Annotated in this window: 49 protein-coding genes and 4 pseudogenes (1 of these 53 running past the window's edge); 26 read left to right on the top strand and 27 right to left on the bottom strand. The window is 59.8% G+C overall.

Annotated elements, in window-relative coordinates:
- From AC07ZS_RS12965 to AC07ZS_RS12950, 4 genes are all read right to left on the bottom strand, one after another.
- A protein-coding gene (locus tag AC07ZS_RS12965) for a CzcE family metal-binding protein (protein ID WP_382160171.1) crosses the window boundary here: on the bottom strand, positions 1-199 show its 5' portion. The gene continues 146 nt to the left of window position 1, outside the view; 199 of the gene's 345 nt are visible here — the first part of the coding sequence; the start codon lies at positions 197-199; its stop codon lies off the left edge, out of view.
- A 225-nt stretch (positions 200-424) separates the two neighbouring features.
- Entirely contained in the window at positions 425-1,759 is a 1,335-nt protein-coding gene (locus AC07ZS_RS12960) for a heavy metal sensor histidine kinase (RefSeq protein ID WP_382160168.1), read from the bottom strand.
- On the bottom strand, positions 1,756-2,442 hold the full coding sequence (locus AC07ZS_RS12955; RefSeq protein WP_204735777.1) for a heavy metal response regulator transcription factor: 687 nt from the start codon (positions 2,440-2,442) through the stop codon (positions 1,756-1,758). Before AC07ZS_RS12955 ends, AC07ZS_RS12960 begins: the two co-directional genes overlap by 4 nt.
- Positions 2,443-2,903: 461 nt before the next feature.
- Positions 2,904-3,893: a porin gene (locus tag AC07ZS_RS12950; protein ID WP_382160162.1), complete on the bottom strand. Its 990-nt coding sequence runs from the start codon at positions 3,891-3,893 to the stop codon at positions 2,904-2,906.
- Between the two features lie 615 nt (positions 3,894-4,508).
- Between AC07ZS_RS12950 and AC07ZS_RS12945 the strand changes: the two genes are divergently transcribed.
- Together AC07ZS_RS12945 and AC07ZS_RS12940 are read left to right on the top strand one after the other, a co-directional pair.
- Complete coding sequence (locus tag AC07ZS_RS12945) at positions 4,509-5,861, top strand: SEL1-like repeat protein (protein WP_444562652.1); 1,353 nt, start codon at positions 4,509-4,511, stop codon at positions 5,859-5,861.
- Between the two features lie 127 nt (positions 5,862-5,988).
- Positions 5,989-6,273, top strand: a complete 285-nt coding sequence (locus tag AC07ZS_RS12940) for a CopK family periplasmic copper-binding protein (protein ID WP_204735774.1) — start codon at positions 5,989-5,991, stop codon at positions 6,271-6,273.
- 11 nt (positions 6,274-6,284) lie between these two features.
- Here AC07ZS_RS12940 and AC07ZS_RS12935 read toward each other — a convergent pair whose 3' ends face one another.
- The 5 genes from AC07ZS_RS12935 to AC07ZS_RS12915 all read right to left on the bottom strand — a co-directional run bounded on the left by AC07ZS_RS12935 (position 6,285) and on the right by AC07ZS_RS12915 (position 12,893).
- A complete protein-coding gene (locus AC07ZS_RS12935) occupies positions 6,285-7,655 on the bottom strand; it encodes a heavy metal sensor histidine kinase (protein WP_494798971.1) in 1,371 nt (456 codons plus the stop codon).
- A 15-nt stretch (positions 7,656-7,670) separates the two neighbouring features.
- A complete protein-coding gene (locus AC07ZS_RS12930) occupies positions 7,671-8,351 on the bottom strand; it encodes a heavy metal response regulator transcription factor (RefSeq protein WP_382160150.1) in 681 nt (226 codons plus the stop codon).
- Between the two features lie 317 nt (positions 8,352-8,668).
- On the bottom strand, positions 8,669-9,013 hold the full coding sequence (locus tag AC07ZS_RS12925) for a CzcE family metal-binding protein (protein ID WP_204735771.1): 345 nt from the start codon (positions 9,011-9,013) through the stop codon (positions 8,669-8,671).
- Between the two features lie 244 nt (positions 9,014-9,257).
- Positions 9,258-10,292 (bottom strand): porin, encoded by a 1,035-nt coding sequence (locus AC07ZS_RS12920; protein WP_444691221.1) that lies wholly within the window; start codon positions 10,290-10,292, stop codon positions 9,258-9,260.
- A gap of 561 nt (positions 10,293-10,853) precedes the next feature.
- The gene (locus AC07ZS_RS12915; protein WP_382160138.1) at positions 10,854-12,893 is read right to left on the bottom strand and encodes an LTA synthase family protein; all 2,040 of its coding nucleotides are present in this window, start codon (positions 12,891-12,893) and stop codon (positions 10,854-10,856) included.
- A 557-nt stretch (positions 12,894-13,450) separates the two neighbouring features.
- Between AC07ZS_RS12915 and AC07ZS_RS12910 the strand changes: the two genes are divergently transcribed.
- Positions 13,451-14,998, top strand: coding sequence for a tetratricopeptide repeat protein (locus AC07ZS_RS12910; RefSeq protein ID WP_382160135.1), 1,548 nt, complete (start codon positions 13,451-13,453; stop codon positions 14,996-14,998).
- A 22-nt stretch (positions 14,999-15,020) separates the two neighbouring features.
- Here the strand turns inward: AC07ZS_RS12910 and AC07ZS_RS12905 are convergent.
- The 4 genes and pseudogenes from AC07ZS_RS12905 to AC07ZS_RS12890 form a co-directional block, all read right to left on the bottom strand.
- A pseudogene (locus AC07ZS_RS12905) lies at positions 15,021-15,200 on the bottom strand (arsenate reductase/protein-tyrosine-phosphatase family protein); the annotation flags it as partial.
- Positions 15,201-15,222: 22 nt separating this feature from the next.
- On the bottom strand, positions 15,223-15,549 hold the full coding sequence (locus AC07ZS_RS12900) for an ArsR/SmtB family transcription factor (RefSeq protein WP_159597241.1): 327 nt from the start codon (positions 15,547-15,549) through the stop codon (positions 15,223-15,225).
- Positions 15,542-16,804: an organoarsenical effux MFS transporter ArsJ gene (gene arsJ, locus AC07ZS_RS12895; RefSeq protein WP_382160132.1), complete on the bottom strand. Its 1,263-nt coding sequence runs from the start codon at positions 16,802-16,804 to the stop codon at positions 15,542-15,544. Before arsJ ends, AC07ZS_RS12900 begins: the two co-directional genes overlap by 8 nt.
- 1 nt (position 16,805) lies before the next feature.
- Positions 16,806-17,849 (bottom strand): ArsJ-associated glyceraldehyde-3-phosphate dehydrogenase, encoded by a 1,044-nt coding sequence (locus AC07ZS_RS12890; RefSeq protein ID WP_382160129.1) that lies wholly within the window; start codon positions 17,847-17,849, stop codon positions 16,806-16,808.
- Between the two features lie 330 nt (positions 17,850-18,179).
- Between AC07ZS_RS12890 and AC07ZS_RS12885 the strand changes: the two genes are divergently transcribed.
- Together AC07ZS_RS12885 and AC07ZS_RS12880 are read left to right on the top strand one after the other, a co-directional pair.
- Positions 18,180-20,549, top strand: a complete 2,370-nt coding sequence (locus tag AC07ZS_RS12885) for a heavy metal translocating P-type ATPase (protein ID WP_382160126.1) — start codon at positions 18,180-18,182, stop codon at positions 20,547-20,549.
- A 380-nt stretch (positions 20,550-20,929) separates the two neighbouring features.
- A complete protein-coding gene (locus tag AC07ZS_RS12880; RefSeq protein WP_382160123.1) occupies positions 20,930-21,379 on the top strand; it encodes a hypothetical protein in 450 nt (149 codons plus the stop codon).
- Between the two features lie 396 nt (positions 21,380-21,775).
- Here the strand turns inward: AC07ZS_RS12880 and AC07ZS_RS12875 are convergent, their stop codons facing one another.
- From AC07ZS_RS12875 to AC07ZS_RS12860, 4 genes are all read right to left on the bottom strand, one after another.
- On the bottom strand, positions 21,776-22,060 hold the full coding sequence (locus AC07ZS_RS12875) for a CopK family periplasmic copper-binding protein (RefSeq protein WP_382160120.1): 285 nt from the start codon (positions 22,058-22,060) through the stop codon (positions 21,776-21,778).
- Positions 22,061-22,328: 268 nt separating this feature from the next.
- Positions 22,329-23,090 carry a MauE/DoxX family redox-associated membrane protein gene (locus AC07ZS_RS12870; protein ID WP_382160118.1) on the bottom strand — a complete coding sequence of 254 codons (762 nt, stop codon included), beginning with the start codon at positions 23,088-23,090 and terminating at the stop codon, positions 22,329-22,331.
- A 209-nt stretch (positions 23,091-23,299) separates the two neighbouring features.
- A complete protein-coding gene (locus tag AC07ZS_RS12865) occupies positions 23,300-23,662 on the bottom strand; it encodes a copper-binding protein (RefSeq protein WP_382160115.1) in 363 nt (120 codons plus the stop codon).
- A gap of 33 nt (positions 23,663-23,695) precedes the next feature.
- Complete coding sequence (locus tag AC07ZS_RS12860) at positions 23,696-24,187, bottom strand: cupredoxin domain-containing protein (RefSeq protein WP_382160113.1); 492 nt, start codon at positions 24,185-24,187, stop codon at positions 23,696-23,698.
- A gap of 539 nt (positions 24,188-24,726) precedes the next feature.
- On the opposite strand from AC07ZS_RS12860, the gene AC07ZS_RS12855 reads away from it, so the two are divergent.
- Positions 24,727-25,410 (top strand): heavy metal response regulator transcription factor, encoded by a 684-nt coding sequence (locus AC07ZS_RS12855; RefSeq protein WP_382160111.1) that lies wholly within the window; start codon positions 24,727-24,729, stop codon positions 25,408-25,410.
- Positions 25,410-26,798 carry a heavy metal sensor histidine kinase gene (locus AC07ZS_RS12850; RefSeq protein WP_382160108.1) on the top strand — a complete coding sequence of 463 codons (1,389 nt, stop codon included), beginning with the start codon at positions 25,410-25,412 and terminating at the stop codon, positions 26,796-26,798. The genes AC07ZS_RS12855 and AC07ZS_RS12850 overlap by 1 nt, the downstream gene beginning before the upstream one ends.
- A 51-nt stretch (positions 26,799-26,849) precedes the next feature.
- On the opposite strand, the gene AC07ZS_RS12845 is transcribed toward AC07ZS_RS12850, so the two are convergent.
- The 3 genes from AC07ZS_RS12845 to AC07ZS_RS12835 form a co-directional block, all read right to left on the bottom strand.
- Positions 26,850-27,251 (bottom strand): DUF305 domain-containing protein, encoded by a 402-nt coding sequence (locus AC07ZS_RS12845; RefSeq protein WP_310309652.1) that lies wholly within the window; start codon positions 27,249-27,251, stop codon positions 26,850-26,852.
- A gap of 312 nt (positions 27,252-27,563) precedes the next feature.
- The gene (locus tag AC07ZS_RS12840) at positions 27,564-28,889 is read right to left on the bottom strand and encodes an MFS transporter (RefSeq protein WP_382160105.1); all 1,326 of its coding nucleotides are present in this window, start codon (positions 28,887-28,889) and stop codon (positions 27,564-27,566) included.
- Between the two features lie 46 nt (positions 28,890-28,935).
- Positions 28,936-29,214, bottom strand: coding sequence for a metal-sensing transcriptional repressor (locus tag AC07ZS_RS12835; protein WP_382160103.1), 279 nt, complete (start codon positions 29,212-29,214; stop codon positions 28,936-28,938).
- Between the two features lie 71 nt (positions 29,215-29,285).
- On the opposite strand from AC07ZS_RS12835, the gene AC07ZS_RS12830 reads away from it, so the two are divergent.
- From AC07ZS_RS12830 to AC07ZS_RS12785, 10 genes are all read left to right on the top strand, one after another.
- A complete protein-coding gene (locus AC07ZS_RS12830) occupies positions 29,286-29,708 on the top strand; it encodes a hypothetical protein (RefSeq protein ID WP_382160100.1) in 423 nt (140 codons plus the stop codon).
- Positions 29,709-29,761: 53 nt separating this feature from the next.
- Positions 29,762-30,499 carry a HupE/UreJ family protein gene (locus tag AC07ZS_RS12825; RefSeq protein WP_382160098.1) on the top strand — a complete coding sequence of 246 codons (738 nt, stop codon included), beginning with the start codon at positions 29,762-29,764 and terminating at the stop codon, positions 30,497-30,499.
- 20 nt (positions 30,500-30,519) lie between these two features.
- Positions 30,520-31,173 carry a transmembrane anchor protein gene (locus AC07ZS_RS12820; RefSeq protein ID WP_382160096.1) on the top strand — a complete coding sequence of 218 codons (654 nt, stop codon included), beginning with the start codon at positions 30,520-30,522 and terminating at the stop codon, positions 31,171-31,173.
- A 199-nt stretch (positions 31,174-31,372) separates the two neighbouring features.
- A complete protein-coding gene (dmeF, locus tag AC07ZS_RS12815; RefSeq protein WP_444691185.1) occupies positions 31,373-32,356 on the top strand; it encodes a CDF family Co(II)/Ni(II) efflux transporter DmeF in 984 nt (327 codons plus the stop codon).
- Positions 32,357-32,397: 41 nt separating this feature from the next.
- Positions 32,398-32,766 carry a hypothetical protein gene (locus tag AC07ZS_RS12810; RefSeq protein ID WP_382160095.1) on the top strand — a complete coding sequence of 123 codons (369 nt, stop codon included), beginning with the start codon at positions 32,398-32,400 and terminating at the stop codon, positions 32,764-32,766.
- A gap of 97 nt (positions 32,767-32,863) precedes the next feature.
- Positions 32,864-34,156, top strand: coding sequence for a TolC family protein (locus tag AC07ZS_RS12805; RefSeq protein WP_382160092.1), 1,293 nt, complete (start codon positions 32,864-32,866; stop codon positions 34,154-34,156).
- A complete protein-coding gene (locus AC07ZS_RS12800) occupies positions 34,153-35,766 on the top strand; it encodes an efflux RND transporter periplasmic adaptor subunit (RefSeq protein WP_444562488.1) in 1,614 nt (537 codons plus the stop codon). The genes AC07ZS_RS12805 and AC07ZS_RS12800 overlap by 4 nt, the downstream gene beginning before the upstream one ends.
- On the top strand, positions 35,763-38,882 hold the full coding sequence (locus tag AC07ZS_RS12795) for an efflux RND transporter permease subunit (RefSeq protein WP_382160083.1): 3,120 nt from the start codon (positions 35,763-35,765) through the stop codon (positions 38,880-38,882). Before AC07ZS_RS12800 ends, AC07ZS_RS12795 begins: the two co-directional genes overlap by 4 nt.
- A 223-nt stretch (positions 38,883-39,105) precedes the next feature.
- Positions 39,106-39,324 carry a DUF305 domain-containing protein gene (locus tag AC07ZS_RS12790; RefSeq protein WP_444562487.1) on the top strand — a complete coding sequence of 73 codons (219 nt, stop codon included), beginning with the start codon at positions 39,106-39,108 and terminating at the stop codon, positions 39,322-39,324.
- A gap of 511 nt (positions 39,325-39,835) precedes the next feature.
- Complete coding sequence (locus tag AC07ZS_RS12785) at positions 39,836-40,063, top strand: IS1096 element passenger TnpR family protein (RefSeq protein WP_382160077.1); 228 nt, start codon at positions 39,836-39,838, stop codon at positions 40,061-40,063.
- A 161-nt stretch (positions 40,064-40,224) separates the two neighbouring features.
- Here AC07ZS_RS12785 and AC07ZS_RS12780 read toward each other — a convergent pair.
- The 5 genes and pseudogenes from AC07ZS_RS12780 to AC07ZS_RS12760 form a co-directional block, all read right to left on the bottom strand.
- Positions 40,225-40,365, bottom strand: a pseudogene (locus AC07ZS_RS12780) (IS66 family transposase); the annotation flags it as partial.
- A gap of 200 nt (positions 40,366-40,565) precedes the next feature.
- On the bottom strand, positions 40,566-41,978 hold the full coding sequence (locus AC07ZS_RS12775; protein WP_382160074.1) for a multicopper oxidase family protein: 1,413 nt from the start codon (positions 41,976-41,978) through the stop codon (positions 40,566-40,568).
- Between the two features lie 17 nt (positions 41,979-41,995).
- Complete coding sequence (locus AC07ZS_RS12770; protein ID WP_382160071.1) at positions 41,996-43,432, bottom strand: TolC family protein; 1,437 nt, start codon at positions 43,430-43,432, stop codon at positions 41,996-41,998.
- Positions 43,429-43,746, bottom strand: a complete 318-nt coding sequence (locus tag AC07ZS_RS12765) for a hypothetical protein (RefSeq protein WP_382160068.1) — start codon at positions 43,744-43,746, stop codon at positions 43,429-43,431. The genes AC07ZS_RS12770 and AC07ZS_RS12765 overlap by 4 nt, the downstream gene beginning before the upstream one ends.
- A gap of 147 nt (positions 43,747-43,893) precedes the next feature.
- On the bottom strand, positions 43,894-44,721 hold the full coding sequence (locus tag AC07ZS_RS12760) for a copper-binding protein (RefSeq protein ID WP_382160065.1): 828 nt from the start codon (positions 44,719-44,721) through the stop codon (positions 43,894-43,896).
- A gap of 312 nt (positions 44,722-45,033) precedes the next feature.
- Here AC07ZS_RS12760 and AC07ZS_RS12755 point away from each other — a divergent pair.
- The 3 genes and pseudogenes from AC07ZS_RS12755 to AC07ZS_RS12745 all read left to right on the top strand — a co-directional run.
- Positions 45,034-45,819 (top strand): annotated as a pseudogene (locus AC07ZS_RS12755) (IS5 family transposase); the annotation flags it as partial.
- Between the two features lie 917 nt (positions 45,820-46,736).
- Positions 46,737-49,394 (top strand): tetratricopeptide repeat protein, encoded by a 2,658-nt coding sequence (locus tag AC07ZS_RS12750; protein ID WP_212745177.1) that lies wholly within the window; start codon positions 46,737-46,739, stop codon positions 49,392-49,394.
- A gap of 274 nt (positions 49,395-49,668) precedes the next feature.
- A pseudogene (locus tag AC07ZS_RS12745) lies at positions 49,669-49,866 on the top strand (ATP-binding protein); the annotation flags it as partial.
- A gap of 75 nt (positions 49,867-49,941) precedes the next feature.
- Here the strand turns inward: AC07ZS_RS12745 and AC07ZS_RS12740 are convergent.
- A complete protein-coding gene (locus AC07ZS_RS12740) occupies positions 49,942-50,409 on the bottom strand; it encodes a transcriptional regulator (RefSeq protein WP_382160059.1) in 468 nt (155 codons plus the stop codon).
- Positions 50,410-50,697: 288 nt separating this feature from the next.
- Positions 50,698-51,165 carry a hypothetical protein gene (locus AC07ZS_RS12735; RefSeq protein WP_382160056.1) on the bottom strand — a complete coding sequence of 156 codons (468 nt, stop codon included), beginning with the start codon at positions 51,163-51,165 and terminating at the stop codon, positions 50,698-50,700.
- A 541-nt stretch (positions 51,166-51,706) separates the two neighbouring features.
- On the opposite strand from AC07ZS_RS12735, the gene AC07ZS_RS12730 reads away from it, so the two are divergent.
- The 6 genes from AC07ZS_RS12730 to AC07ZS_RS12705 all read left to right on the top strand — a co-directional run bounded on the left by AC07ZS_RS12730 (position 51,707) and on the right by AC07ZS_RS12705 (position 56,174).
- Complete coding sequence (locus tag AC07ZS_RS12730; protein ID WP_382160053.1) at positions 51,707-51,922, top strand: DUF4224 domain-containing protein; 216 nt, start codon at positions 51,707-51,709, stop codon at positions 51,920-51,922.
- Positions 51,923-52,032: 110 nt separating this feature from the next.
- The gene (locus AC07ZS_RS12725; RefSeq protein ID WP_494798970.1) at positions 52,033-53,049 is read left to right on the top strand and encodes a hypothetical protein; all 1,017 of its coding nucleotides are present in this window, start codon (positions 52,033-52,035) and stop codon (positions 53,047-53,049) included.
- Positions 53,050-53,158: 109 nt separating this feature from the next.
- On the top strand, positions 53,159-53,524 hold the full coding sequence (locus AC07ZS_RS12720) for a hypothetical protein (RefSeq protein ID WP_382160048.1): 366 nt from the start codon (positions 53,159-53,161) through the stop codon (positions 53,522-53,524).
- A gap of 48 nt (positions 53,525-53,572) precedes the next feature.
- A complete protein-coding gene (locus tag AC07ZS_RS12715) occupies positions 53,573-54,304 on the top strand; it encodes a hypothetical protein (protein WP_382160045.1) in 732 nt (243 codons plus the stop codon).
- Positions 54,265-54,966, top strand: coding sequence for a hypothetical protein (locus AC07ZS_RS12710; RefSeq protein ID WP_494798969.1), 702 nt, complete (start codon positions 54,265-54,267; stop codon positions 54,964-54,966). Before AC07ZS_RS12715 ends, AC07ZS_RS12710 begins: the two co-directional genes overlap by 40 nt.
- Before the next feature lie 2 nt (positions 54,967-54,968).
- Positions 54,969-56,174 carry a site-specific integrase gene (locus AC07ZS_RS12705; RefSeq protein WP_382160039.1) on the top strand — a complete coding sequence of 402 codons (1,206 nt, stop codon included), beginning with the start codon at positions 54,969-54,971 and terminating at the stop codon, positions 56,172-56,174.
- The last annotated feature ends 180 nt before the right edge of the window (positions 56,175-56,354 follow it).

Raw genomic sequence — 56,354 nt, 5'->3', positions numbered from 1 at the left:
AGACGACTGTCTCACCATAGGAGACGTTCGCGTAGCTGGACGCACTCAGGTCGATGACACGTGCCGATGCCGTGGAAGGAGCGGGTTGGCCAATCAGCGCCTGCTCTTTGCTGGAAATGTCTGCAGCGGAAGCGCTGGCCAGGGTGGCTGCAATGGAGACCGCGAAGGCAGCTTGTCGGAAGGTATGGATTTTGGACATGTAGGACCTCATAAGTGATTTAGAAAGCCTCTCGTGTGAGGCAGCAGCTGCCGTTTCGGCACTGAGAAACACTGTATGAGTTGGTCCTCAACAACATGAAGTCATCAAAATGACAAATTTGTCATATTCGAAAGCTATGCTGAAGCGTGAGTGCGCGGCCGACTGCCTGCCCAGCAAAGGCGCTCGTTAAATTGCCCGCACTGATGTGGCAGAGGGGTTGTCGACCTACTTATTGAACCGCTTCAGACGGATGCCCACGCTGGTCATTCCGTTGCTCGATGTAGCCATGGTCGTGCCGCCATGCATACGCGCAATGGCCGCAACAATTGAGAGACCGAGGCCGTGATTCTTGCTAGCTCCGCTGCGTGATGCGTCGGCTCGAAAGAACCGGTCAAACATCCTAGAGAGGGTATGGGTGTCAACCGGGGCTCCGCGATTTTCGACAAGAACCATCACCTGCTCGAAAGCATCGGGTTCAATGCTCACCACTATGCTCGTGCCCTTTGTGGCGTAGCGAGTGGCATTGCTAACCAGGTTGGAGAACGCGCGCTGCAACAGCTGCAGGTCGAACTCGCCATCAACGTCGCCCTTCACCTCGAGGGTTAGTCCAGCATCATCGAGGGTAGCTTCGTGGTACTCGGCAACGCGCCGTACGACTGCCGCGAGGCTTGGAGTTGATGTGCGACGCGCAGCCGCCCCCCTGTCTGCTTGTGAGAGAAACAGCATGTCGTGCACTATTCCAGCGATGCGCTGCAGATCCTCCAGATTCGAACCGAGCAACTCACGCATCTCGTCCAGACTCTTGGATGAGTTCATCGCCAGTTCAGCACCGCTCATCAACGTCGTCAGCGGTGTCAACAACTCGTGGGCGACGTCAGCGTTGAAGCCCTCCATTTGTTCGTAAGACTGGTCGAGACGGGCCAACAAATCGTTGAATTGCGCAATCAACGGAGCGAGCTCGTCGGGCTGTCGTGAACCATCCAGTCGGATGTGCAGCGTCCCTGCTGTAAGCACTTTCACCTGTGCCGAGAGCTCGCGCAAAGGCCGCAATCCAAGCCACACCAGGAGAAATCCGCCGGAGGAAATCAACAGTACTCCTCCCACTGCCGCCCCAAAGAGAATCCAGGCGATGCGTCGCAACACCAGCGAATCGCCACCTACATCCAGCGACAACTCCGTGCGAAGCATTTGCTGACCAGGCCTCGGGGAGTCGAGGTTGAACTGAATCGTTCGTCGGGCATGCCCCGACGGTGGCAGCAGTTTCTGGTGAAAAATTGCTCCATCTGTCTGTGCTACAGAAAGCCCAAGTTGGGGATGGCCAACCATGAAGTCGTCGAGCTCATGCTTGAGCTTGACTTCATTGCCGTTGCGCGCGGCCTCGGAGGCAAGATATGTCAGCAGCGCCCGCTTCTGGTCCAACTCCTCAAGCTGCCGCGCCTTAAACGCGTAGTGTGTGGCTCCGTACACCGTTGCACACACGATTAGCAGCCCACCCAAGCTTTGCCACGCAAGCCAGGCCGACAGCCGTCGTCCTAGCGAATTTGCGCTATTCCGATTCATTCTTGTCGGGGTTCCAGGATGTAGCCAACGCCGCGAACCGTGTGAATCAACGGGCTGTCAAACGGCACATCCACTTTGGTGCGCAAGCGTCGGACTGCAGCGTCCACCACATTTGTGTTGCTGTCGAAGTTCATGTCCCACACTTGCGAGGCAATTTCGGTTCTCGAAAGTACTTGGCCCTGTCGTCGCAGGAGCAAGGAAAGAAGGCTGAACTCTTGAGATGTCAGGAGAATCCTTTGCCCTCGGCGAGACACCTTGCGACCGACCAGGTCAACCTCTAGGTCAGCCACACTAAGCACCGTGGGCTGCTCAGCTCCCGCTCCAGTCTGTTCTCGTCTCAGCAATGCCTGAACCCGGGCAACGAGTTCAGAAAACGCAAACGGCTTGACCATGTAGTCATCTGCACCTGTGTTCAGGCCGCGCACTCGGTCTTCTACCTTTATTCTCGCAGTCAGCATCAAGACCCTCGTGCGCTTGGTCTGACGCAACGCGGCCAACAAGCCAAGCCCGTCGATGCCGGGAAGCATGCCGTCTAGCACGATAAGGTCGTAGTCGGACTCCATTGCGAGATGCAAGCCATCGATGCCATTGTGAGCAAGGTCCACCACGAAACCAGCTTCCTGGAGGCCTTTCCGAAGGTACTCCGCTAGTTTCACTTCATCCTCAATCACCAACAACTTCATGTGCCTCGAGTCCAAAAAACGGTGGTCGTGGGTAGCGTGCTCCGCGATTGCTTGGTAGAGGCCTGCTGGTGCGGCTCCTTAACACCGCTCTTCAAGAGGCACCTCCACCTGAAGTGGCCAAGAGCGAGCGCTGTTGGAGAGAAGGTCGATTCGCGCATCGATGTCATGTCTTCGCGCCAGACGCGAGAGGCAAAACCACCTGGCTCTTGCGGGCCGACGCCTTCAGATGAGACATGAGGAAGTGTACCGAAGCGGGCGTCACGTGACACCTGTGCTGGCAAACGCCCAATGGACTTCACGTCACTGTTCAACATGGCGATGCTATTCTTTTGTGGAATCCCACACGCGGCTTTTGGCTGTGGGCCAAAAGACAAAGGGCCTCGCATCCCTTGACGGAACCCGAGGCCTCTTTCTGCGTAAGCTAACTCTCGGGCAGCGAGGCTGCCGAGAGCAAGAGTAGCTTAGAAGTTGTGGCGAATACCCACGGCAACGGAGCTGAAATCGACACCAGCAGTGCCGGTCATATAGGTCGCGTTGGTGCTGTTGTTCACGCGGGTGTAGTAACCATAGACCTTCGTGCGCTTGCTCAGGTTGTAGTTGTAGCCAAGTGTGTATTGCGTGGCGTCGCTGTCGGCGATGTTTTCGTATTCGCCCGCACGGCCCACGTTCACGTGAAACTCCGATGCGCCGACGCTGTAGGCCGCGGCCAAGCGCAGATTGTTGCGCGTTCCAGCTCCGGTAGCCAGCAGCTGGTTTGCGTCCTTGTTGCGCTGATAGTAGCCACCAACGGTAAATTGACCGAAGGAGTACAAAGCACGCAAGGAGAACTGCTTGTTGCTGTCAATGGCGCTGTAGCCTGCGCCAAGGTCCAGTGCGCCCATGGCGTAGTTGGCAGCAAAGTCATAGCCGTTCTTGCCGCCGGTACCGGGTGCTTGCTCATGCAGCACAACAGAACCTTCCGCAGTGAAGCCACCGATGTTGGGGGTGCGGTAGGCAATCTTGTTGCCAGTGCCAGGACCGCCGAACCACACCGGGTCGTAGTACAGGGCGTCAGACGAGGACCCCGTGTCGTGGTTGTGCATGCTGACATAGTCGGCAGACGCGTAGTACGAGGCCGGGAAGAAGTTGCCCAGGCGAACGGTACCGAATCCGCCCGAAAGGTTTACTTCGCTGTGGCGACCGAAAAGCGCACCACTGCCGACGCCGGTGTCCGACTGGAAACCGCTTTCCAGCTGGAAGCCAGCGGTCAGACCACCGCCGAGATCCTCAACACCCTTGAAGCCAAAGCGGGAGTTGTTGTTGGCCATAACCGTGGTCTTCACGCCACCCATATCTTGGCGTTCCACCGTGGTATTCACACGGCCGTACAGCGTCACGCTGCTTTGGGCAAAGGCGGCAGTGGACCCGAGGAGGGCGAGCACGGCCAGTGCCAAACGATTCGTCTTGTTCATGAGATTTCCTTTACGCTGATAGCTCTGTTCAGAGACTAGTTTGAGGGGACGAATCGCACCTCGCATGTTGGCCAAAATGTCTTTGAAGACAAACAACCAGAAATGATGGCTGTCTGACCAAGCACATGACGACGGTGCGTACCCGTGACTATGCTCACGTCTACGCATGAACGCTCCCCCTGCGGCTGGTTTCGGAAATTTCGCTAGTGATTTGCCTGAAAACATGCAAAATCCGTTGCTCTCGTCGCACGCACCAACCCAGCCCATCCTTCGGGCGTTGTGTTTTTCCGTCACTACGTACGGGAAGTCAAATTCGTGAAAATAACAATTTGGTGACGACATCGTCATCAGAGCGAAAGCTCGTGGAAACCAGCATCTCGATAGATTCCTCGACAGGTTTCAATCGAAGTTCTGGAAAACATGCGGCGTCAAGACGTTCAACTGCTGGCCCTTGCGAGACAAGGCGACTTGGATGCGTTATGCGAGGTTGGGCAACGCTACTTGCAGGGTGTGCAGGGCTTTCCACAGTACACCGACCTAGGCCTCAAATACCTATCCCACCCAGCGCTTTCCGCTTCAGAGCGCTCCGCCAGAATCATTGCGGAAAGCCTTTCGTTGAGCGACCTCGTCCGACGCGACCTCGTCCCAATGCTGGTTGCCGCAGCAAGTGCAGGTTCGTCAGCTGCTTGCCTCAAGCTCGGGGTATGGCGTGGTTTGATGCAACTGAACGAAGAGCTTGCTCTTGAGCTGTGGGAGCGAGCTGAAGCCTTGGGGAGTGCGACAGCCTCAGACGCTCTAAGTGCTTACAAGAGCTCCGAGGAAAGCCGTCTCTTGTCGGCCTTGAAAACTCTTGTCGAGGAGCCCGACGTCGCGGCCGAAGGCACTGTTGAACACGCGCTCTCCGAGGCCACACAATCTGCAAACTCTGCACTCGTCATTCGACTGCTCAAGTTCGCAATTGCGCTGCCTTTGGAGCGAGGCTCAGAGCTGTGCGATGCCGTTTGCGGCGCCCTTGTCTTCCTGCAAAGCGTTCAGGTGTCTCTTCCCGAACTTGACAGTACGACGCTACATGCCATTCTGGAGGACTGTGTCGCCCGAAGGAACGCCGAGGCAGCGTTGCTTTTGGGTCGCGCATTTTGCGGCATAGACACCGCATTTGCGCGCTCCGAGAGTCTTGTGCCAAGGCGAAATCTTCGAGGGGGTACCGCGCTACTACTTCGTGCGGCGGACGCAGGTCTGAGTGAGGCCTGGCTGCTCCTTTACCGAGTTCACTCCGACGGCCACGGCTCCGTGGCAAATCCTCAGGCAGCGCTCTTCTTTCTCGAGAAAGCTGCAGCCAGTGGCAACGCCAATGCGCAACGGCAGCTCGGCGCCATGATTCTCAAATCAGCTGCAGGAATCGCAGAGCAGGAACTTGGGCTTCACTGGATGTCTCAAGCTGCAGCCCAAGATGACGCCATTGCGAAAAGCCTGCTGCAGTCGTTCGTTCTTCCCGTGCAAGGAACCGACGACGACGCTCTACATGTCATTGAGGAACTGGAAAAAATCGACCCTTGGGTCGCACATCGTTTGCGCGTCTCGAGGCATTTTGGATTGACCAAAGCAGAAGCGACGTGCGTAGACGTTGTGTCCGGCGTAAGGTCTTGGGGACTGGTTGTATCAAGCGGAGCTGCAGACCGCAACCAGAGAAACAGGTTTGGCCGGGCCATACCGGCGCTAAAGGGTCAATTTGTCGACTGCTTACGAGAGTCTGCCGAGTTCTTCCGACTCGCAGGTGAGGGCCCCATGCTGTCCAACGCCGAGCAGCGACAGCGGTCGCAGAAGCTTCGATACCGACTTGACCGCAGCGGGGTGGATGAATCCATGTTTTTCGCACAAGTCCCTACATCGACTCTCACTTCACTGCGACAGGGATCAAGCTGGGCGCAAGGGGTACGACACACCTTGCGAACCGCTGTTGCCGACTGAACGCGCTGTCCTGACAAAAAAGTAATGCTCAGGCAGCGCTTTCGTCACGGCCATCTAGTTAGCTTAGACGGGTACGCAGGTACTCCGAAGCAATCGTGCTGTTCGGACAATCAAAGAAGGAACACGTATGAAAACGAAACTTGCCCTCGCGGCTCTTGCTCTTGCCTCTACCTCCGTCTTCGCCGGACACGCCGCCGTCGAAGCTGCCAAGGAAATCATCCCACTCAAGGACGGAGGCAATCTCTATATCTTTCCTGACGGAAAGATGGGCAAGGAGAGCCGGGTAGGTACCTCCGTGTATTTGAAGAAGGGCGAAGTTCTGGAGGCCGCAAATGGTCGCTCAATCCCTGTCACGAGCAACGAAGTGGCCCGCATGGACTATCTTCTGAGCAAAGACCACAGCAACAACTGAATCGAGTTCACCTAGTGCGACGGGGACACCACCTTCTCAAACTCGAGGACAAAGGTGTTGGCCCCTGCTAGGGAGCTCAGCTTGACTTGACCGTGGTGGGCTCTCATGATGGCTTTGGTGATGGCAAGGCCTAGGCCAAGACCTCCCGCATCTTTTACGCTCGGCGAAGAGAGTCGTACAAAGCGGTCAAACAGCGATGCTTGAGAGGCAACGGGAATCTCCTCTCCTCTGTTGGTAATCGCCAGACTGACTTTGCCTTCAGCTGTGTTGATGCTGATTTCGATGGTGGATGCGGGTTGCGCATACTTCACAGCATTTGACAGAAGATTGCTGATTGCTCGACGAATCATCAGACGGTCACCATGGACCCGAGCGGAGCCCCTGACTGCAAAGTTCAGCGCCTTTTCGCTTGCCGTAACGTCATAGAAATCAACCAACGATTGAGACTCTACATCGAGCTTGACGAGTTGAACCGATGGCAGAGCGTGCATGTTCTCCGTTCGCGCCAGGAAGAGCATGTCAGAGATGGTTCGCGCTTGGTCTTGCAGTTCTTCCGATATCGTCTCAATCGTGCTCCGATACTCGTCACTGGTTCGTGATTGAGCCAATGTGACTTGGGCGACGGTCAGAAGGTTGCTGACTGGCGTTCGCATCTCATGCGCCAGATTTGCCGAGAACGCGCTCAAGCGGTCAAAGTCGCTTTGGAGGCGATCCAACAAGCCATTCAGTGAGTTAGCAAGTTCGCGCATCTCCTTTGGCCAGCTCTGTGCCGAGATGCGCTCCGATAGCCTATTGGCGTTTATTTGCTCGGCTCTTGCTCTCATCGTGGTAAGCGGCTGTAGGCCGCCTCGGCTCGCTAGCCAGCCTAGCATCGCGCCTACTATTACCGCGAAGCACACATACCCCAAAGTCTTCATGGACAACACGTCAAGAAAGTCTGTGTGCTGGCGCGTGTCCACTGCGGCAATCACAGTGAGCTTCTTTGATACGTCCCCGCCCAGACTGACCTCAAAGCGCTTGGCATGAAAGCTGTGAGCTGTTCTTCGCCAGTCTTTGGCCTCCCCGGCACCGGAGAACTCTTCTGCAAGGCCTGCTGGCAATTGCAAATCTCGATGTTCAAATAGGTCGCCAGTGTCGCTGAGAACCTTGACGTAGAGCCCAGCATGCCCGGGCATGCTTGTCGCAAGCCACCCCCTCAGCTCATCCTCCGACCGGCTGTTTCGCGCCGCTTCTGCGACGAGCTGAACTTTGCCCTGCAACAGCAGCTCGTCCAGCTCATGGAACCGGCTGCTTGTTTCTCGAAAGACCAGCCACGAGAATCCTGCCAGGACTACCGTCAGCACGCAGGCGAAGAGAATCGTCAATCGGGCAGTTAACGACATAGCTCTCAAACACCCTCAGGGCTCTGGTTCGTCGAGCACGTAGCCCATGCCACGCACTGTTCTAAGCAGCTTGGCATCGAACGCGTCATCGATCTTTGACCGCAGTCGCCCGACCGCGACGACAATGACATTGCTCTCACTGTCGAAGTTGATGTCCCACATCAGCGAAGCTATCAAGGTGCGTGGGAGAACCTCCCCTCGGCGCCGCATGAAGAGCTCGAGTAGTCCGAATTCCTTCGCGGTCAGGTCAAGGCGGCGACCCGCCCTGCTAGCCCTTCGTCGCACGAGGTCTAGCTGTAAATCGGCCACCTGGAGCGTTGTGGGCTCCTGCGACTGGGTACCTCTGCGCAGCACCGTCTTTATGCGCGCGAGAAGCTCGGAGAACGAAAAAGGCTTGATAAGGTAGTCATCTGCTCCCAATTCAAGGCCTTTGACGCGGTCTTCAATACTGTCTCTAGCCGTGAGGTACAGAACCGGCAGATGAGGCTTCTTTCTCCTCAATGAGCGAAGCACCGACCATCCGTCAATTCCAGGCAAATTCACATCCAGCAGCACCAGATCGTAGTCACCCTCCGTAGCTTCGTGCAAACCGTCAACACCATCCCGCATCAACTCGGTGTAGTACCCCGCTTCTCTCAGACCTTGCTTGAGGTACTCGCCCGTTTGGGCTTCGTCTTCCACGATAAGAATTTTCATACGGCGACCGTCTCTAAGGGTCAGCAGTTTGGCACGTGAAGTTCTTCGATCTGGAATGTGACGAACATGTAATTCGGCTGACAGAGGACTGTTGCACTCCGGGGCTAAATGGCATCCTTTCGACAAGGAGTCCAGCCCGGACCCGTAGGGTGTTGCGCTTTAGACGATAAAGCCCCTGTAGGGCCCACGTCCAGAACGGAGCCTGTGAAAGGCGGTGATTGGTCGCGCTCAAGCAACCTTCACCGCCTCCCATGTCTCTGTGGTGCGGACATGAACCTGAGCTACTGGCCCACAAGCCAGGTACTGGTAGTCACGAATCAACGGCGATACAACGGATTCTTGGTCACGTAGACACGATAGTCTTTGCTCGTAAACCCGGCAGGCGCGAACTGGGCGAGATCCCAGGAGCGACCATCCAAACCATTGAAGGTCCACGAAAACTTCTTACCGCCCGCCCCTACAAAAGAGACAGTTTCCCCGTACTTGACGTTGGCAAACTTAGTTGACTCAACGTCCACGATTCTTGAGCCGGCATCCGCGCCGGCCGACTGGCCTTGGACCGACTGACCATTACGGAACGTTTCAGCCGCAGACACTGCCCCCAAGGTGCTGGTGAATGCGACTGCAATTGCTGCGATACGGAGTGTTGAAAGTGCTTTCATTTGGAACCTCATTGTTGAATGGAACGGGCCCTTGAGCGAGGCAGGGTTGCCCTCAAGAACCGACACCAACTTTAGAAATCAGGCGCCTACAACATTGAGATTGAAGAATGACAAATCCGTCATGTTGCTCAGGGGAAAGGCGAGTTCATCACTACACGCACGAAAAAAAGCACACGGACGTGTCATACCGGCCAATCCGCGTGCGAGAAGAACCCGAGGTCACCCGGAGAACCGGGGTACCAGCTTAGAAGGTGTGGCGCAGGCCCACCTCGAAGCCGGAGGAGTTTTCACCCCCCAGCATGCCGGCGGGAGGCGTTCCGAGGACAGAACTGCGAGCGGCGCCGTCGTTGCTGATTCGGCTATATGTGGTGTAGAGTGCCGTACGCTTCGACAGGTCGTGCACATAGCCGATTGCCAGACGACTGCTGTCGTCGCCGTCTGCATAGCCAGAGCCCACTGGACCACCCGAGCGATTGGCGCGTGTGTAGCCAACGCGGATGGTGCCGGTGGCAACAGGAACGCTGGCGCCGATGGAGATGTCCTGCGTCTTGCGGCCACCCCAGGTCTTCACGTCATACAGCGTGTGCAACGTTGCAAAACCAAACATGTAGTTGAACTTGACGTTGTAGTGTTTGAAGTCAGAAGGCGTTCCGACATCGGTGACACCGTATGCCACACCAACGTCCATCGCCGAGTTCTTGTATCCGAGCCCACCGCCCGTATAGCGGTTGCCCGCAATTCCTTCGCTTGGTGCGACTTGAATCTGGCCATACACGCCACCCATAGCGGGCAGCAGGTAGCTAATTGCATTGTCCGCACGGAGAACCGTGCTGGCCACGCTGCCCAGGTTCGAGCCAGCTCCATAGAGGAAGATGCCGCGTGAGCCAATACCCACGATTCCAAATTCGTCGCCCAGGCCGTTCATGAAAGTGGGGGTGTAGTCGCGACCCAGTCGGACTTCACCGAATCCACCGCTCAGACTCACCGTCGAACGGCGGCCAAAGAACTTTGCGGGGTCCGCTGTACCCGTGTCCACGGCGAACTGTGATTCGAGGTGGAAGCTGGCTCTCAGACCGCCACCGAGGTCCTCCACGCCGCGCAGACCCCAGCGACTGGTCATGTTGTCGCCAGAAGCAAGTTGAGTTTGCGATCCGGCAGATCCGTTCTTCACCGAACGCACCGCAGCGTCGACAACGCCAAACAGCGTCACAGAAGATTGGGCGCTTGCGACAGTAGACATGGCTGCCAGCGCAGCGAGCGTCAGCATTTTCCTGTTCATATTGATTGCTCCTAGTTTAGGTTTGGTACGCACCTCCAACTGCTCTCGTCGCAGCCACTGGCTGCAAGAAAACTTGGTGCGATACGTAGGCTATGGGCACAAAAGGAATGAAGCATGTCGGCCCCGAGTTGCAGAAAAAATCGCAAGTGATTTCTCCTACAGGAGGCGCCATCTGTATGCTGGCGTCCACGGGCTCGCCGCACTCGCGCTCATCACAGCCAAGAAATCTATGCACGAGATTGCAGTGCTCTAGCCCTAACAAAAGTCAAGGCGGCACACGTTCTAGAGGCAGAGAGTTCTGTGGCGGACCGGAGCAATTAGCTGTGTGCAGCTCACGCTAAAGGCTCGCGCATGAAAGAGAAGCGCCTTAGGCATCGCGTCGGAGAACGGGCGCGAACCCCTGAGGAGAACAATGGCCGGTACGCCCGAGGCGCTTCAGGTTGTACTACTTATAGTCAATGCGGTCCATGAGTGACGCCCAGTGCGCCATATCGTGCTTTGCGAACAACGCCTGAAGCTCCCCGCAGAGTCAGCGTACCCGCGAGACATCTCCATCTCGGCTCAGCGATGCCATTGACGTTGATATGCCCATTGGGCGTATCGAGCATGCGCTTGTGCGGTCTCCACCAGTCCTGGGTCGCCTTCTGGCAAATCACTCAACACCCCTTTGGCGTAGCGCATGACCCTGGCCGGACGGTCTGGCTGCAAAACTGCCAGGCGGTCGCCCTCCATGTATGCCTGAATCTTGTCGAACTGCAGAATGGCTCGACCCACTCGCGCGCGTTGAGCTGGGTCACTCATATCCCGGCCCATCCAGGGACTCTCCCCGCTCAGACCCATCAACGATACCAGGGTAGGTGCAAGGTCTATCTGACTTGCGATGGACGCGATGCGTTCCGGCGAGCGAATCGCGCCTCCAAGAATGAGACCTGGGATGTGAAAGCGTTCGACTGGTATCACGGATGGTCCATACACTCTAGAGTTGTGGTCAGCCACCACGAGGAAAAGTGTGTTTTGCCAGTACTCAGAAGACTTGGCCTTCTCGAAGAAGCGTCCAAGTGCATGGTCCGCATACTTCACAGCGTTGTTGACCGTGCTTCTTGGTTCCTCATACAAGTCGAAGTTGCCGTCCGGAAACTCGAATGGCGAGTGATTTGAGGAGCTGAGCACCAGACCGAAGAATGGCTTGTCCTTAGGCTGCTGAGTAAATTGCCGGTGAGCGAGTTCGAAAAGGTCACCATCGGATGCGCCCCAAGTACCTATGAACGCGCTCTTCGGCATGTCCTTTTGCTCTACTACACGGTCAAAGCCGTTGCCCATGAAGTAGCTTCGCATATTGTCAAAATGCGACTCGCCACCGTAGAAGAACGTCGACGTGTAGCCATGCGGCTTCAAGAATCCGGCGAGGGTAAAGAAGTCACGTTGGGACTTTGCCAACTTCACGGTGCTTACCGCAGCCGTCGGTGGGAAGCCAGCCACCACTGCTTCAATCCCCCGCACTGAGCGAGTTCCTGTTGCGTAAAGGTTTTCAAACCAAATGCCCTCATCCGCTAGGCGGTCAAGGTTGGGAGTGAGGGGAAGACCTCCAAGCCTCCCCACGAACTCGCCACCGAGGCTCTCCTCCAGGATAAGCACAAGGTTTAGCGGCCGCTCTCGCGGCTGCAAGCTCGCTATCTGATGGCGCAACGGCACCGAAGGGTCTCGAAATGCAGTCGAGGGAAGGCCTGTTTCACGGCGAACGATTTCTATGACCTTTGACTCGGGAATCTCCGCGTACGTGATGCCACCTTCTTCAGCCTTTCTTGACTGATAAATCGCATAGCTGACTGTGTAGAGGGAGCTCAGTGGAAGCTCGTTGACCAGGTGGTCGGTCGTCACTGCAGCACTCGCCGGGTTGGCCGCTCGGTGGCCAAGGGCTCCCCGAGCGCTTACCGCCAACACTGCAAAGAGCAGGACCGAGAGCAACGGCGCTTGCCATAGGCGCAGCTGAGCGGAGGCACGTATGGGTTTGCTCATCCGCCAGTAAACCAATGCCAGAAGGGGGAGAAGGACTGCGGTGAAAAGCAGATGTGGCCAATAGTCCTTTAACAGCGTGCCACCCACTTCCTTTCCATAGGCGAGGTACTCGACAAAGAGGTAGTTGGGGCGGCTGTCGTACTGACCAATGAAGGCTGGTGTGGCCAGTTCCATGAAAGCCACCAGCAGCACCGCCACTCCGCCGTAGTAGCGCAGGAAGGCCGACCACCAAACACGGCTGCCGCGATACAGCGCCATCCAAGGTGTTGCAGTTGCGGGAAAAACCCAAACCATGCCAACAAGAACTAGGTCGAATCTAAGTCCCTCAAGCAGGAGGTGCCTCCACGCGTCAGCCTCCGAAATCCGACTCGCCTGCCAGAAAGACATGGCGAAACGGGATACCCACAGCAAGGCCAGCATGCATGCCATGGGAATGAGTAATGGTCGTAACACGACCATGAGGCGTTGCAAAGTTGAATGTGCTTCCAACTCGCGATGGCTCGTCAGAGCACTCCCAAGCCGGCGGCTAGAAGCGGCACTTGTCTTCAATTTTGATTGAAATTTCTTCGAATTCCAAAGCGGCATGCTGGTCTCATCGCATAGTCGGACTCTGCGACGCCTTCAAGCTCAACACCTTCCACCGTAGCCACGGAAGTACAAATGAGGTGGTTAAGAACAATGTCGTGTTCGCAGGGGGGAGGCGACGTAGAGCAAACGAGCACTCAGGCGAGTCATCTCGCGCAAGCCAATCCCGTTCTTCAACGGACGTGGTACCTCCTGGCGTCACCGCTCGAAGGTGCGCAACGTCGCAAGAGGAATCTATTGAGAGCCTAGTTTCTAGATGCTTGCGTCTTGGTTAAAATGAAGTCACCTTATCGTTAGAAATCTGCACTTGAATCGCGCAGTAGTCAGCGCCACGTGCGTCTCAACAGAGCTCTTTATGACGTAAAGGTATGAGCTCCAACGGAATAGCGATGCTCAGACCAACATGACGCGGGTCACGTAACAGCCTCCTGACTCATCCGTAATGAGCAAGCCACGGTTTGGAAACCACCTCACAGATAAATTTTCTCGTGCATGGTCACAGGTGTCCGCAATGGTGCGACATGAGAAAGGGAGACCATCTAACTCCACGGGAAAGAATGCGACGACAAGACGTACAGCTTCTGGCACTTGCGAAACAAGGCGATCGCAATGCTCTTTGCGAACTAGGGCAACGCTACTTGCTGGGCACTGATGGGTTCTCGAAGTACATTGACCTCGGACTCAAGTACCTTTCACATCCCTCTTTAGCGGACTCTGGGCTGTCGGCAAGAATCATCGCTGACGCGCTGCCGCTGAGCGAACTGGTCCGACGGGGTCTTGTCGTTGTGCTTACATCAGCAGCAAACGGTGGTGCAACTTCCGCGCGTCTCAAACTAGGCTTTTGGCGCGCGTTGACACATAGAGAGGTGGATTCCTTTTACCGTCTTTGGGCCCAAGCGAGCGCAGACGGATGCCAACATGCAGCAGCAGCAATGAACGCGCTATCGGGCGGCAAAGAAGACTCAATGAAGGTCGCCATGTCCACACTTGCCTCTCTCCCTGAGATAGACGCTAGTGGAACGATGGCTCAAGCACTGTCGTCGGCTGTAAGGAATGGCGACCTGGATGTTGCTGCTCGTGTCATGGAATACGCGGTTTCAATGGAAGTGGAACAAACCCCGGAACTCTGTGATGCTGTGTGCATTGCGCTGGTCGCAACCCAAAACCAGCGCATGACGTTGCCGCAGATGGATAGTGGTCGACTGCAGTCGATGCTGGAAGACTGCGTGAAGCGGGGAAACTCATCTGCCGCCTTGGTCTTGGGTCGCGCCCTTTGCGGCATTGATTCGGTGTTTGCGTGGTCTGCAAGTTTGACTCCAAAGCGAAACGTCCGGGGCGGAACAGCCCTTCTCTTTCGCGCTGCAGATGCGGGGATAAAGGAGGCATGGTTGCTCCTCTATCGCGTACACGCGTATGGCCAGGGGTCTGTTGCCAACCCACAAGCTGCCAGATTCTTCCTGGAGAAGGCTGCTTCAAGTGGGGACCCCTGCGCGCAACGTCAACTGGGAGCATCAATATTGAAATCGGCGCTGGACATCGAGGCGTTTGAGGCTGGCATGCATTGGATGACGCTGGCAGCGAGCCAAGGTGACGCGATTGCACGGAATCTCTTGGGCACGTTCGTGCTTCCAATTCGCGGAGAAAGGAAAAGAGCCTTCGAGGCGATAGACATAATCGCTCGTCTGGATCCTGGCGTAGCTCATCGTCTCCGCATTGCAAGAGACTTTGGACTGACTCGAACGGAGGCCATATGCGTTGACATTGCCTCAGGCTCGAGGCCATGGGGATTCGTCGTCTCTAAGGATGCTGCTGATGAGAGACTACGCTCTCGCTTCAGCCGCGCGATTCCGGCTCTTGAATCTAGGTTTTTAGACCATCTGCGCGAGGCTGCTGAGTTTTTTGGACACACGGGTGAAAGCGGCTCGGTCACGCGGGGAGAACGTCGACTGAGAGAGCACCGGCTCAAGTACGTCCTTGAACTCTGCGACTTAGACGAGTCACTTTTCTTCGCGCAGGTGCCTACCGCCACGATCGCAACACTTCGGCAGGGTGCGAGTTGGGCGCACAGCGTCAAAAAAACGCTACGCACTGCTTTGGCCAAATAGGTAGGGGATGTATTGAACCTCGCAGATGGCTGCGCTCCAGGAGTTCGATCGCGTTCGGATTGACAGCACCGGCCGCATGACTCCCCGCGCTGTACGCACGGAAGCGGCCTGCACCGAGCTGGTTCAGGATGGCTTCGGCCATGATGCTGCGCGCCGAGTTGCCGGTGCAGATGAACAAGACGTTGTAGATGGGTTTCAGCATGGGAGTCTTTCCGCGTGGATGTTCAGGGGCAGTCGGTACAAACGACCTGATTGACTTCGCAGGGCTGCCCTTCGCAGCAATGCGCGGTGAGAAAACCCAGCAATCCGTTCATCTGCGGAATGCTGGCGCGGTAGATCAGGTGACGGCCATCTCGCTCGCTGCCGGCCAAGCCGGCATGCACCAGCTCCTTGAGGTGGAACGAGAGCGTGGTGGGAGAGCATCCCAGCGCCTCGGCCATCTGGCCGGGCGAGACCCCTTGAGGTCCGGCCACCACCAGCAGGCGGAAGATGCGCAGGCGCGTTTCCTGCGCGAGCGCTCCGAGGGCGCGCACGACGTCGGCTTCATCCATGATTCAGTCTTTCGTTCTTTGCAAGGACATCAACCTGCTTCCTTACGGGGAGTAACAGGGTGAGCAGCCAGCAGATCACCAGCATCACGGCAGAGCCCGTCAACGCGTACAGCAGGCCCCCCCACTGGTACAGCAATCCGGACATGAGCGTGCCCATGAAACGCCCCAGCGCGTTGGCGGCGTAGTAGAAGCCCACGTCCTCGGCGGCCTTTTCCGAACCGGCGTACGCCAGGATCAGGTAGGAGTGCACCGACGAGTTGACGGCGAAGGCGAAGCCGAACAGGCCCAGGCCACCGACCACCACCCACTCCAGGTTCGGCACCTGCAGGTAGACCGCCACGGCGATGCCGATGGGCACCAGCGCCAGCAAGGCCGACCACAGGCGCGCGGCAGGCACTTCGGCACTCAGGCCATCGGCGCTGCGGCGCACCAGTTGCGGCGCGAGCGCCTGCACCATGCCGTAGCCGATCGTCCAGGCGGCGAGAAAGCCGCCCACCATGGTGAAGGTCCAACCCTGTGAATACAGGAACACCGGCACGCCCACCACGAACCACACGTCGCGTGCACCGAACAGCACGACGCGCGCCGCAGCCAGGGCGTTGATGCCCGCGTTCTTCGCGAACAACTCTTTTGCTGACTTGGACGCCTTGCTCTTGCCCATCATGGCAGGCAACGAACTGATCACACCGATCAGCACGAGCGCAAGCAGGCCCGCCATGCACCACAGTGACGCCTGAAATCCGAGGGCCTCCAGCAGCAGGCCACCCAAGAAGAAGCCCACGCCCTTCATTGCGTTCTTGCTGCCCGTGAACCACGCCACCCACTTGAACAGCTGGCTCGAACCCTGCTCTTTGGCTTGCGAGGCCGTGACCTTGATCGCCGACTTGCTCGCGGTCTTGGTCAAATCCTTCGCCACACCGCAAATGCCTTGGGCCAGAACCACCCAGGCCACCGACATGGCGGCGGTCCACGCCGGATCGAGCATCGAGAGCAGCGTGAATCCGATAATCTGCGTGACCAGGCCCACGGTGAGCATGCGCGTGATCCCGTAGCGCGTGGCAAGCCAGCCGCCGATCAGATTGGCCAGCACGCCCGCCGCTTCATACAGCAGGAAGAGGAACGCGAGCGCGAACGGCGAATAGCCGAGCTTGTAGAAGTGCAGCAGCACCAGCATGCGCAACGCGCCGTCGGTGAGCGTGAAACCCCAGTAAGCGGCGGTGACGATGGCGTAGTTGCGGGCGGCGTGTTGCTGCATGTCAGATACCCACGTCGCGCATGTGGCAGGCTAGGTCGACCATGCGACAGGCGTAGCCCATCTCGTTGTCGTACCAGGCGTAGACCTTGAGCAGCGTGCCGTCGGTCACCATCGTGGAGAGGGCATCCACGATGGAGCTGCGCGTGTCGCGCGCGTAGTCGGCACTGACCAAAGGCCGCGTCTCATAACCCAGGATGCCCGCCAGCGAGCCTTTTGCCGCGTTGGCGAACAGCGCGTTCACCTCCTCGGCCGTGGTCTCGCGCTTGAGTTCGAACACGCAGTCCGTGAGCGACGCGTTGAGCGCAGGCACGCGCACCGCGTGGCCGTTGAGCTTGCCCTTGAGTTCGGGGTAGATCAACGCGATCGCGGTGGCGCTGCCGGTGGTCGTGGGCGCCAGGCTCATCAGCGCGCTGCGGGCGCGGCGCAGGTCCTTGTGCGGCGCGTCCACCACCAGGTTGGTGTTGGTCGGGTTGTGCAGCGTGGTGATCTGGCCGTGGCGGATGCCGATCGACTCGTGCACCACCTGCACCACGGGTGCGAGGCAGTTGGTGGTGCACGACGCGGCGGTCACGATGCGGTCGCGCGCGGGTTCGTACTGCGTGTGGTTCACGCCCACGACGATGTTGAGCACGCCGCCCACCTTCACGGGCGCGGCCACGATCACGCGTTTTGCGCCGCGGTCCAGATGGCCCTGGATCGTTTCGGGCGTGAGGAATTTTCCGGTGCACTCCAGCACCAGGTCCACGCCCAGATCGCCCCAGGGAATTTCTGCCGCCGTGCCGTGGGCGCTGAACGACATTTGCTGCCCATCGACGCGGATGGCGTGTTCGCTCTCGGCGGCGATGTCGGCCCGCCATTTGCCCTGCACGCTGTCGAACGCCAGCAGGTGCGCGGTGGCTGCGGCCCCGCCCTTGAGCTCGTTGAGGTGCACCACCTCCAGCCGGTTGCCTGCCCGTGGATCGTCGTTTTGGCGCTCTGCGGCCCCCATGGCGGCGCGCAGCGCCAGTCGCCCGATGCGGCCCATGCCGTTGATGCCAACCTTCATGTGGTTCTCCGTTGGAAATTAAATCAATCATTCAATAATAATGGAATTATCGCAGAGATATGCGTCAGTGTCGTGAAGAGCGTGATCTAGTACTACGTAAGGTCGACTGCAACGCATCACCAAAAATCGCGCAGGACGGGCTAGACGCTCACCGAACCTGAGTGACCCCTAGGCCTAGCGAACCGAGAGAAAGCCCGTTCACACATCTTGACCTTCCCATGGTGTCAAGGCTCATCCTTTCCTCAACTCACAGCAATGCCTCTCGCGACAATTTGGCGGAAGATGGTGATCAGGGCCACGGGGTTTCGTAACTTCCAAGAAGGGAAAGACATGGACACACAAGCACAACACAACCATGCGGACCACCACCACGGCGCGTCCAAAACGCCTCACCCGGCAACCGGACTGAAAGATCCGGTGTGCGGGATGGCCGTCACCGAGAAGTCGCCACACCACCTCGAGCACGCGGGGCGACCGTACTATTTCTGCAGTGCGAAGTGCCAGACCCGGTTTGCAGCCGAACCCGAGCGGTTTGTTAAAAACGCGGCGGAGCGTCACGCAGCCCCAACGCCCGCTCCGCAGGGCAAGCCCGGCACGGTCTACACCTGTCCCATGCACCCGGAGATCCGGCAGGACCACCCCGGCAACTGCCCCAAATGCGGCATGTCGCTGGAGCCGCTCATGCCCGAACTCGAGGCCGACGAGAACCCCGAGCTGGCGGACTTCCAGCGTCGCTTTTGGTGGACTTTGCCCCTCACGGTGGTGGTCACCGTGCTGGCGATGTTCGGCCACAACCTCGGCTGGTTCGACATGGCCACACAGAGCTGGATCGAACTGGTGTTGACCGTGCCGATCGTGCTGTGGGCCGGCTGGCCGTTCTTCGTGCGCGGCGCGCAGTCGGTGATGAACCGCAGCCCCAACATGTGGACGCTGATCGCGCTGGGCACCGGCGCGGCGTTCGTCTACAGCGTGGTGGCCACGGTGGCGCCGCAGGTGTTCCCCGACTCCTTTGTGTCGATGGGACGCGTCGCGGTCTACTTCGAGGCGGCGGCGGTGATCATCTCGCTGACCCTGCTGGGCCAGCTGCTGGAACTCAAGGCGCGGTCACAGACCTCGGCCGCCATCCGCGCGCTGCTGGGCCTGGCGCCCAAGACCGCGCGGCGCATCACGGCCCAAGGGCAGGAGGAAGACGTGCCGCTGGCCCACGTGCACGTGGGCGACCTGCTGCGCGTGCGCCCCGGCGAGAAGGTGCCCACCGACGGCATAGTGGTCGAGGGCCGCAGCTCGGTCGATGAATCCATGCTCACCGGCGAGCCCTTGCCGGTGAGCAAGCAGGCCGGCGACAAACTGATCGGCGCCACGCTCAACACCAGCGGTGCCCTGGTGATGCGCTCCGAGCACGTGGGCTCGGACACCGTGCTCTCGCAGATCGTGCAGATGGTCGCCCTGGCTCAGCGCTCGCGCGCGCCCATGCAGCGCATGGCGGACCAGGTGGCGGGCTACTTCGTGATGGGCGTCGTGGCGGCGGCGCTGCTCACCTTCTTCGGCTGGGGCCTGTTCGGGCCGGAGCCGAGCTGGGTCTATGCCCTCATCAATGCGGTGGCCGTGCTCATCATTGCCTGCCCCTGTGCGCTGGGCCTGGCCACGCCCATGTCCATCATGGTGGCGACCGGGCGCGGCGCCACCCACGGGGTGCTGTTCCGCGACGCCGCGGCCATCGAGAACCTGCGCAAGGTGGACACGCTGATCGTCGACAAGACAGGCACCCTCACGGAAGGCCGCCCGAGCTTCGAACGCGCCGTGGGCCATGGCGGCTTCTCCGAGGATGAGGTGCTGCGCCTCGCCGCCAGCCTGGACCAGGGCAGCGAACACCCGCTGGCCCACGCCATCGTGGCCGCCGCGAAGGAAGAGGGCCTGGCACTGGACAAGCCCGAGCAGTTCGACTCCGAGTCCGGCATCGGCGTGCGGGGCGTGGTGAATGGCAAGGGCCTGGCCCTGGGCAACACCGCGCTGATGCAACAGGTGGGGGTGGACGTCTCGCCCCTGGCCGCCGAGGCCGAAGCGCTGCGAGCCCAGGGTGCCAGCGTCATGCACCTGGCGGTGGACCAGGCATTGGCCGGTCTGTTGGCCGTGTCGGACCCAGTCAAAGCCACCACTGCGGATGCGCTGAAGTCACTGAGCCGCGCGAACATTCGCGTGATCATGGCCACAGGCGATGGCCTGACCACCGCGCGCGCGGTCGGCCAGCGCTTGGGCATCGATGAGATCCACGGCGAAGTGAAACCCGCCGACAAGCTCCAGCTGGTGGAGCAACTCCAGGCGCAAGGCCGCGTGGTGGCCATGGCTGGCGACGGCATCAACGACGCGCCGGCCCTGGCCCGCGCCGATGTGGGCATCGCCATGGGCACGGGCACCGACGTGGCGATGAACAGCGCCCAGCTCACCCTGGTCAAAGGCGACCTGCGCGGCATCGCCACGGCCCGCGCGCTCTCGGTCGCGACCGTGGCCAACATGAAGCAGAACCTGGCGTTCGCCTTCCTCTACAACGCCCTGGGCATTCCGCTGGCCGCAGGCCTGCTGTACCCGTTCACGGGCTGGTTGCTGTCGCCCATGATCGCCGCGCTGGCCATGAGCCTGAGCTCTGCGTCGGTGATCGGCAACGCCTTGCGCCTACGCGGTGCAGCGATCCGGGAAGAATGACGTTGGTCCGCAAGGTCAACACACCGCCGATGTCTTCGGCATACCTCGGAAGCTCCTAGCACTTGATGTCGCTAAAGAAAGCTACCCCCATGCTGCAAGGCCTAAAGTTGAGGTTGGCTCAAAACCAACGATGCGCAGTCACTCCAAATTCGCGGACTGACAGGAGCAGCGGCCGGAATTCATTGACAAACCACTCGGGCCGCCTGAAGGACTCACGAAGGTGGACGTCATCCCCGCCGGGCGATACCATGCCCTCGGGGATAGGTGCCAGCCATTGCGCACGCTGAATCGGACATACTGACACGCTGCATGCAGTTGTAGTAGTGAACGGACGAATATCCGCCGATGCCATGGCCCCCTGGTGAGAGGACCTCACGACGATGCCCGCGATTGAGGAGAAGAATCAAATGAAGAAGCCTAAGTGGAACGAGGTGCCTTCGCGCGATGCAGTCGCAGGTAAGGGCGGAGTTGCATTGCCGGAGGGGTTCCGACGTGTGATGGAGGAGAGAAAGCACAGCGGCTGCTTGTGTGTCGTCTCTCGTGTCGCCCAAGACGCCGAAGGTGTTGTGACATACGTTGAGTGGGGCATCATCGACAAGTGGCTCTGCGATTGGCTCGCAGGTCCGGAGGTCGCCGACGTAGGCAACGTCCTGCAGGCCGTAGAAGACGGTGGCCGGGTGTCGACGTTGTTTGCCACGCCGACAGGGTTCGCCCAAGGACCCAATGTTGTCGTCGATCGCACGCGCCAGTTCGCATTGGAGAGTGGAGGCCCCGCGGAGTGGAACGTGCACATGCTCGCAAGGCTTCAGCTGGCTCGCCACCTTCATTGATGAGGCGACCATCCGGGGTTCGTACAACCAACAACCGGGCAGTCACCTCAGGAGGATGACCTAGCGACGGGCGCACGCATCCAGCAAAGGGAAACTAGGAAACTCAGACTGCTTGTGAGACGCTGGCTTCAAGCTGTTGCCTCTTTGAAAGTGAAGGATAGGTGTGGGAATTTCGTAGGCCGCAGCCTTGTTCCACCCCCTTCACCGGCTACCTGCTATCACCCATGTTCGCCGTGTTGACGATGAGTATGAGGTCAGCATCGGTCTTCAAGAACGGTTGACGAAGGCTCAGGCATCCAACTGAAAAGAGCTTCTCGCCATTGCTGGCAAGAAGCTCTTGGACGACGGTCTCGAAATCAGAGAAAACTTGACCGCAAGAGTGCAAGTGGCCCAGCTTTAATTCTGGTGGCCTTTGTTCAGCAGGACGTGCAGACGCGCGACTTCGTTGCCCGTCGTTGTGATGCTTTTGCCGTCGGCCGTCTGGACGACTTCACCCTTGCTGAGGTGAAGCACACGTCCAAACTTGCTTTCCTTGGCCATCAAGCCGTCCTTGAAGACATAAAGCTTTTCGCCGTTTTGCAATGCAATGACTTGCTTGGCCTCGGACTGGGCTGCGTCCATGGCGAATGCAGGGGCCAGTGCGGCCAGTGAAAGGACGAGGATGCTGAGCTTGCGAATCATGGAGGTCTCCTTTGAGAACAAAAATCACATCAGTTCAACTGAATCGATGTGGTACAGCGTACGGACTCAATGTAGTGATATGCCCCTGACCCACAGCTTGCGAGTGCATTACATCTTGGCCAGCGCAAAGTCAGGAGGCGACGAAGAGATTCAGCCGCACACAATCTGGCACTGAGTTTCGCCCACACCGTACCGTGTCATCAGCAGGTCACTCTCAGCCTCTGATCTCGGCATTGCCCCGAGATACAGCCTGCTGGAGCCTACACGGTCATAGCGGCGCTTGATAATAGAAGGCCATCCACAGGCCCATACCGATCATCAAAAGGTTTTCGGTGAGTGACACGAAGCCCAGCGGAACATTGCTGGCACCGCCGACGCAGGCGCACTTCAACTCGCGTCGGTCAATGTAGACGGCCTTGATAACGGAGACGGCGCCAACTGTTCCAATAAAGAGGGCCACTGGGATCGACAACCAGTTCAACGCACCCGCGATCATCAAGACCCCGGCCAGGCCCTCCGCGAACGGATAGATATAGGAATACGGCACCCATCGCCGAGCCAACAAGTCGTAGTTCAGGAACATCGTCGCGAAGCTCTCGACGTTCTGAAGCTTGAGCAGTGCCAACGCAGCCATGCTGAAGGCAACAAACCACTCCGCTGCTCGGATCGTGAAGGGGCTATCGAAAACCGCGTAGCTCACCGCGAGGGCCATCAACGCCGTCATACAGAAGAGCGTGAGGACTGGGCGGTAGGTCGTGGCCTTCGGGTCTGCGACAGTCATCCCAAAGTGGCGGCGAAGGTCGTCGTATCCGCCGACCCGTTTCCCTTCAATGAAAGCCTGCGGCGTGGTTTTCACGCCATGCTTGGCTTTGAAGGTTTCTGTCGCCTGCTCAGTGGTCAGCCACTTGTCTTCCACCTCGAACCCTTTGCGGTGCAGAAGATCCTTCGCCTTCAGGCCATAGGGGCACACGTGCTTGTCCATGACCATGCGGTAGAGCGTTGCTCTTTGCGGCTGAGTTGCAGGTGTCATTTGCGTCTCCAGGTGATAGGGCCTACGGACAGGCTCATTGTTGGACGAAGCCTCGCTCATGGTCGCAGAAAACTTCTCTCACGATGTCGCATCACATGGCATCTCAAGCCACACCACATGCGAGGGCGTCCCTAGAACCAAAAATAGTACAGGGCTAGGTTGCAAAACCGAGCCCTGTACGAGAGATGGCGTTGAGTGTGCGTGTCAGCTCACTTGCCTGGCTGGATGTCGGTCACGACCATCTTTCCGGCGTCCTGGATGACGATGAACTGGATCTTCTCGCCCACCTGAACCTTGTCCAGCATGGCTTTGTCCTTTGCGTTGAAGACCATGGTCATCGGGGGCATGTCCATGTGCTTGATTTCGCCATGCTTGATCGTGATCTTGCCGTTTTCCTTGTCAATCTTGCGAACTTCGCCGTCGGTCAGCCCCGGTGCGGCCGCCGCGCCTGTCGTGGCTTGAGCCATGCCCATCTTGCTGTGATCCATGGTCATCTGTGCCATGGCGGGCAAAGACAGTGAAAGCGCTGCAGCGGCGAGAAGCTGCGCCACCGTTTGGGAGTATCTGCTCATGATGTCCTTCCTTGATAGAGATGTCCCGAGGGACTACTTGGCAACGACCTTGATCTTGCCCACCATGCCGGCCTCGTAGTGGCCAGGCAGCAGGCAGGCGAAGTCAAACTCGCCGACCTTGTTGAAGCTCCAGATGATCTCCCCTTTTTTGCCTGCTGCCACGTGGGCCATGTAGGGCTCATCGTGCTCCATACCGGGGAATTTCTTCATCATTGCGGCGTGCTCATCGAGCTCCTTTTTCGTTCCCAGAACAAACTCGTGCATCACCTTGCCATTGTTGACATGCACGAACTTGATCGTTTCACCTTGCTTGACCTCGATGAAATCGGGTGTGAAGCGCATGTTGTCCGTCATGCCGATCTCCACGGTGCGTTTGACAGCATTCGGCTGTCCGGCGATGCCCCATGCTTTTTGCTCCATTTTCACAGGAGCATTTCCTTTGGGGTGCTTTTCATCGCCGTGGGCGAAGGAGGCGGTTGAGGCGGCAAGAATTGCGGCCACGATAAAAGTTTGAGTGATGCGCATGACAGAGGTTCCTATCGGTTGGTTGGGTTGATGGAGGGAGTAGAAAAATTTGATCAGTGCTTCGTGGCAGCCCCATTGGCGGGCGCCGTGTCTGCACTTTCCGGTCCATGGGCTTGACCAGTTCGCGGTGTGCCCGCCAAGCTTGGCGCATAGGGTCTTTTGAGCACATCAAGCTCAGACCAGAGGCCGCCTGTTCCGGACGTTGCACATTGGGTGCGGTTTCTCTTTCCCATTTGAGAATTTCTGCATGTCCACGTTTGACCTGCCCCACGGCGTCGTTGGCTTCACGCCAATTCTTCTCGGCGGGTGCCGGTGCTATCCGGGCAGACTCGAACAAGGGGAGGGCCAGCGCACCCATCGCAATGGCTCGCAGTACCGAGGGGGGATAAAGTCGATGAATCACTGATCCTTTTCAACCGGTTCACGCTGCACGCAGTTTGCAAGAGGCCCCCCGTCGCAAACCTTTCTGTCACATTACATAGTTGTCAGGTACGGTTCCGTACAGCCGCTGGAAGCGAAAATGTTGAATCGGAGTGCACATGAAAATTCTGATTGTCGAAGACGAACCCAAAACTGGCGACTACCTCCGCCTGGGGTTGCGCGAGGCCGGCCACGCCGTTGAATGGCTCACTAATGGGGTTGACGGGCTGCACCATGCTCTGGAGGGCGATCACGACCTCGTCATCCTGGACGTCATGCTTCCCGGAATTGACGGCTGGAAAATTCTCAAGGGTCTGCGTGCGCAGGGCCGCGAGATGCCGGTGTTGTTGCTGACCGCCAAGGATTATGTCGATGACCGCGTCAAGGGGCTGGATCTGGGTGCGGATGACTATCTGGTCAAGCCGTTTTCGTTCTCCGAGCTTCTGGCTCGAGTGCGCACCCTTCTGCGCCGGGGGCGCTCTGGAATGGAACCGACCTCCCTGCAGGTCGCGGATCTGAAGCTGGACTTGCTGCGCCGCCGGGCTATTCGCGCAGGTAAGCGCATCGACTTGACCGCCAAGGAGTTCGGTTTGCTGGAGTTATTGATGCGCCGAGCCGGTGAAGTGTTGCCTCGCTCGTTGATTGCTTCTCATGTATGGGACGTCAACTTCGACAGCGACACCAACGTCATCGAGGTGGCCATGCGCCGTCTGCGTTCCAAGGTGGACGATGGGTTCGAATACCGCCTGTTGCGGACTGTGCGAGGCATGGGCTACGTATTGGAAGGGCCGGAGTCCCTCTGATGATCCGGCGCTTGACCCTCACAGCACGCCTGACTCTTCTGTACACCCTGGTTTCCGCCTCGGTTCTCCTGGGTCTGGGGGTCATGGTGGCCTGGTCCACCCACGTTCACTTCATCGACCTCGACCGCCACTACCTTGAGGACAAGGTGCACCTGGTTCAGAAGATGGTGGAAGAGACGCCCGATGCAGCGAAGCTCTCCACGAAGCTCGATGAGCTGCTGGACAGCCACCATGGCCTAGTTATCGCGATCACGCGTGGTAACGAGCGCATGTATGGACCGGACACCAATACCTTCCCAAGCCATCTTGCTGTTCAAAGTGCCCATGGCCGGCCGATCGACTGGACCGATGGGAAGCGTCAACTGCGCGGCATCAGCAAAGAGCTACCTTTGGCCTATGTGCTTGGTGCCGTTGGAAACCCAGGTGATCGCATTCGATTGACACTGGCGCTGGACACGCAGCACCACGCCCATTTCATGCAGGTGCTGCGCCAGCAGTTGGCGGTCTACGCGATGGTCGCCACCCTGCTCAGCGGATTGCTGGGTTGGTGGGCTGCTCGCCGCGGTCTGGCCCCCCTGCGGATCATGAAGGAGCGAGCGCTAAAGGTGACCGCCCATAAACTTGACCAGCGGATGCCGATCGAGGCGGTGCCTGTGGAGATGGAAGAACTGGCCAACAGTCTCAACACGATGCTGGAGCGACTGGAACTGGATTTTTCAAAGCTCATGGACTTCTCAAGCGACCTCGCGCATGAACTGCGCACCCCCATCACCAACTTGATGACCCAGACCCAGGTATCTCTCTCGCAACGCCGTGATCCGGATACCTATCGCGACATCCTAGCCTCCAATGCCGAGGAGCTCCAGCGCCTTTCGCGCATGGTGTCCGATATGCTGTTTCTCGCGAAGACAGACCATGGCATCCAACTCCCGAATCGAGAAAATGTCGAGCTGGAAGCCGAGGTGGCCAGCCTGCTGGATTTCTACGATGCGATCGCCGAAGAAAAAGAGGTTCGTCTGCGGGTAGTTGGAACGGGCACAGTGGCGGGAGACCGACTGATGATCAGGCAGGCCATCAGCAACCTGCTTTCAAACGCACTGCGGCATGCTCATCCGCGCTCTGATGTCGAACTCATCCTTCACCACCAAGACGATAGCACCGCCTTGTGTGTGACCAACACGGGTGACCCTATTGAAGCCGTCGATCTGCCCCGGCTGTTTGATCGCTTCTATCGGGTAGATAAGTCGCGCACTCATCTTTCATCGGACGGCGCTGGCTTGGGATTGGCCATTACCAAGGCCATCATGCTTGCTCATGGCGGCGGCGTATCGGTCACCTCGACAGTAGAAAATACGACGTTTTGTCTGCGGTTTCCGCGTCAACGCTGAGGGTCGTTCTCCCTTCTCCCCTAGCGCTTCCTATTTGAAGGCACCCATCGCTCACTTCTGTTTGGCGAGCCACTTGTCGAACTGTGCAATCTCTTTCTTTTGCGCCGCGATGATTTGCTTGGCCATGGCTTTCATTTCTGGAGACTTGCCATGCTTGAGCTCCATCTCGGCCATGTTCAAGGCTTGCTGGTGGTGAATTTTCATCATCATTGCGAAGTCTTTGTCGGTGTTGCCGGTCATCGGCATCTTCTGCATTTCCTCCATGCCCATCATCATGGAAGCTTTCATGTCTGCAGCACCAACTCCACCTTTGTGCATGTCCCCCATGGGCGTGCTCACAGAAGGACTCGTTGCCGGTGTGGTTTGGGCTTGTACAGAAGCCGACAAACCACCGAGAGCGGTCAACGAGGCGAAGCACAACGCGTGCAAAGGAACAAGCTTGATGCATTTCATCGCGATCTCCTGAGATTGTGTGAGACTGATCATTGCCAACGCGACGCTGCCTGACTGTGCGGCAGCGCACAGTGAATTGGTCGCAACGAGGCATCTCAGACCGGACGGCAAGCGACATTGGCGCGGCCAAACGCAGTCAATGGTCGCGGTGCGAGCCGTGCTGATCTTGGCAGGTGGGCTGAAGTAGGAGGTGGAAACCCCGTTCACCCATTGGCGAGATCCATTCAAACGTCTGAGTCGTGAATCGTTTTCGGACGCAGGGCCGGCAAGGTGACCAGCAGCATTGCAGAGGGCCGCTGCGAGGTCACGGCATCAGCCGCCCCGTCCAGGCCACCGGGGATGGTGGTCATCCACCACATAGGGATGCGCGCGTCGCAGGCCCTTCTCTGCGGGCACCCCGTCGTGCAGGTGCGCGTTCCCTGCGGGCAGATTTGCATGTTCGTGCTCGATCATATCGGGGTCATGTGCGGGCCAGATGCGCAGCGCCAACAGCACCGCCATCAGCGCGGCCAAACCCAGGCCGGCATAAGTCAGCGGTATGCCCAGTCGCGCGCCCAACCACCCGGCGAGTGGGTAAAAGATCAGCCAGCATGCGTGCGAGAGCGCGAACTGGGCGGCAAAAAGCGCCGGTCGATCCTCCGGCTGGGCCGAGCGCCGCAGGAGGCGGCCCGAGGGCGTCTGGGCGGTTGAATAGCCCAACCCAAGCACAAACCACAGCATCAGCGTCCCAGTGAATGAAGCCACCTGAGTGCCCACCCCCAGGCCCACAACCAGTAGGGCCGCACCGGCGAGCATGGCCACTCGATCGGACAGCCTGTCCAACAGGCGCGGCAGGCCCAGCGCTGCCACCATCGAGCCGGCCCCAAAGAGAGCCAGCGCCAGTGCCACCGATGTCTGCGTGAGGCCCATGTCGGCCTGGACGATAACCACCGTGTTGACGAACACCATGGAGCCGGCCGCAGCCACCACTGCATTGATGGCCAACAGTCCTCGCAAACGGGGCGTCGCCAGAAAGATCCGCAGCCCGCGTGTGGTGCGGTCATAGATGCTACGGCGCTCGAGCGCGAGATTCTTCGGCAACGCCACCGAGAACACCAAGGCGGCAGAGGCCAGGAAGCCCACAACCGTTCCAGCAAACAGGTCGTGAAAGTCGATGACCGTTAGCAGCGCAGCGGCCAACATCGGACTGACCAGGCTCTCCATGTCGTACGCCAACCTGGAGAGTGACAAAGCCTTGGTGTAGTCCTTCTCCGCTAGCAAGACGTCAGGGATGGTCGCTTGAAAGGTGGGTGTGAAAGCTGCCGAGGCGGACTGCAGCACGAAGATCAGCACATACACCTGCCAGATCTGGGTGACAAAGGGCAGCAACAGGGCGACTGCCGCGCGCACCAGATTCAGAGACACCAGCACAGCGCGGCGCGGAAAGCTGTTCACAAAAGCGGCCGCCACCGGTGCCACGCCCACGTACGCCGCCATCTTGATGGCCAATGCCGTGCCCAGCACGACGCCGGCGTCATCGCCAGCCAAGTCGAATGCCAGAAGACCCAGCGCCACGGTGGCCAGCCCGGTGCCCAGCAGGGCAATCACCTGAGCGGCGAACAGCTGCCGATAGGTGCGATGACCCAGGATGTCGAGCATGCCAGTGGCCTCGGTTATCCGAAAAGGATGAGTGCGATGGCGCGCACTACAGGTAGCGCGTGATTTCCCTGAACTCTTCCATCGAGTGACGTTGACCCCGCGGCAGCGGCCCCACCATATCTTCCAGGCAATGGTCCAGGTGGTCCTGGATCAGCGTCTTCTTGGCCTGCTGGACTGCCTTCTCCACGGCCTGCAGCTGCTGGGCGATGTCCAGGCAGGTGCGCCCTTGTTCGATCATTTCAACGATGCTGGCGAGATGCCCGTTGGCCCTCTTCAACCGCTTGATGATGGCGGGATGCGAAGCGTGCGTGTGATGTTCCGTCATGATGAATCCTATGCCCCTGGGGGGGATACTATAATCCCGATTCACCGACTCTTGGTCCCGCCTCAATCTGCATGACGCATCGCGAAACTGCCCTGCCCACAAGGACGTGCCTGCCGCTTGCCGTGTGGTGGCTCGTGGCGATGGCGCTTGTGCTCGGCGCCGTGCTGTCACCGGTGGGCACCTTGAACTCCCACGGCCTGGCTGAGATCACTTCGGTTCAACACGGCACTCATTGCGACGTGGCCGGGGCCTGCGAACATTTACACGAGCACGCGGCTGACGACATGGCCACAGACGTTGTGCACCACTCCGCCAGCGCCGAGCATGCGCAACACAGCGCAGACCACGCGCACGACAAGGCATATGTGCTGCGTGGCGCTCTGAACCTCCCCATGCCCCGACCCACCCACTGGCAGGCCATCGCCGCACCCAGGGTCGAGAGGATGGTGCCATCACGGCTTGACCGGCCTCCGATGGCGCAGACCCACGCCTGACATTCAGTCGCTGCCGAGTGCAGCCATCTTGTTTTCAGACCATCGGAGTCTTCATGCACAGCTTTCTTCACGAAAGGCTGCCACGTTCGCCCTGGGCGATCTGGCAAACCAGCCTGTTACTTCTATCTGCTTTCATTCTTTCGCTGCTCCTCGGTACCTCCGAGGCGCTGGCCCATGCGGTCACCGAGGGCGACAAGGGCTACATCCAGGAAATCTCGGGCGTCAACCTGTTGCCGTTCGTGTACCTGGGTGCCAAGCACATGATGACGGGGTACGACCACATCCTGTTCCTGTTCGGAGTGATTTTCTTCCTCTACAGGATCAAGCACATCGGCATCTACGTGAGCCTGTTTGCGCTGGGTCACTCCACCACCATGATCCTGGGCGTTTACTTCAACGTCGGGATCAACAGCTACCTGATCGACGCCATCATCGGTCTGTCCGTGGTCTACAAGGCCTTGGACAACATCGGTGCTTTCCAGCGTTGGTTGGGGTTCCAGCCCAACACCAAGATCGCCACCCTGGTGTTTGGCCTGTTCCACGGCTTCGGTCTGTCCACCAAGATCCTGGAGTACGAGATCTCGGCCGATGGACTGGTGCCCAACCTGCTCGCCTTCAACGTGGGCGTGGAAATCGGGCAGCTGCTGGCTCTGGCTGTCATCCTGATCGGCATGAGCTACTGGCGTCGCACGCCCAGTTTCGTTCGCAATGCCTACACCGCCAACGTCGCCATGATGAGCGCCGGCTTCATTCTTGTTGGCATGCAGCTCACTGGCTACTTCGTGTCCTGAACACCCAAGGAATCTGAACCATGTACAACAGTGAAACACCTTTGCGCGCTGAGCTGCCTTCCTCCAAGCAGTTGTTGCGCTCCACCGTTCTGGCTGCGGTCTCGGCCGTCGTCCTTCTTGTGGCCGTCGTGCTGCCGTCTGAGTACGGCATTGATCCCACGGGTGTGGGCCGCGTTCTGCGCCTGACCGAAATGGGCGAGATCAAGACCCAGTTGGCGGCGGAAGCCGCAGCCGACACAGCGGCCGCATCTGGCAATTCCGTGGTGACATCGGCCCAAGCGCAGCAACCCCAGCCGGGCGCCCGCAGTGCGCCGACGCAGGCCGTCACTACTGACGCAAAGCCTGCCGTTCAAGAGGCCCCGTGGCGCGATGAAATGACTGTCACCCTGACCCCAGGCGAAGGCACGGAGATCAAGATGCGCATGAGCGAAGGCGCGAAGGCCGAGTACACCTGGGTGGTACAGGGAGGTCGGGTCAACTTTGACACCCACGGTGATGGTGGCGGAAAAAACATCAGCTATGAGAAGGGGCGCGACGTGCCTGCGGATGACGGGCAGCTTGTGGCGGCATTCACCGGCAACCACGGCTGGTACTGGCGCAACCGCGGCAAAGCCGACGTGAAGCTTGTATTGCGCACCCGCGGCGAATACACCGACATCAAACGCGCCATGTGAGAACAGGGGCGCCTCATTCAACCAGTGCGGCGCCCCGCCATTCAAACTAAACACCTTCCTGGATCATGCTGAAAACGCCACGCTCCCTTGTCAGAACCCTTTTGGTCACCTGCCTGTTGTCTGCACTGGCAGCATGAGAAAACACCCATTGCCGCCACCTTCATGGGGAACTGATTCCTTGAACAACCCACCCCCGACCATGAAAACCGATGACCTTTCCCCCTGGCAGCACCATCACGTCTTCGACCAGAGCAACCCGATGGCCGAGCGCGGGACCCGCGCCGTGATGTTGATTACCGCCGTGGCGATGGTGGTCGAGATCGTGGCGGGCTGGTGGTTCAACTCGATGGCGCTGCTTGCGGACGGCTGGCACATGAGCTCACACACCGTGGCCATTGGTGTGAGTGCCTTCGCCTATGCAGCAGCCCGTCGATATGCACGCGACCCCCGCTTTGCTTTCGGCACCTGGAAAATCGAAGTGCTCGGCGGCTTTGCCAGCGCCATTTTCTTGCTGGGGGTGGCCGTCTTCATGGTGGTGGCTTCCATGGAGCGGATGTTTTCACCCCAGCCTATCCAGTATCAGGAGGCCATCGCCGTGGCGGTGCTGGGGTTGATCGTCAATGTGGTGTGCGCGGTGATCCTGGGAAAGGCCCACCATCATGGGCACGGCCATGATGATCACCATGGCCACGGCGGTGGTCACGCCCATGAAGCCAGCACGGACCTCAACCTCAAATCGGCCTACCTGCATGTGATCGCAGACGCCACCACGTCCGTGCTGGCCATTGTGGCTCTGGTGGGTGGCTGGGTGTATGGCTGGTCGTGGCTGGACCCGGTGATGGGTATCGTGGGTGCCGTGCTGGTGGCCTACTGGGCCAAAGGGTTGATGGCCGAAACCAGCCGTGTGCTGCTAGATCGGGAAATGGACCATCCCGTGGTGGACGAGATTCGCGAAGCCATTGAAGGTGGGTCAGCTGAATACGTGACACGCCTTACCGATCTGCACGTGTGGCGTGTGGGGAAACAGGCATTTGCCTGTGCGCTCAGTGTTGTGACAGATGACCGTGACCTCTCCCCCCAACAATTGCGCGAGCGAGTGGGCGTTCACGAAGAAATCGTTCACGCAACAATCGAGATTCACTACAGCGCCGAAAAACGGGTCGCGGCTCCTCATGGCATTTGAAAGCTACCCTACCAGGGGTGTCTCAACATAGAATCCCGTTCATGCGCCGTCTGTTAGCCCTCGTTCTGTGTCTGCTGATCCCCTTGCAGGGATTCGCTGCGCCGCAGACAGAGGAAACGCCGTGCCCGATGCAAGCCATGATGGCGACGCAGCCGGACGCTGGCGACGCGGTGGACGTCACCGCCCAGACGGATGGAATGCCCGACTGCTGCAACGACCTCGCCACCTTCGAACACACCGGCCAGGCCTGCAAGACCGGTCAGGCCTGCACGGCACCCACCGTCTGGATGCCGCCGATCGGCGTGCCGCGGTTCGAGTCCCCTGCTGGCGCGGCTCCGCCGACGCCGATCCTGCGCGTACGAGCCACCGGCGCGCCCGCCAGTCTCTGGCGTCCTCCCTCCCTGATCTGACCTCCCCACACAGCGCAGACCGCCCCGACCCGGGCGGTCCCTGCCATCGCGCGTTGACCGGGCTGCTGCCCGCGCGCGCTCGCTCCGGAGCTCAGACATGGAACAACACCTTCTCCCGACAACCCGCGCGCGGGCCCCGTGGCACGCGCTGGCCGCCGCCATCGCCTGGCTGGCCATCGCGACAACGCCCGCCGCAGCGAACCCGTCCGAACCGCTGAGCCTGGGCGCGGCGGTGCGCTCGGCGCTGGAACATTCGCGCGGCCTGCAGGCCTCCGATGCCGCCGCGGCAGGCGCTCGCGACATGGCCGTCGCAGCAGCACAGCGGCCCGACCCGGTGCTGCGCCTCTCGCTGGACAACCTGCCCGTGAACGGGCCGGATCGCTTCAACACCACGCGCGACTTCATGACCATGCGCTCGGTCGCGCTCATGCAGGCGCTGCCCAACGCGGACAAGCGCCGCGCCCGCGGTGAGCGCTTCGAACGCGAGGCCGATGCGGCGCTCAGCGAACGCGCGCAGCGCGCCACCCTGCTGCAAACCGAGGTGGCCCAAGCCTGGCTGGAGCGCCGCATGCAGGAGCAGCGTTTGTTGTTGCTACAGGCGCAGATCACCGAAGCGCGTGTGCTGGTGCAGACCACCGAGGCCGCCCTGCGCGGTGGGCGTGGCTCCACGGCCGATGCGCTGAGCGCGCGCGAGGCATTGGCTCAGTTGGAGCAAGGCTTGATCGGCGCACAGGCCGAGCGCGCCAACGCTCGCCTCACGCTGGCACGCTTCACCGGCGGCCCGCCCGACCACCCGCTCGCCGATCCCCCATCATGGCAACGCAGCACGGCCACGATCGGTCAAATGGACCTCTTGCCCGATCTTGCCGCGCTGCAGGCCCGCGAAGCCGTGGCCCGGGCCGAGGCCGAGGTAGCCCGCCAAGAACTCAGGCCCGACTGGAGCGCCGAGGTCATGTTCAGCCAGCGCGGCTCGCAGTTCTCCAACATGGTGTCGATCGGTATCTCCGTCCCGCTGCAGTGGGACAAGCCTCAGCGCCAGCAGCGCGAACTGGCTGCGCGCCTGGCCCGTGTGACCGAACTGGAGGCCGAGCGCGAAGAGAAGACCCGCGAGCGAGCGCTGCAAGTGCAGCGCTGGCAGCAGGACTGGCGCGCGGGGCGGGATCGACTGGCCTACCTGGATGCACAGCGTCAGCCGCTGGCCACGCAGCGTGTTGACGCTGCACTGGCCGCATACCGAGGCGGTCGCGAAGGCCTGGGCGCCGTGCTGCAGGCGCGCCGCGACGCGCTGAACCTTGCCCTGGAACGCCTGGCCCTGGAGCGCGACACCGCGGGCCTGTGGGCGCAACTCGAATACCTGCTCCCCGACACCACGACTGGAGTGAAGCCATGAACAAGACAAGATCCCTCATCGCACTGGCCACTGTGGCCGCTCTCTCTGGCGTGGGCGCTGGCGCCTGGTGGCTGGGCATGAAGCAAGGCAGGGGCGACACCACTTCGGTCACCGCGCAACCGGCAGCAAGCACCAGCGCCCTCGACGACCCGTCGCAGTGGACCATCCCGCAAGGCGAAGAGGCCACGCGCCGGCATATCCGGGATGCACTCAAGGCCGGCGATGTGGACCCGGCAACGGGTCGGCGCATCCTGAATTACCACGACCCCATGGTGCCGGGCAAGAACTTCGACGCACCCGCCAAGTCGCCCTTCATGGACATGATGCTGGTGCCACGCTACGCCGGTAGCGACGCGGCCGACGCCAGCAGCGTCACGGTGAGCCCGCGCATCCAGCAGAACCTGGGCCTGCGCACAGCGCCGGTGGTCGAAGGCTCACTGGTGTCGGAAGTGACCGCAGTGGGCAATGTGGCCTGGAACGAGCGCGAGCAAGTGGAGTTGAGTTCACGCGCCATGGGCTTCGTCGAGAAGCTGCATGTGAAAGCCGCGCTCGACCGCGTGGCCGCCGGTGCGCCACTCGCCGAACTCTACGTGCCCGACTGGGTGTCCGCGCAGGAGGAGTACTTGGCGCTGGCCCGCCTGAGCGGCCCGGGCACTGAGGCGCTGCAGGATGCCGCGCGGCAGCGCATGCGCCAGGCCGGCATGCCAACCGCCCACATCGAGCGTGTGGTGATTTCAGGCAGGGTGCAGTCGCGCTTCACACTCACCGCGCCCATCGCCGGCATCGTGAGTGAACTCCTGGTGCGCGAGGGTGCCACGGTGATGCCAGGAGCCCTGCTGATGCGCCTGCAGGGCACCCGCACGGTGTGGGCCGAGGGGGCGGTGCCCGAGAGCCAGGCCGCGCTGCTGCAACCGGGCGCCCGTGTGCGCACCACCAGCACCGGCGCGCCGGGGCAGACCTTTGAAGGCCGGGTGCAGGCGCTGCTGCCTGCGGTGGATGCGGTCACGCGCACCATTCGCGCAAGGGTCGAGTTGGCCAACCCGCAGGGCCGGCTGGTGCCGGGCATGCTGGTGAGCATGCGGCTGGCCCTGCCGAAGGCTGCAGCGAGCTTGCTGGTACCCAGCGATGCGGTGATCCACACAGGGCGGCGCAGCGTGGTGATGGTGGCTGAGGAAGGGGGACGCTTTCGCCCGGTGGAGGTGACCGCGGGCCTGGAGGTTGGGGGGCAGACCGAGATCAGCGCAGGCCTGCAGATGGGGCAGCGCGTGGTGCTCTCGGGTCAGTTCCTGATCGACTCCGAGGCCAGCCTGCGCGGACTGGAAGCCCAGCTCAATCAGGAACTCACGCCGACGTCTACGTCCAGGCAACAGCGCTACACCACCGAAGCGGTGATCGATGCGCTCAGCGGCGACACGGTCACGCTCACTCACCCACCGATCCCGGCGCTGAAGTGGCCGCAGATGCAGATGGGCTTTCAGTTACCGCCGCGCTCGGAACAACCACGCGATCTCAAAGCAGGCGACCGGCTGCAGATCGAGTTTGAAATGCAGGACGGCCAGGTGCCGCGCATCACCAGCCTGCAACGTGTGGCGCCGGAGGCGGGCAAATGATCGCGCGCCTGATCCACTGGAGCATTGCCAACCGCTTCCTCGTGCTGCTGGCCACGCTGATGCTGAGTGCCTGGGGTCTGGTGGCGATGCAGCGCACGCCGCTGGACGCCTTGCCCGATCTGTCCGACACGCAGGTGATCATCCGTACCACCTGGCCCGGCCAGGCGCCACAGATCGTGGAGAACCAGGTCACCTACCCGCTCACCACCACCATGCTCTCGGTGCCCGGCACAAAGGCGGTGCGTGGTTTCTCGATGTTCGGCGACAGCTTCGTCTATGTGCTGTTCGACGACAACGTGGACCTGTACTGGGCACGTTCGCGCGTGCTGGAGTACCTGAACCAGGTGCAGGCGCGCCTGCCCGCCACGGCCAGGACCTCGCTCGGGCCCGACGCCACCGGCGTGGGCTGGATCTACCAGTACGCGCTGGTGGACAGAACCGGCCAGCAGGACGTGGCGCAACTGCGCGCGCTGCAGGACTGGTTCCTGCGCTTCGAGCTCAAGACCGTGCCCGACGTGGCCGAGGTGGCCAGCGTGGGCGGCATGGTCAAGCAGTACCAGATCGTGCTCGACCCCGACCGATTGGCAAGCTACGGCATCACGCAGAAGATGGTGGGCGAAGCGGTGGGCCGCGCCAATCAGGAGGCCGGCGGCTCGGTGCTGGAACTCGGCGAGGCCGAGTACGCGGTGCGCGCCAGCGGTTACCTGAAAACGCTGGACGACTTCCGCGCCATTCCGCTCACGACCACGCCGGCCGGCGTGTCGGTGCGGCTGGGCGACGTGGCGCGCGTGCAGACCGGACCCGAGATGCGGCGCGGCATCGGCGAGCTCAATGGCGAGGGTGAGGCCGTGGGGGGTGTGGTGGTGATGCGCTCGGGCAAGAACGCGCTGCGGACCATCGAGGCGGTGAAGGCCAAGCTGGCCGAGTTGCAGCGCAGCCTGCCGGCGGGCGTGGAGATCGTGCCGGTGTACGACCGTTCCGGCCTGATCGAACGCGCGGTGAAAAACCTGGGCGTGAAACTGGTGGAGGAGTTCATCGTGGTCGCGCTGGTCTGCGTGGCGTTCCTATTCCACTTTCGCAGCGCGCTGGTGGCCAGCGTGTCGCTGCCACTGGGCGTGCTCATTGCGTTCGGGGTGATGCAGCAGCAGGGTATCAACGCCAACGTGATGTCGCTCGGCGGCATCGCCATTGCCATCGGCGCCATGGTGGACGCGGCCATCGTGATGATCGAGAACGCGCACAAGCACCTGGAGCGCTGGGCGCATCAGCACCCCGGCGAAACGCTGCGCGGCGACGCGCACTGGAAGGTGATCGCCACCGCCGCGGCCGAGGTCGGCCCGGCGCTGTTTTTCTCGCTGCTGATCATCACGCTGAGTTTCATCCCGGTGTTCACGCTGGAGGCGCAGGAAGGCCGGCTGTTCGCGCCGCTGGCCTTCACCAAGACCTATGCCATGGCGGCCTCCGCCGGCCTTGCGGTTACGTTGATCCCCGTGCTCATGGGCTACCTGATCCGCGGGCGCATCCCGGCGGAAACCGCCAACCCGCTGAACCGCGCGCTGATCGCGCTGTACCGACCGGTGCTCGACGCCGTGCTGAAGGCGCCTCGGCTCACACTGGTGGTCGCCGCGCTGGTGCTGGTGGCCAGCCTGTGGCCGCTGCAGCACATCGGCAGCGAGTTCATGCCGCCGCTGGACGAGGGCGACCTGCTCTACATGCCCACCGCGCTGCCCGGGCTCTCGGCGTCCAAGGCGGCCGAGTTGCTGCAGCAGACCGACCGCCTCATCAAGACCGTGCCCGAGGTGCAGAGCGTGTACGGCAAGGCCGGGCGCGCAGACACCGCCACCGACCCCGCGCCACTGGAGATGTTCGAGACCACGATCCAGTTCAAGCCGCGCGAGCAGTGGCGTGCGGGCCTCACGCCCGAGGCGCTGGTGGAAGAACTCGACCGCACCGTGCGCGTGCCGGGCCTCTCCAACATCTGGGTGCCGCCGATCCGCAACCGCATCGACATGCTGGCCACCGGCATCAAGAGCCCGGTGGGCGTGAAGGTGGCCGGGGCCGACCTCGCCACCATCGACCGCCTGACCCGCCAGATCGAGCAGGCGGTGAAGGACGTGCCCGGCGTGAGCAGCGCGCTGGCCGAGCGGCTCACCGGCGGGCGCTACATCGACGTGGACATCCGCCGCGCCGACGCCGCGCGCTACGGCCTGAACATCGCCGACGTGCAGGAGATCGTGGCCGGCAGCGTGGGCGGCATGAACATCGGCGAGACGGTGGAGGGCCTGCAGCGTTTCCCAATCAACCTGCGCTACCCGCGCGAGTTGCGCGACTCGCTGCCCAAGCTGCGCGCCTTGCCCATCGTGACGCCCACCGGCCAGCGCCTGGTGTTGTCGGACGTGGCCGATCTGCGCATTAGCGACGGCCCGCCCATGCTGCGCAGCGAGAACGCGCGCCTGGCCGGCTTCGTGTACGTGGACATCCGCGGCCGCGACCTGCGGGGCGCGGTGCTCGACATGCAGCGCGCCGTGGCCACTGCGGTGGAGTTGCCAGCGGGGTATTCGGTGTCGTGGTCTGGGCAGTTCGAGTTCCTGGAGCGCGCCACCGCCAAGCTGCAGCTGGTAGTGCCGTTCACGCTGCTCATCATCTTCGTGCTGCTCTATTTGATCTTTCGCCGGTTCGATGAGGCGCTGCTGATCATGGCCACGCTGCCGTTTGCGCTGGTGGGTGGCGTGTGGTTGCTGTGGCTGCTCGGGCACCACCTGTCAGTGGCCAGTGCGGTGGGCTTCATCGCGCTGGCCGGTGTGGCGGCCGAGTTCGGCGTGATCATGCTGCTCTACCTCAAGCACGCCTGGCGGGACCGCCTGGACGCCGGGCTGGACGGCGACGCCTCGCTGCTGGACGCGATCCGGGAAGGCGCGGTGCTTCGCGTGCGGCCCAAGGCCATGACGGTGGCCACCATCGTGGCCGGGCTGCTGCCGCTGTTCTGGGGCCTGGGCACCGGCAGCGAGGTGATGCAGCGCATCGCCGCGCCCATGGTGGGCGGCATGATCAGTGCGCCGCTGCTTTCGCTGTTTGTGGTGCCGGTGGCCTACCGGCTGATGCGGAAGCCGCGTTGACGCTGTCTCGGATTGGCCGTACCGCTGCTTACAACCGTGCCAGCCGCAAACCGCTTCGGAGGCCGACAGCAGGGGCACGCTGTCCTTGCCTCTTGAGCATCCTCCGCGCGTGCACTAGCGGCGGTCCCCGTCTGAATGCGCAGCACTTCTTCGGAGCTTTCACTGAATCTGCGCGTGCGATTGGGCGCTTCATGTCGTTCTCGCCCTGATTTTCGTCGCCGCATTGGCCGCCACACGTCAACAAAGCGCGATTGGCGACATACAGTTCATCGCATCCATGATCCTGCACCACTCCGGCGCCATCCTGATGTGTCGTGAAGCCCGCATCCAGGACGTGGAGCTTATTAAACTGTGTGAGGAAATTGCAAGTGCTCAGCGAAAGGAGATTGAGCAGATGAATGCAATCCAGGCTCGGCTGGAGTTAAGGGCGCAAAACTCGTAGTTTGCTCCTGATCAACATCAGTTCGTCGTGCACGCAATCAATGTGGTGTGCCTACATGCCGTGGTACGGACGGCTGTTCTGGCGGCTGTGCACCGCCGCTGATCGCATCAGTTCTCGCTTGGCACATCCCAAAGCGAAGGGACAGGGGCAGTCTTCGATTGGTACCTCCAACATGCTTCTACCTCGCGCCTGGATAGTGACTTGGCCAAGGTGTCGGAGTCGACAAAACGCAGATAAACGCTTGGTAAGCTGGTTCCCCCATGGGCTCGTCAGCTCTAAGCCTTTCCGCATTGGTTCCAGAGGGTGCGATGGAATGCCGGTTAACTTTCGGCTGCTAACCCGGTTTTCTGCATCGAGATTGAGATCACCCCGAGTAGCCGTCCAGCATCGAGACGCGGGATGAACGGGTGTTCGATCTGGCGGCGGTGCTCGCCGGCGGCACCACCGAGTTGATCTACACCTACGGCTTTTGGCGACGGCTGGCGCCACCGGATCCATGTCGAGGACGGCCTTGGAGCCCGGCGCGAAGAACACTCGCCCGCTTTGCATAGCCGGAGCCAACGCCTGTCCTCCTGAAGATGTGGGCGGGCCACCGGGCTTCAGCGACTTCTTGCAGGCTATCGTCGACCCAATGCATCCTGAGCACTTGGCAATGTGGGAGTGGAACGGCGGATTCTTCGATCCCGCTGGCTTCGACTTCAATGCCGTGAACGCCGCGATGCAAAAGCTGCGCCTGTAGGGCGTCCGTCAAGATAGGATGACCGGACGTTTACAGCAGATGAACCAGTAGCCGCCGACGACGTCAGGCGTCCCGTGCGCCAAGCGTATCGTCGCGCCTGGTACCGTACAGGTCAATTGCACTGCATCCCGAGATGCTTGGGGTATCGGGTGTCTAAGAGCCAGGCCGCCCTTTGCCGTGCCCAGGAAAGTTCGGACATGCTCGCTCACACGGCTTTCGCATAAGTCATAGACCACCGACTTAGTGTTCTCGAAGGCGCCGTAGGCCCAGAGGTAGGCTCGATGTGTTTTGCCGTTGCCGGGCTTGGCAGTGGTGGCGGCCTCACGTGGCCATACGAACTTGCCACTGTTCACGTGCCGCGCTGCCAGCCAAGAGTGGGATGGGAGGACGGTTAACCCGCCCGCCACCTTCGGGCACTTGCTCCCGCCCCGGTGGGCCATACGCGCTACTTACGAAGCTGCCGCAAGACATCGACAGGGCGTGAATCCGGCAAAACGGTACTTCAGTGGCTTCCATGCACAGAGGGTTTCTTGATCTTCACAACGGTATCCGTTGAGGGCTTTTCCTTGCGAGGCATCGACTGTCCTCCCTCGGCCTTGAAGCGGGCTGGTTCGGCCATCGGACCAGTAAATTCATAAGCCATCGTGCCTTCGGGGTGCTTGTACCAGCCGGGGTTCTTGTAGTCCCCCGGCTTTTGGTCCCGGCGAACTTTCACGACGCTGAACATGCCGCCCATCTCGACCGATCCATAGGGGCCGTCTCCCGTCATCATAGGGATCGTGTTGTCTGGAATAGGCATTTCCATTTCGGTCATATCCGCCATGCCGCGCTCTCCCATCACCATGTAATCGGGAATGAGATTGTTGATCTTCTTTGCCACCCCACGGTGATCCACGCCAATCATGGTGGGAATGTCATGACCCATTGCGTTCATGGTGTGGTGGCTCTTATGGCAATGGAAGGCCCAGTCGCCTTCCTCATCCGCCAAGAACTCGATCTGACGCATCTGACCGACTGCCACGTCCGCGGTGACCTCATAAAGCCGTGTACTCTTCGGCGTGGGACCTCCATCGGTACCAGTCACGATAAACTCGTGGCCGTGCAGATGCATTGGGTGATTGGTCATCGTCAGGTTGCCTATCCGAATGCGGACCTTGTCGTTTAGACGTACGTTTAGAGAGTCAATGCCGGGGAAGATGCGACTGTTCCAACTCCACAAATTGAAGTCGAGCATCGTCATGATTTTCGGCGTGTAACTTCCAGGATCGATGTCGTAGGCGTTGAGAAGGAAGCAAAAATCGCGATTCACCTCGTCAATCAGCGGGTTTTTCGTCTTGGGATGCGTAATCCAAAAGCCCATCATTCCCATGGCCATTTGAGTCATTTCATCCGCATGGGGGTGATACATAAATGTGCCGGGGCGGCGCGCCACGAATTCGTAGACGAAAGTCTTTCCGGGCTGAATGGGGGGCTGGTTCAACCCCACCACCCCATCCATTCCATTGGGGAGTCGTTGCCCATGCCAATGAATACTGGTGTGTTCAGACAACTTGTTGGTCACAAACACCCGAACGCGATCACCCTCGACAACCTCGATGGTGGGGCCGGGGCTCTGGCCGTTGTATCCCCAAAGGTGGGCTTTGAAGCCAGGAGCCATTTCTCGCACCACGGGCTCAGCCACTAAGTGAAACTCCTTAACGCCTTGGTTCATCCGCCAAGGCATCGTCCAGCCGTTGAGGGTAACCACCGGGTTGTAGGGGCGACCCGAATTGGGCACCAAGGGGGCCATGGTGTCGGGACTGGTTTGAAAGACAGGTTCAGGCAGCGCCGCCATCGCCACACGGCTCACGCTCGCAGCGGCCACGGCTCCTCCGGCAATACTAGCAACGCGGAAAAAATCTCTTCTCGAGGTCATTTTGGCTTCCTTTGGGATCAATGAGCTGCGCCAGATTCAGTGGCGACTCCAGCATTGCCGCCCGAGGCTCCAGCGCTTGTAGGCTTGCCGATGAGGGAGGCTTGGAGTGCAGCGTTCGCTTGCCAGAACTGCTGCTCGGCGTTTAGGGCCGCCATGACGGAGTTCACTTGATCGCGAGAGTCGGCCAGCAACTCGAAGACACTAATAAGCATTCCGTTGTAACGAAACTGATTTTCTTCTGAGATGGTTTTCCTAAGCGGGATCACCTCATCGCGGTAGTGCCGAGCGACGTCGTAAGCGGTTCGGTAGGCGGAATAGCTTTCTCGAACACTTGATCCAGCCGCGCGAGCCGTCGCCTCCAAGCGGTTAGCAGCGGCCAACGTTTGTGCATTCATCGAGTCGCGCCGCATGCCTCCCCAATCAAAAATCGGCAACTCTAAGCTAATTTCAAAACCGCGACGTGTCTGCTTGGAATTGTCTGCCCTGTCAAAAACGGAATCTCTTCGAATTCCTAACTCAATGTCTGTGAACGTCGACACAGTGTTCCAGCCTTGCGCACGGGCGGCAGCGTCATATTCCGCCTTAGCGATCTGAAGGTCCAATCGAGCTTGGGACGCTTGACGGCCCGCTGCCTGAGGAGACAAAGGCTCTTTGGGCAATATAGGCAAACGCTCTGGCAGCTTAAGCATCACTGCTTGGTCGTCATCCAGGCCCAGCAACCTGATCAACTCTTCACGAGCTGCTGTGGACTGGTGCTGAGCAACGGCTAATTGGTTCGCCGTATCCGCATAGAAGGCTTGCTGGCGTGCTCGGTCCAGCTTATTAAAATTGCCGACTGCTTGCAGCCTCTTGGCCAATTCGGCACTGGCTTGGGCACTAGCAAAGACTTGCTGGGTGTACGAGAAAGTCTGCTGGGCCGCGACAGCACGCACCCAGGTTTGGCGAACTTGAGTGACTTGATCGACCACATCGCTGCTCAGGCGTAGTTGGGCCTGCTTGATGCGCCCTTCTGCAATGCCTTTGCGCGCAGGCAACATCAATAAGTCCAGCAGGCCTAAGGACAGGAGTCGCCCAATTTCGGTTTCGTCTCCCAAGCGCATACGCTCGAGGCTGAGAATTGGATTGGCAATGCGGCCGGTCTGGGCTGCCATGGATGCATCAGCCCAACTTTGAGCCACCATGGCCTGCATTGACGGACTGTTAACGAGCGCAAGCTGAACGGCGTCTTTCTGCTCCAGAGGCTTACTCAGCAGATCCAAAGCACGTCTGCGCAAGCCATCACGTTCGCCTTGGTCACGGGCAAGTGTGAGCTGGCCATCCGTAAAACTGTTTGCCGTCGCATTGGCACTAGACAGGCTTTGTTCCAGATTCACACTGGCGCAACCCGACAACACCACAACAGCAGCTGCAGCGATCGCGACTTTCGTATGGCGCATTCGTAAGAGGCGGATCATTTCTTGCCTCCATGAGGAGCATCATGTCCTGGAGCAGGCTGATCAGATTGGGTCGCAGGCTCCGCTTGGCGTATCTCCTTGGCGTAGGCACGCCATCCCCCAATCTCCCCCACCTTGTCATTGGCTTCCTTCCAAGATTGAACAGATTGCTCCTTGTAGGGCTCGTATTCCGACAAAGCCGACCTGTAAGCAAGCTTGTAATCCGTCTTGATGGTTTCCGGCTCTGGAGCCTGCGCTAATGCGAGAGACGGAACGAAAAATACAGTCGCTAGGAAGCAGCGTACCTGGTTTTTAGCGAGCAGATGAATTTTCATATTTCTCCGCGATTTTTAAGAAGATAGGTTTCCCAAGTTCACTGGCGAATAGTCAATTGCCGCTTTTCGCGAAATGGCCCAGCACGGAAAGGCTCTGCAGCTCTAACCCTGCGGTTCGCCAAAGCCGTATCGCTGCTCGCAGTCAAATCATTTACGAGATTGGATGTCCGTTACGACCATCTTGCCTGCTTCTTGGATGACGATGAACTGAATTTTTTCACCCACCTGAACCTTGTCCAACATTGCCTTTTCCTTGGCTGTGAAAACCATGGTCATTGCGGGCATATCCAGGTGCTTAATTTCTCCATGTTTGATCGTAATCTTCCCGCCTTCTTTATCAATCTTGCGGATTTCACCGTCCGTCAAGCCAGGACTGGCTGCCGTTCCCATCTTTCCTTGGTCCATGCCCGATTTATTTTGCACCATCGTCATTTGCGCCGGTACGGGACCAGCAGCTGCTAGTGAAGGCGAGACCGCTGATGCTGACTTGTTGGTCACACTAATTTGACCCTTCATCCCCGCCTCGTAGTGCCCCGGGTGAAGGCAGGCGAAATCAACGACTCCACCCTTGGTGAAACGCCAGATGACCTCACCTGTTTTTCCCGGCTTTAAGGAAATTTTGTTAGCTTCTTCATGCTCCATGCCCGGATTTTTTTTCATCACCTCGTAGTGCTCTTTTAATTCCTTTTCCGTGCCCAGGCTGAATTCGTGCGGTACCTTGCCAGAATTTGTGACGACAAAGCGGATCGTTTCTCCCTTCTTGACGGCTACCAGGGAGGGAGTGAAACGCATGCTATCTGCGGCATCGACTTGAATGGTCCGTGAGACTTTGCCAGCAACACCAGCTTCGCCAATGGGCGATTCATCGTGTCCGCCGCCGTGTATGCCCGCCGCAGTAGCAGACGAGGCGGCAAGAAGAGTCGCCGCGAACCAAAGACCTGAGCGCTTGGTGAAGGAGGCTTGTGCGAATGTCATTTGAACTCCTGGCAATTAAGGTAAAGAGGTGAACGGAAAGTTTAAACAAGTGCTTCAGCCCAATATGGGCACTGACGCCGCCAAGAAAAATGCAACGCCTCAAGTCGACTAAGGTTACCTAATGGACTGTTCTGTCTTTTGGACTTCCTATTCGCTATGGTCGAAGTATGTATAAGCCTGCCTGACGCGAGCCCGTCTGCTTCCTTACAAAGGTGTCAGGTTCGGTTGCAACCAGCCGCTGGCAGTGGAAATCACGCTAGGGAGCGTCTGCACGACCCTGGTGCCCCTGGCCCGATGTGAGACAGTGACGGCATGAAACAAGTGAGCCTGGGCGAGAGCGGATTCGAGCGCAAAACCAAGAGGACGCGCAAGCGCGAGTTCCTCGACGAGATGAACCTGGTGGTGCCGTGGGTTGAGCTGATTGCACCGCACGCGCCAGCGCGCGGCGCCAAAGGGGAGCGCCCGCCGTTTGCCGTCGAGACCATGCTGCACATTCACTTCGTCCAGCAGTTGTTCAACCTCTCGGGCCCGTCCATGGAAGAGGCTGCACGACATGGCGCTGTTTCGTGAATTCGTGGGCCTGGATGCCGGGGCAGACAACCTGCCCGACGAGAGCGCCATCCTGCGGTTCCGTCATCTGCTCGTCGCCCACAACCTGAGCTTGCAGATTCTGGCCACCGTCAACGCCACGCTGGCCGCCGAGGGGCTCCTTCTGAAGAGCGGCACGGTGGTTGATGCCACCTTGATCGCAGCACCGAGTTCGACCAAGAACAGCAGTGGCGGGCGCGACCCCGAGATGCACCAGACCAAGAAGGGCAACCAGTGACACTCGGGATGAAGGCGCGCATTGGGGTCGATGCGGACTCGGGCCTGGTGCACACGGTGGTGGGTACAGCGGCCAACGTCAACGACGTGACGCAGCCGCACGCACTGGTGCATGGAGAAGAAACGGACGTCTATGACGACGCTGGTTACCTGGGCGTGGGCAAGCGCGAAGAGACCCAAGACATCGCCGTCAACTGGCACGTGGCCATGCGACCGGGCAAGCGCAAGGTGCTGGACAAGAGCACGCCGATGGGCGCGATCATGGACCAGTTGGGGTCCAAAACCCCTCTTCCGCATGCCCATAAATAAGCCTCGATAAGATATAGTTATCGCGAGTCGTCGCTGCGTTCAAAATGAGGATTGGTCGGACTCGCGCGCGAAGGTAAATCTCTTTACGCACTTGAGCTACCGCAGCGCACTGCCGCACATGCCCTCCGGGATTGAGCTCGATGCGAACGCTATTGCTCTCCATTTGGAGGCCGTCGAAACACTGGACGAAGCACTCGAAGCTCTTCGGAGCAACGAATAGCGCCGTCGCGTTCGTGACTGGATCCGGTGACTGGATCCGGTGACTGGATCCGGAAAATTTAGCCAAGTCGACTGTCCCGTAACCCTATGATCTATCGAGGGCTTCTGTCTTTGCGATGGCAAAAGCATCGCTGTCCTTCGAGAGGCAAGCATAGCGTCCACACAGCGACGTGCATGGAATTCCCTACCAACCGCAGCCACAGAATGTGAATGCAATATGCGTGTAGCCTCGACCCGCTTTCGACTGAGCTGGCATGACGGCTATCGGCCGATACTGGGTGAAAACGTGTGCGCACACCGTTTTCACGGGCGGCAAAACCATTTCCCATGGTCTCGATCGTGGATGCTGACGCGATCTGAAAGGTCGACTTTCTACTTGATTCAGGCGTTTTCAAACAGCCTCGGCCCGTTGCTGGCCTTCGGGGTAGTAGCTAACATGATCCACTCGGACACGCTTGCGCAACTGACTATTTCCTCAAGACTGAGTGAAGCTGGTCAGCTTTGAAGTATTTGTTGTTGGCCTGGCGCGCCTTCAACGGCAACCGTAACAGGAAGTCGTCTGCGTCAAGTAGCCCCTTGAGGACGCCCTACAAGGACCTTGACGCACAGCCGCGCAACACCGTGTCCATAAGTGCGCGGGGGGCGTTCCTCAGGAGGAAGCTATGGCGTCGGGATGGGGCGAGGAGATATTCGGCACGGTCCTGGGCGGTTTGCCGGCCGTCAACAAACTGGTTCCTCGCCGCTTTCGGCAGCGTGCCATCGCACGCTTAAACGACGTCAACCCTTTTGCGTCAATCGCGGCCAACGAAGACCTGCTGCGCGCACTGCGCCTGGCTTGGATTGAGGCGGCGCTGCAGATCGACTGTTCGGTGGTGCAAACCTGCGCAACGCCCGAATGGGCCTCGCAAAGTCGAGACATTCAGCGCTTCTCGACCGTTTTGATCACTGGTCTGCGTGCGCTGCGTGCTGAGGCCTTCGACCGCGATGTTCACCCGGGACATGCTCCCATGGACCGGCACCTGCGGGAACTCGTCGTCGACTTGCCCGCGACGATGACGGGGAACCGTGCGGCCGCTGGTGAAGCTATGACAGAGTCATTTCGCGAGAATGTAGCGGCGGTATCCGGTTGGCCGATACACGAGGTGCCGAGCCTGCACGAGCAGATCGCCCGCCAGGGCCTTCCTGTGCCAGGGGCCAGCAGTCGGCGCACCTTCGGCGACTTGGTGTATGCCGTTTTTGCCGAGACGATTAAGAGTCCAGATCGCTATCCAGAGGCGAGCCAAGCCTTTGTGATCGCCATCGGGGGCTTCGGGGTAGAGCTTGGACAGCAGTGCCTTGAGCTGCTGCGTGGCCAAGATGCGCGGCTCGACCGCTTGCTCGATTCGCTAGGCGGCACCTCAATCGAAGGTGGGCTCGCTGCTTGGCTTGGGCGCGTCGATGCTGAGTGGACTGCGCGCTGGCAAGTCCTGAGTGATCAGGTCTCGGTTGTTGACGCGAAGATCGATCTCCAGACAGGCATGCTCGACCGGATGCAAGAGCAACTGGCCCAACTGGTGGCTGCCATTGAAGCCAAAGGGCAGATTGGTAGCGGGCCAGGCCAACTCGCTCACAACACTGTGCTTTCCCTGGCCAAGCGCTTGCGCCCAGATGACCTGATCGAGTTTGATCGCGCGGTGCAAGAGCTAGATGCCGCGGTGAGCGTCGCTCTGGAGCTTATCGCGAAAGGGCACTCGTCGTACTACCAGGATCTGTTCGTTGACGAAGTGCTCGTCCGTGTTCGCCAGTCGATCGAGGAAGGTCAGCTCGAGCAAGGTGCACAGTCGATCGACCAGGCTCTTGCGGAACTGGACCGGCGCGAGGCGGGCGAGCGTGAAGCTGCGCGGCGCCGACGTGTGCAGTTGCTCGAGGCATCCGTGAGCCAGGCGATGCTACTGCGCCAGCCGCAGCGCGTGGCCGATGCGGTGGAGAGGCTGGTTGGAATCCATCATCCGGTGTGCGCCGCGGCGAGTGAGCTCTTCAAAAATAGGCTCAGAGCGTACTGCGCAGAAGGCGAGGAGCGCGGCCTGCGCTTGCCCCTGGAGGTGGCGGAAGCGTTGGCACGCAGGCGCCTAGCGGTGGCCGGGAGTCGCGAGGAGCGCGGTGAGGCGTTGGTCTGGCTTGGCACTGCGTTGGCGGTCTTAGGAAAGCGAGAGCCCGGCACTGAACGGCTGCTGCAGGCGGCGCAAGCGTTTCGGGCCGCGTCGCAGGAGTGCATGCGCGAGCGTGTGCCGCTGGAGTGGGCGACGACGCAGAACAACCTTGCCAACGTGCTGAGTGACCTTGGTCGGCGCGAAAGCGGTACCGAGCGACTCGAGGAGGCGGTGCAGGCGTATTTGGCCGCATTGCAGGAGTGCACTCGCGAGCGAGCGCCACGGGACTGGGCGATGACGCAAAATAACCTGGGTACCGCGCTCAAGACCCTCGGTGAGCGCGATGTCGGCACCGAACGGCTGCAGCAGGCGGTGCAAGCGTACCAGGCAGCGCTACAGGAACGCACTCGCGAGTGCGTGCCGCTGGAGTGGGCGATGACGCAGCACAACCTCGGTACCGCGCTAAAGACGCTTGGTGAGCGCGATGGCGGCACCGAACGGCTGCAACAGGCGGTGCAGGCGTATCAGGCTGCGCTGCAGGAGCGCACCCGCGAGCGCGTACCGATGCACTGGGCGATGACGCAGATGAGCCTGGGCAATGCGCTCAAGTCCCTTGGTGAGCGCGAAGGCGGTATCGTACGGCTGCAGCAGGCAGTACAGGCGTATCTGGCCGCGCTACAGGAGTACACGCGCGAGCGCGTACCGCTGGAGTGGGCGATGACGCAGAACAATCTGGGCAGTGTGCTCACAACCCTCGGCGAGCGCGAAAATGGAACCGAGCGCCTTGAGCAGGCGGTGCAAGCGTGCGAGGCGGCGCTGCGGGAGCGCACGCGGGAGCGCGCTCCGCTCGCGTGGGCGATGACGCAGAACAACTTGGGCAATGCGCTCAAGTCCCTTGGTGAGCGCGAAGGTGGCATCGAACGGCTCCAGCAGGCGGTGCAGACGTACCTGGCCGCGCTACAGGAATACACGCGTGAGCGCGCACCGATGCACTGGGCAATGACGCAGAACAATCTGGGCGATGCCCTCACCACCCTTGGCGAGCGCGAAAACGACCCCGAGCGGCTGCACCAGGCGGTGCGGGCGTACGAGGCCGCGTTGACGGTCATCACGCGTGAGACCGCGCCGTATCACCTCGAGATCGTTCAGCGTAGCCTCGCAAAATGCCGGCGCCTGATCAACAAACGATGAGGTGGCGAAGCTTGTCAAACTGGAGGTAGCTGCCGCAAGCCGCCAACGATCGATCAGTGGCGGTTTCTGGAAGGGGCGTGTGGAATTTGCGTGCTCGCACAAGCGGCGCCGTAGCCACTGGCGTGGATTGGCGGCAGCGTTGCTGGGATTGCCTTCTGAAAGTGCTTCAAATCGCATGAACCAGCCAGCCCCGGTGGCTTGCGAATTTCGATTTTTTGATAGTCCACGATTTAGCATTATGTGAATATTCTTAGCGCCAAGAGGAGTGAATCAGCAGGCGAACATCCTGGTCCTGTTTCCGCAAACGGACGACCTATTCCTGACCCGGCGCATCGCGGATATCGGCGCCGAGCTCTTGCAGGCCATGGTTCACCAGCGCTACGAGCTGCGCCACGCCATCGTCATAACCCCCGGCCGAGTGGTGCGGAACCGGGGCAAGCATCTGGGCGACGCCACCATGGCCACCACCATCGCGCGTGCCCAGTAGCTTTTTGGCGTTCAGGTCGACGCGTTAGCCTGAAACGCCCGCGACCTCCCGCGATCCCAATCAGGTAGGTGTTGTGGCCTTAGCTATGGCGGCGCGCTTTCCCAGTTTCATGGCGGTCTGGATCCGAAGAAGAGCTCCTGCACGGGGCTGCGCCTTGCCGGTCTCCCACTTCCAAACTGATAGCGTAGATGCCTCCACCAACCGGCCCATTTCACTTTGTGTGATTCGCAGGGTCTTGCGGAAGTCTGCAAATGCCTCGTGGTTAAAAGAGCCCAGCGCCCCCACAGGCGAGCGGGTAGCGGGCTTGGTCGGTGGGGGAACTGATGGCAACACTACCGCCGCTGTCTTGTGGGTCACGCGCTCGGCACGAAACAAGCGGCCTTGCAATGACTTTACGTCGCGCTTGAGGGCTGCAATGTCTGACCGCTGGGTCGTACAAGTCTTGCGCAAAGCGTCGAGCTCGGCCTTGAGCTCCTTGCGTGCTACTCGGGCGATCTCTCTTTTGAGGTTTTCTGCGAAGGTCGTCATGGTTGCATCGTACGGCCTAACGAGATCGCCCGCAAAACCGGCGTTGTACATCGCAGGCGACTGATACGCCTTATACCTTGTGTGCACTGATCTACCGCGACGGTGATCAATTTTGGCTGCAGCGAGGGAGGGTAGGCCGCGCCTAACAGTGCAGATTGCTGCGGGACTTTTACGGGAGTCAGATCTCAAGCAGGTCGAAAAACACCCCAAAAAGCCGAAGAGTCCCGCTGACACCTATATGAATCACTAACTTACAGCGGAATTTCTGACTACAAACCAAGCTATTGCCTAGTGCGGTTCAGCGTTCCTCGGCGACCGGTGAAGGAGGTTTTTTCGCCGCAGAGTGCTTCCTGAATCAGATGGAGGAGGGAAAAGCGAGGCTTCGATCTCTTCGTACTCCTTCGCGGCGCTGTTTAGGATTTCGGACATATCGGACGCGAGTCTTCGAAACGTCTCAGGCCAGCCTTCGAGGGGCTGAAGGTAGGTGTCGGTTTCGTGCGGTTCCTTGAAGATTTCACGCGGCGTATTGAGGCCGACTAACACACGCTCGGTCAATTCAGTAAACAGCGCGCTCACTTCCTGCTGAATGATCAAGGCGCTAGGGATGACTACGCTCTTGTAGTCACCTTCTGCGCGTTCGACGATTCGTGTCTCAAGGAAGTCGATGAAGCTTTCAACCGCGATGCGCACTGTCGGAGCCCAGGCTACCTCACGTGTTCTTTGTCCGACTACTCGATGCTTGTTGAGTTCGTTCATCAGCCGCTTCACGAGTGACAAACAGTCCGGTCGGCTCAAGTCTCGCAACCAACCATTGTTTTTGGCATATCGAACCATCAATGCCATCTCGTGCACGGGCGGTGTCGATGCATTTGGCCCATCGGTAGTCCATCTCCACCACGCTTGACGCATTGCTGAAAGCGAGCGTGCCCGCCCGTCTTTGCCAGCCGCTTCCTGTGAGAGGCGCGCGAGCATAAGGCTCAAGTCTCCACGGGTTGCTCCGTCACGCGTGTATGAAGAGTTGCGCTCCATTTCCTTAAAGATTCCGATCATTGCCGTGCGTTCCGCGGCAAGCCAGCTCACTGTTCTAGCCATAAATGTCCTTTGTATAACGTTAATTTTTTAAATTAAAACTTAAAACTTGTGGCGATCCATGGTCGTCAGTATGCTATTTCACATAGAGAAGATCAAGTGAACATCTATGCGACACTCAAGATATGCAACGGCAGATTATGGTTTATGTAACGTTAAATCAGGGCTTTTTGTCGATCAGGCCGGATACGACCACGTCGGCGCGCTCATGTCCCGAGAAGAGCTCGGTGCCCTCACAGGCACGCTGCAACCAAAGCGCATGTGCGCTTGGCTCGAGGCGCGAGGTTGGGTTTATGAGCCGCCTGCACGCCGTGGCGACATCCCGAAAGTTTTGCGCGCGTATCGCGACGCGCGGTTATCCGGCATTCAGCCAGAGCGCAAGAGGAAGGCCAATTACTCGTTCATGACGGCGGGTCTGCTGTGATTCGCCGCAGGGACCGACCAGATGGCCTGCCATTCCGCGTCTATGAGAGGCGAGGCAAGCTTCGTTACTCCATTGGCTACAAGAATCCGAATGGCAGCTGGGAATTCCGGTTGCACTGCGACATTGCCGACAAGGCGCGCATCCACGACCTGCGCAGTGAGGCGATCAGCCGGTGTGCGGCTATTCGCCTCGGAAAGCCTTCAGACGATAGCTTTCAGGCGCTGTGCGACGCATGGTTCACGTGGCAAGAGAGACTTCCGACGCTGGCCGCCCAGAAGCGGGCAGAGAGCACGCTCAAGGAGAACAAGCGAGAAGCCGCCATGCTGTGCAAGGCCTGGGGAGCGTGGCGCGTCGCTGACATTAAGAAGGGTGAGGCGTATGACTACCTAGATGCGTGCTTGCTTGCTCGCGACAAGCAAGGGAAGCCTCGTCCACGCGCCGAAAAAGGAAACAAGGAAATTGCGCTAGGCCGTGTCATCTTCGAATACGCCGTGCGCACGCGACGCATCGAGGCGAATCCGTTCGCCAATGTGGAGAAACTGGCAACCCAGAAGGGCGATAGGTATGTGACCGATAGCGAGCTTGGTCTCGCGGTCGAGGTCGGCCGGCGCATGGGTGGCCCTCAGCACATCGTCGCGTTGGCGCTTAAGACGGCGTTTCTCTGTGTCCGGCGTTCGGTCGAGGTACGCGGGTTGACGCGCCCTCAGATTCGAGAAGACGGCATCGAGTGGCAAGCCGCGAAAAGGCAGCGCGGCGAGGCGATGAAAGTGGGTGTCATCGAATGGAGCCCGGAACTCAAGTCCACCATGGACGAAGCGCTTGCCATCGAGCGCCGTGAAGTTGCTGGCACCTGGTACGTCTTCGGAAACTTGAGCGGGCAGCAATACACAAAAGGCGGCTGGAAGGCGACCCTTGCGAAGCTCATGGCCGAGTGCATGAAGGAGGCTGAGAAGCGCAAGGTCGCGTTCACGAAGTTCTCTCTGCAGGACTGCCGCCCCAAAGGCGTCAGTGACAAGATGGCTCGAGGTGACCGCGATGTGGTCGACGCGACCATGCACAGCAGCGAGCGAATGGTGCGCCAGGTCTACGACAGGCGGCGCGTGCGTATTGCCAAGCCGGCAGGTTGAGCGGGGAGGGCGCGAAGTGTTGGACAACATTGCTACACACGCGGCCGCAAGGTCGAAGCCTGGCCCCAAGGGCAGGGTGTTGGAGCCCTACGCCAGAGAGGTCCTGATCATGACCCGCGAGGGCAAATCCATGCAGGACATCGTGAACTGGCTCGCCGAGCCTCCGAGAGGGGTGACGATCACTCGCCAGGCTGTTCACCTGTGGGTGAAGGCTCGCATCGAAAAATTGAAAAAGTTGAATGCCGTCTTCGCGAACACGGGGTTCGGTGGACCGTTTCAGGAGAGCAATGTTAACCAGGCCGCACGGCCGTCGGAGAGGAAACAAGGTCTCGACCCTCCCCGCCCGTTGTCGAACCAACTGGTGCACGAGCCGAAGTCTGCAATCGAGACCACGATCAAAAAAAGGACTGACGTCCGCGAGTTCATGACCGAAGTATCTGTATCCGAACGCAGCCAGAACCCGACGATGTCCTAGTCACAAATGGCTAGCGCAAATGCAATCACCCTAACCTCCGAGACCAACATGATCATCAAAGACAAATTCTCAGTCATCGTCATTAACAAAGCCGGGAAGGTCGGTAAGTCCACCATCTCCAAGCACCTTGTCGCTCCACTTCTTGGTGCGGACTGGATTCAGGTCGAAACCTTCAATGACTCCGGGCAGGGAGCAAAGGCAAAGGTCGCAGGTCGAAAGTTCGAGTTCGTCGCCGAGGCCGTGGTCGGTGCGACTAAGAGCCTCTGCATTGACGTTGGCAACTCAAACTACCAGGCGGTCATGAAAGAGCTTCGGGCGATTGGCGCCATCGCTGGTCGGATCCATTGCTGGGTTATCCCTTGCACCGACAGCGCCGGGGTCATGAACGACTCGCTTTCCACGATTGTTGACCTCATCGACAACCTCGGTGTTGACCCCGCTCGAATCGTGGTGTTGCCCAACAATATCGAGTCTCCCGAAGACGGACTCGACAGCTTTAAAAAGCTGGATCTTGCTTCGAAAAAGATTGGTTTTCACTTCTGTCGCGTTGCCATCCCGCAGGAGCCAAAGTTCGACGTCTTCAACGCAGACGATCGTTCTGTGATTCAACTCGCCGCCGATGACACCGACTACGATGCGGCGTTTGCGGTCGAGACCGATGGCGATCAACGCTATCGGCTTACGCAAGCTTTCCTCTTGCGCGAGCGTGCTCGCCGGCTCGCTGAGCAGTTTAAGCAGGTTTGGGCCTCGTCGCCATTGGCAAGTCTGTCTGCGGCTTGAAGCGCGAGGTGTGCATGGTAGAACCGAACGATTTATACAAAGGGGTCCGCCCATCCGACCTCCGATACGACAACGTTCATATCCTCGCCGAGTACATCGCTCGCGCCCAACGCTTTGCTGATAGTGCAACGCGAATCGAGGCATCGGCAGAGCGACTGGTGAAAGAAAGTTGCGAGGCGAGAGAGGAAGGGCTGAGAAGTCTTCAGTCCCTCCTGCATCAGCAGAAGTCAGCCTTTCAGGCCATCAACGCCGAGTTGAGGGCGACTGCCGAGCACCTTGCCGGCGGGTTGACGAGCGCCATTCTTGCGATTCATTCTGCGGGTGAACGAAACCTCTTGCGGGCAGACGAAACCGCTAAGAGGATCTATGAGAATTTGGCAGATCGCGCCGAAGGATTGAATCAATCTGCAAATCGGCTCGAAAAGGGTGCGATGAAGGCCGAAGCAAGCCGCGGCCAGGCACTGGATGAAATCGAGCGGCTGCAGGCCTTTCGGTCGGAGCTGGAGCGATTCGAACGGGAGTCACTTGCCCGCATCGGCGAGGCCAGAGTCGAACTCTACAAGGGGGTGGGGTTGTGGGATCGCATCTGTTTCGTCCTATTCCCGCCTGTTCCAGTCGTGCGTGCAACGAGGCCACCCCATCGACTTCCCAGCCGAGAATAGACATGGACGTTGTGCAGCATGCTTTGCTCATCCAAGAAGCGACGAGCGAGCTGCTCAGAATGCACCGACGCAGAGTAGCGGAACGCACGGTACTTCCCAGTGCCAGCCCTGATCAGCGTCTCGTTGCGCTGAATCGCTATAGCGATGAGGAGCTTCTGCCTCGTGCGAAGAGGGCGAGTCCTTCGACCGTGGCACGTATGGAGACGCGAGCGGCCGCAGTCTTCGCCGAAGCACAGACCGTGAATGTGAGTGTCTGGGATCTCGTTGAGGAGAGGTCTGGAAACTACAACTCGTGGTACACGTTCAAGGCTGGCGTGCAGCGCTATCTCGAAGACGAAACTTCCGCGACGAAGTCGAAGCTGGAATTTTGGCAACGTGATGTCAAGGCAAGGAGCCATTCGAAAACCTTCGAACGAGCAGGGGTTAAATTGGTGTCGAGGCTCGACGCCCTCTCCGTGGCGCTGCGGGAGGTGCCACCCGAAGCCCCAGAGCGGTTCAAGTCAGACGGCAAGGCCAAGCGGTATGCGAAGAAGAGCAAGTCCTTCAGCATTCGAACTGCCAAAGATGATTGGCGCGAGCGTGTTGCAGGTGCAATGGTCGGGGACCTCAGGTTGCTCTTCCTACTTCAATGTGTGACAGGATGTCGCCCACAGGAGCTTGAAAACGGCGTCCAGGTCAGACTACGGCGTGACGGCACGATGGTGGCGCGCGTCAAAGGGGCAAAGTGCGATGAATACGTGGGACAGCCCTCTCGCTGCTTGAGGCTTCCTGCGGCAGACGGCGTCACCCTGATGTTGGCGCGCATGCTGAAAGTAGGCCACACGCTCGACTCGCGCAAGTGCAACCTTGGTCTGGTGAACACCTATGCCAAGCGTGTTGCTAGAGCCTGCGCGAGGGCATTTCCTGAAAGGAAGGAGCGCGGGAGGCTATCTCCCTATAGCGCTCGTCATCAGTTCAAGGCCGACTTGGTCGCTGCGGGATGGAGCAGGGTCGAAGTCGCCATGGCCATGGGGCATTCGACTACGCGCTCCGGCACAGCTTACGGTCAAGGTGGCCGTGGAGGAGGCGGCGGTGTGAGGCCCATTGCGATCAAGGCGATGCGGCCTGTGAAGTTGAGGGGCGAGTATCCGCAGGCAAGAAGTGGCCCCGCAGCCACCGCGGCCAATACACAAAGTGGCACGCCGCATAGGAAAAATCTAAGGATGTGAACGCATTGCCAACGCTGTTGTCTTCCACTGAAAACTGACCCAGTTAGAGCATCAATTTCCATTGAAAGCTGACCCACGTGAGAACCCTATCCTGCTGCTTTTAGCAGCAGGAGATTTCAGGAGTGATAGACGTGGCGACACTGAGTGTCATAAGACGCTGGGCACTGCGCGAGCAGATGT

The organism is Hydrogenophaga sp. GW456-12-10-14-TSB4 (genome assembly GCF_059424305.1).
The sequence above is the reverse complement of the archived record's forward strand: the minus strand, read 5'-3'. Positions and strand labels throughout refer to the sequence as shown.

What these genes read in the sequence shown, in the direction of transcription:
- AC07ZS_RS12860 (WP_382160113.1), bottom strand. Translation starts at nt 24,187, where the DNA reads ATGCGCATCACTCAAACTTTTATCGTGGCCGCAATTCTTGCCGCCTCA.
- AC07ZS_RS12740 (WP_382160059.1), bottom strand. Translation starts at nt 50,409, where the DNA reads ATGACGACCTTCGCAGAAAACCTCAAAAGAGAGATCGCCCGAGTAGCA.
- AC07ZS_RS12940 (WP_204735774.1), top strand. Translation starts at nt 5,989, where the DNA reads ATGAAAACGAAACTTGCCCTCGCGGCTCTTGCTCTTGCCTCTACCTCC.
- AC07ZS_RS12805 (WP_382160092.1), top strand. Translation starts at nt 32,864, where the DNA reads ATGGAACAACACCTTCTCCCGACAACCCGCGCGCGGGCCCCGTGGCAC.
- AC07ZS_RS12795 (WP_382160083.1), top strand. Translation starts at nt 35,763, where the DNA reads ATGATCGCGCGCCTGATCCACTGGAGCATTGCCAACCGCTTCCTCGTG.
- arsJ (WP_382160132.1), bottom strand. Translation starts at nt 16,804, where the DNA reads ATGCAGCAACACGCCGCCCGCAACTACGCCATCGTCACCGCCGCTTAC.
- AC07ZS_RS12915 (WP_382160138.1), bottom strand. Translation starts at nt 12,893, where the DNA reads ATGCCGCTTTGGAATTCGAAGAAATTTCAATCAAAATTGAAGACAAGT.
- AC07ZS_RS12935 (WP_494798971.1), bottom strand. Translation starts at nt 7,655, where the DNA reads ATGTCGTTAACTGCCCGATTGACGATTCTCTTCGCCTGCGTGCTGACG.
- AC07ZS_RS12810 (WP_382160095.1), top strand. Translation starts at nt 32,398, where the DNA reads ATGCGCCGTCTGTTAGCCCTCGTTCTGTGTCTGCTGATCCCCTTGCAG.
- AC07ZS_RS12715 (WP_382160045.1), top strand. Translation starts at nt 53,573, where the DNA reads ATGATCATCAAAGACAAATTCTCAGTCATCGTCATTAACAAAGCCGGG.
- AC07ZS_RS12930 (WP_382160150.1), bottom strand. Translation starts at nt 8,351, where the DNA reads ATGAAAATTCTTATCGTGGAAGACGAAGCCCAAACGGGCGAGTACCTC.
- AC07ZS_RS12720 (WP_382160048.1), top strand. Translation starts at nt 53,159, where the DNA reads ATGACCCGCGAGGGCAAATCCATGCAGGACATCGTGAACTGGCTCGCC.
- AC07ZS_RS12875 (WP_382160120.1), bottom strand. Translation starts at nt 22,060, where the DNA reads ATGATTCGCAAGCTCAGCATCCTCGTCCTTTCACTGGCCGCACTGGCC.
- AC07ZS_RS12835 (WP_382160103.1), bottom strand. Translation starts at nt 29,214, where the DNA reads ATGACGGAACATCACACGCACGCTTCGCATCCCGCCATCATCAAGCGG.
- AC07ZS_RS12765 (WP_382160068.1), bottom strand. Translation starts at nt 43,746, where the DNA reads ATGAAAATTCATCTGCTCGCTAAAAACCAGGTACGCTGCTTCCTAGCG.
- AC07ZS_RS12910 (WP_382160135.1), top strand. Translation starts at nt 13,451, where the DNA reads ATGCGACGACAAGACGTACAGCTTCTGGCACTTGCGAAACAAGGCGAT.
- AC07ZS_RS12890 (WP_382160129.1), bottom strand. Translation starts at nt 17,849, where the DNA reads ATGAAGGTTGGCATCAACGGCATGGGCCGCATCGGGCGACTGGCGCTG.
- AC07ZS_RS12760 (WP_382160065.1), bottom strand. Translation starts at nt 44,721, where the DNA reads ATGACATTCGCACAAGCCTCCTTCACCAAGCGCTCAGGTCTTTGGTTC.
- AC07ZS_RS12850 (WP_382160108.1), top strand. Translation starts at nt 25,410, where the DNA reads ATGATCCGGCGCTTGACCCTCACAGCACGCCTGACTCTTCTGTACACC.
- AC07ZS_RS12855 (WP_382160111.1), top strand. Translation starts at nt 24,727, where the DNA reads ATGAAAATTCTGATTGTCGAAGACGAACCCAAAACTGGCGACTACCTC.
- AC07ZS_RS12775 (WP_382160074.1), bottom strand. Translation starts at nt 41,978, where the DNA reads ATGACCTCGAGAAGAGATTTTTTCCGCGTTGCTAGTATTGCCGGAGGA.
- AC07ZS_RS12950 (WP_382160162.1), bottom strand. Translation starts at nt 3,893, where the DNA reads ATGAACAAGACGAATCGTTTGGCACTGGCCGTGCTCGCCCTCCTCGGG.
- AC07ZS_RS12830 (WP_382160100.1), top strand. Translation starts at nt 29,286, where the DNA reads ATGACGCATCGCGAAACTGCCCTGCCCACAAGGACGTGCCTGCCGCTT.
- AC07ZS_RS12870 (WP_382160118.1), bottom strand. Translation starts at nt 23,090, where the DNA reads ATGACACCTGCAACTCAGCCGCAAAGAGCAACGCTCTACCGCATGGTC.
- AC07ZS_RS12750 (WP_212745177.1), top strand. Translation starts at nt 46,737, where the DNA reads ATGGCGTCGGGATGGGGCGAGGAGATATTCGGCACGGTCCTGGGCGGT.
- AC07ZS_RS12925 (WP_204735771.1), bottom strand. Translation starts at nt 9,013, where the DNA reads ATGAAAGCACTTTCAACACTCCGTATCGCAGCAATTGCAGTCGCATTC.
- AC07ZS_RS12900 (WP_159597241.1), bottom strand. Translation starts at nt 15,549, where the DNA reads ATGGATGAAGCCGACGTCGTGCGCGCCCTCGGAGCGCTCGCGCAGGAA.
- AC07ZS_RS12845 (WP_310309652.1), bottom strand. Translation starts at nt 27,251, where the DNA reads ATGAAATGCATCAAGCTTGTTCCTTTGCACGCGTTGTGCTTCGCCTCG.
- AC07ZS_RS12770 (WP_382160071.1), bottom strand. Translation starts at nt 43,432, where the DNA reads ATGATCCGCCTCTTACGAATGCGCCATACGAAAGTCGCGATCGCTGCA.
- AC07ZS_RS12920 (WP_444691221.1), bottom strand. Translation starts at nt 10,292, where the DNA reads ATGAACAGGAAAATGCTGACGCTCGCTGCGCTGGCAGCCATGTCTACT.
- AC07ZS_RS12730 (WP_382160053.1), top strand. Translation starts at nt 51,707, where the DNA reads ATGTCCCGAGAAGAGCTCGGTGCCCTCACAGGCACGCTGCAACCAAAG.
- AC07ZS_RS12825 (WP_382160098.1), top strand. Translation starts at nt 29,762, where the DNA reads ATGCACAGCTTTCTTCACGAAAGGCTGCCACGTTCGCCCTGGGCGATC.
- AC07ZS_RS12960 (WP_382160168.1), bottom strand. Translation starts at nt 1,759, where the DNA reads ATGAATCGGAATAGCGCAAATTCGCTAGGACGACGGCTGTCGGCCTGG.
- AC07ZS_RS12705 (WP_382160039.1), top strand. Translation starts at nt 54,969, where the DNA reads ATGGACGTTGTGCAGCATGCTTTGCTCATCCAAGAAGCGACGAGCGAG.
- AC07ZS_RS12865 (WP_382160115.1), bottom strand. Translation starts at nt 23,662, where the DNA reads ATGAGCAGATACTCCCAAACGGTGGCGCAGCTTCTCGCCGCTGCAGCG.
- AC07ZS_RS12820 (WP_382160096.1), top strand. Translation starts at nt 30,520, where the DNA reads ATGTACAACAGTGAAACACCTTTGCGCGCTGAGCTGCCTTCCTCCAAG.
- AC07ZS_RS12885 (WP_382160126.1), top strand. Translation starts at nt 18,180, where the DNA reads ATGGACACACAAGCACAACACAACCATGCGGACCACCACCACGGCGCG.
- AC07ZS_RS12735 (WP_382160056.1), bottom strand. Translation starts at nt 51,165, where the DNA reads ATGAACGAACTCAACAAGCATCGAGTAGTCGGACAAAGAACACGTGAG.
- AC07ZS_RS12880 (WP_382160123.1), top strand. Translation starts at nt 20,930, where the DNA reads ATGCCCGCGATTGAGGAGAAGAATCAAATGAAGAAGCCTAAGTGGAAC.
- AC07ZS_RS12800 (WP_444562488.1), top strand. Translation starts at nt 34,153, where the DNA reads ATGAACAAGACAAGATCCCTCATCGCACTGGCCACTGTGGCCGCTCTC.
- AC07ZS_RS12840 (WP_382160105.1), bottom strand. Translation starts at nt 28,889, where the DNA reads ATGCTCGACATCCTGGGTCATCGCACCTATCGGCAGCTGTTCGCCGCT.
- AC07ZS_RS12955 (WP_204735777.1), bottom strand. Translation starts at nt 2,442, where the DNA reads ATGAAGTTGTTGGTGATTGAGGATGAAGTGAAACTAGCGGAGTACCTT.
- dmeF (WP_444691185.1), top strand. Translation starts at nt 31,373, where the DNA reads ATGAAAACCGATGACCTTTCCCCCTGGCAGCACCATCACGTCTTCGAC.